Origin of the sequence: uncultured Paracoccus sp. (genome assembly GCF_945915435.1) — a bacterium.
In the GTDB taxonomy this organism is placed as follows: Bacteria; Pseudomonadota; Alphaproteobacteria; order Rhodobacterales; family Rhodobacteraceae; genus Paracoccus.
In genome coordinates, this window is record NZ_CAMEFG010000031.1 from 1 (window position 1) to 43,918 (window position 43,918).

41 protein-coding genes and 1 pseudogene are annotated in these 43,918 nt (G+C 66.8%); 21 read left to right on the forward strand and 21 right to left on the reverse strand.

Annotation, left to right across the window (positions count from 1 at the left end):
* The 8 genes and pseudogenes from Q0O97_RS11245 to rpe form a co-directional block, all read right to left on the reverse strand.
* Positions 1-293 (reverse strand): annotated as a pseudogene (locus Q0O97_RS11245) (redoxin domain-containing protein); the annotation flags it as partial.
* A 1-nt stretch (position 294) separates the two neighbouring features.
* Entirely contained in the window at positions 295-867 is a 573-nt protein-coding gene (locus Q0O97_RS11250) for a MauE/DoxX family redox-associated membrane protein (protein ID WP_294928975.1), read from the reverse strand.
* Positions 851-2,137 carry a methylamine dehydrogenase (amicyanin) large subunit gene (gene mauB, locus Q0O97_RS11255; protein WP_294928978.1) on the reverse strand — a complete coding sequence of 429 codons (1,287 nt, stop codon included), beginning with the start codon at positions 2,135-2,137 and terminating at the stop codon, positions 851-853. The genes Q0O97_RS11250 and mauB overlap by 17 nt, the downstream gene beginning before the upstream one ends.
* A gap of 94 nt (positions 2,138-2,231) precedes the next feature.
* Positions 2,232-3,056, reverse strand: a complete 825-nt coding sequence (locus tag Q0O97_RS11260) for a methylamine utilization protein MauF (protein ID WP_294928981.1) — start codon at positions 3,054-3,056, stop codon at positions 2,232-2,234.
* Positions 3,057-3,275: 219 nt separating this feature from the next.
* Positions 3,276-4,103 carry a LysR family transcriptional regulator gene (locus tag Q0O97_RS11265; protein WP_294928984.1) on the reverse strand — a complete coding sequence of 276 codons (828 nt, stop codon included), beginning with the start codon at positions 4,101-4,103 and terminating at the stop codon, positions 3,276-3,278.
* 549 nt (positions 4,104-4,652) lie between these two features.
* Positions 4,653-5,072: a DUF1178 family protein gene (locus Q0O97_RS11270; RefSeq protein ID WP_294928987.1), complete on the reverse strand. Its 420-nt coding sequence runs from the start codon at positions 5,070-5,072 to the stop codon at positions 4,653-4,655.
* Between the two features lie 46 nt (positions 5,073-5,118).
* The gene (locus Q0O97_RS11275) at positions 5,119-6,330 is read right to left on the reverse strand and encodes a glycosyltransferase N-terminal domain-containing protein (protein WP_294928990.1); all 1,212 of its coding nucleotides are present in this window, start codon (positions 6,328-6,330) and stop codon (positions 5,119-5,121) included.
* Positions 6,331-6,403: 73 nt separating this feature from the next.
* Positions 6,404-7,087, reverse strand: coding sequence for a ribulose-phosphate 3-epimerase (rpe, locus tag Q0O97_RS11280; protein ID WP_294928996.1), 684 nt, complete (start codon positions 7,085-7,087; stop codon positions 6,404-6,406).
* A gap of 280 nt (positions 7,088-7,367) precedes the next feature.
* Between rpe and Q0O97_RS11285 the strand changes: the two genes are divergently transcribed.
* The 6 genes from Q0O97_RS11285 to Q0O97_RS11310 all read left to right on the forward strand — a co-directional run bounded on the left by Q0O97_RS11285 (position 7,368) and on the right by Q0O97_RS11310 (position 13,807).
* Complete coding sequence (locus Q0O97_RS11285) at positions 7,368-8,387, forward strand: Hsp33 family molecular chaperone HslO (protein WP_294928999.1); 1,020 nt, start codon at positions 7,368-7,370, stop codon at positions 8,385-8,387.
* Between the two features lies 1 nt (position 8,388).
* Positions 8,389-8,982 (forward strand): CoA pyrophosphatase, encoded by a 594-nt coding sequence (locus Q0O97_RS11290; RefSeq protein WP_294929003.1) that lies wholly within the window; start codon positions 8,389-8,391, stop codon positions 8,980-8,982.
* Complete coding sequence (locus Q0O97_RS11295) at positions 8,979-10,145, forward strand: CCA tRNA nucleotidyltransferase (protein ID WP_294929006.1); 1,167 nt, start codon at positions 8,979-8,981, stop codon at positions 10,143-10,145. The genes Q0O97_RS11290 and Q0O97_RS11295 overlap by 4 nt, the downstream gene beginning before the upstream one ends.
* A gap of 4 nt (positions 10,146-10,149) precedes the next feature.
* On the forward strand, positions 10,150-11,994 hold the full coding sequence (locus Q0O97_RS11300; RefSeq protein ID WP_294929009.1) for an ABC transporter ATP-binding protein: 1,845 nt from the start codon (positions 10,150-10,152) through the stop codon (positions 11,992-11,994).
* The gene (locus Q0O97_RS11305; RefSeq protein ID WP_294929012.1) at positions 11,991-13,217 is read left to right on the forward strand and encodes a class I SAM-dependent RNA methyltransferase; all 1,227 of its coding nucleotides are present in this window, start codon (positions 11,991-11,993) and stop codon (positions 13,215-13,217) included. Before Q0O97_RS11300 ends, Q0O97_RS11305 begins: the two co-directional genes overlap by 4 nt.
* Positions 13,218-13,294: 77 nt before the next feature.
* Entirely contained in the window at positions 13,295-13,807 is a 513-nt protein-coding gene (locus Q0O97_RS11310; RefSeq protein ID WP_294929015.1) for a L,D-transpeptidase family protein, read from the forward strand.
* A 52-nt stretch (positions 13,808-13,859) separates the two neighbouring features.
* Here Q0O97_RS11310 and Q0O97_RS11315 read toward each other — a convergent pair whose 3' ends face one another.
* Entirely contained in the window at positions 13,860-14,366 is a 507-nt protein-coding gene (locus Q0O97_RS11315) for a CAP domain-containing protein (RefSeq protein WP_294929018.1), read from the reverse strand.
* A 219-nt stretch (positions 14,367-14,585) separates the two neighbouring features.
* Between Q0O97_RS11315 and Q0O97_RS11320 the strand changes: the two genes are divergently transcribed.
* A complete protein-coding gene (locus Q0O97_RS11320; protein ID WP_294929021.1) occupies positions 14,586-15,200 on the forward strand; it encodes a L,D-transpeptidase in 615 nt (204 codons plus the stop codon).
* A gap of 307 nt (positions 15,201-15,507) precedes the next feature.
* Positions 15,508-15,933: a methyltransferase domain-containing protein gene (locus tag Q0O97_RS11325; protein WP_294929023.1), complete on the forward strand. Its 426-nt coding sequence runs from the start codon at positions 15,508-15,510 to the stop codon at positions 15,931-15,933.
* Here Q0O97_RS11325 and hemH read toward each other — a convergent pair.
* Together hemH and Q0O97_RS11335 are read right to left on the reverse strand one after the other, a co-directional pair.
* The gene (hemH, locus tag Q0O97_RS11330) at positions 15,930-16,964 is read right to left on the reverse strand and encodes a ferrochelatase (protein ID WP_294929026.1); all 1,035 of its coding nucleotides are present in this window, start codon (positions 16,962-16,964) and stop codon (positions 15,930-15,932) included. The two genes, Q0O97_RS11325 and hemH, sit on opposite strands and share 4 nt — an antisense overlap.
* Positions 16,961-17,794 (reverse strand): methyltransferase domain-containing protein, encoded by an 834-nt coding sequence (locus Q0O97_RS11335; RefSeq protein ID WP_294929029.1) that lies wholly within the window; start codon positions 17,792-17,794, stop codon positions 16,961-16,963. Before Q0O97_RS11335 ends, hemH begins: the two co-directional genes overlap by 4 nt.
* On the opposite strand from Q0O97_RS11335, the gene Q0O97_RS11340 reads away from it, so the two are divergent.
* From Q0O97_RS11340 to Q0O97_RS11355, 4 genes are all read left to right on the forward strand, one after another.
* Complete coding sequence (locus Q0O97_RS11340) at positions 17,793-18,575, forward strand: ComF family protein (protein WP_294929031.1); 783 nt, start codon at positions 17,793-17,795, stop codon at positions 18,573-18,575. The genes Q0O97_RS11335 and Q0O97_RS11340 overlap by 2 nt on opposite strands.
* Positions 18,576-18,606: 31 nt before the next feature.
* On the forward strand, positions 18,607-18,864 hold the full coding sequence (gene grxC / locus Q0O97_RS11345; protein ID WP_294929033.1) for a glutaredoxin 3: 258 nt from the start codon (positions 18,607-18,609) through the stop codon (positions 18,862-18,864).
* A 249-nt stretch (positions 18,865-19,113) separates the two neighbouring features.
* Positions 19,114-19,953, forward strand: a complete 840-nt coding sequence (locus Q0O97_RS11350) for a carbon-nitrogen hydrolase family protein (protein WP_294929093.1) — start codon at positions 19,114-19,116, stop codon at positions 19,951-19,953.
* On the forward strand, positions 19,953-20,477 hold the full coding sequence (locus Q0O97_RS11355) for a MarR family transcriptional regulator (RefSeq protein WP_294929036.1): 525 nt from the start codon (positions 19,953-19,955) through the stop codon (positions 20,475-20,477). The genes Q0O97_RS11350 and Q0O97_RS11355 overlap by 1 nt, the downstream gene beginning before the upstream one ends.
* Here Q0O97_RS11355 and ubiG read toward each other — a convergent pair.
* A complete protein-coding gene (gene ubiG / locus Q0O97_RS11360) occupies positions 20,458-21,207 on the reverse strand; it encodes a bifunctional 2-polyprenyl-6-hydroxyphenol methylase/3-demethylubiquinol 3-O-methyltransferase UbiG (protein WP_294929039.1) in 750 nt (249 codons plus the stop codon). The genes Q0O97_RS11355 and ubiG overlap by 20 nt on opposite strands.
* A gap of 52 nt (positions 21,208-21,259) precedes the next feature.
* On the opposite strand from ubiG, the gene pip reads away from it, so the two are divergent.
* The 5 genes from pip (at position 21,260) to infB (ending at position 27,838) form a co-directional block, all read left to right on the forward strand.
* Positions 21,260-22,228 (forward strand): prolyl aminopeptidase, encoded by a 969-nt coding sequence (gene pip / locus Q0O97_RS11365; RefSeq protein WP_294929042.1) that lies wholly within the window; start codon positions 21,260-21,262, stop codon positions 22,226-22,228.
* 151 nt (positions 22,229-22,379) lie between these two features.
* A complete protein-coding gene (rimP, locus tag Q0O97_RS11370) occupies positions 22,380-22,973 on the forward strand; it encodes a ribosome maturation factor RimP (RefSeq protein ID WP_294929045.1) in 594 nt (197 codons plus the stop codon).
* A gap of 3 nt (positions 22,974-22,976) precedes the next feature.
* On the forward strand, positions 22,977-24,653 hold the full coding sequence (gene nusA, locus Q0O97_RS11375; RefSeq protein ID WP_294929048.1) for a transcription termination factor NusA: 1,677 nt from the start codon (positions 22,977-22,979) through the stop codon (positions 24,651-24,653).
* A gap of 18 nt (positions 24,654-24,671) precedes the next feature.
* Positions 24,672-25,289 carry an RNA-binding protein gene (locus Q0O97_RS11380; protein ID WP_294929050.1) on the forward strand — a complete coding sequence of 206 codons (618 nt, stop codon included), beginning with the start codon at positions 24,672-24,674 and terminating at the stop codon, positions 25,287-25,289.
* Positions 25,290-25,297: 8 nt separating this feature from the next.
* Positions 25,298-27,838, forward strand: a complete 2,541-nt coding sequence (gene infB, locus Q0O97_RS11385) for a translation initiation factor IF-2 (protein ID WP_294929054.1) — start codon at positions 25,298-25,300, stop codon at positions 27,836-27,838.
* Positions 27,839-27,954: 116 nt separating this feature from the next.
* Here infB and Q0O97_RS11390 read toward each other — a convergent pair whose 3' ends face one another.
* From Q0O97_RS11390 to Q0O97_RS11405, 4 genes are all read right to left on the reverse strand, one after another.
* Positions 27,955-28,083, reverse strand: a complete 129-nt coding sequence (locus Q0O97_RS11390; RefSeq protein WP_294929056.1) for a hypothetical protein — start codon at positions 28,081-28,083, stop codon at positions 27,955-27,957.
* A gap of 122 nt (positions 28,084-28,205) precedes the next feature.
* The gene (locus Q0O97_RS11395; protein WP_294929059.1) at positions 28,206-28,604 is read right to left on the reverse strand and encodes a (deoxy)nucleoside triphosphate pyrophosphohydrolase; all 399 of its coding nucleotides are present in this window, start codon (positions 28,602-28,604) and stop codon (positions 28,206-28,208) included.
* A gap of 48 nt (positions 28,605-28,652) precedes the next feature.
* Entirely contained in the window at positions 28,653-30,035 is a 1,383-nt protein-coding gene (gene argJ / locus Q0O97_RS11400; RefSeq protein WP_294929062.1) for a bifunctional glutamate N-acetyltransferase/amino-acid acetyltransferase ArgJ, read from the reverse strand.
* A 3-nt stretch (positions 30,036-30,038) separates the two neighbouring features.
* Positions 30,039-30,866, reverse strand: a complete 828-nt coding sequence (locus Q0O97_RS11405) for a peptidylprolyl isomerase (protein ID WP_294929065.1) — start codon at positions 30,864-30,866, stop codon at positions 30,039-30,041.
* A 207-nt stretch (positions 30,867-31,073) separates the two neighbouring features.
* Between Q0O97_RS11405 and secA the strand changes: the two genes are divergently transcribed.
* Positions 31,074-33,788, forward strand: a complete 2,715-nt coding sequence (secA, locus tag Q0O97_RS11410; RefSeq protein ID WP_294929068.1) for a preprotein translocase subunit SecA — start codon at positions 31,074-31,076, stop codon at positions 33,786-33,788.
* Here secA and Q0O97_RS11415 read toward each other — a convergent pair whose 3' ends face one another.
* The gene (locus tag Q0O97_RS11415) at positions 33,789-34,736 is read right to left on the reverse strand and encodes a LysR family transcriptional regulator (RefSeq protein WP_294929070.1); all 948 of its coding nucleotides are present in this window, start codon (positions 34,734-34,736) and stop codon (positions 33,789-33,791) included.
* Positions 34,737-34,852: 116 nt separating this feature from the next.
* Here Q0O97_RS11415 and Q0O97_RS11420 point away from each other — a divergent pair, with 116 nt between their 5' ends.
* Positions 34,853-36,220: an aspartate aminotransferase family protein gene (locus tag Q0O97_RS11420; protein ID WP_294929073.1), complete on the forward strand. Its 1,368-nt coding sequence runs from the start codon at positions 34,853-34,855 to the stop codon at positions 36,218-36,220.
* A 33-nt stretch (positions 36,221-36,253) separates the two neighbouring features.
* Here the strand turns inward: Q0O97_RS11420 and Q0O97_RS11425 are convergent, their stop codons facing one another.
* Entirely contained in the window at positions 36,254-37,504 is a 1,251-nt protein-coding gene (locus tag Q0O97_RS11425) for a hypothetical protein (RefSeq protein WP_294929076.1), read from the reverse strand.
* A gap of 114 nt (positions 37,505-37,618) precedes the next feature.
* Positions 37,619-38,305, reverse strand: coding sequence for a YoaK family protein (locus Q0O97_RS11430; RefSeq protein WP_294929079.1), 687 nt, complete (start codon positions 38,303-38,305; stop codon positions 37,619-37,621).
* Positions 38,306-38,436: 131 nt separating this feature from the next.
* On the opposite strand from Q0O97_RS11430, the gene Q0O97_RS11435 reads away from it, so the two are divergent.
* Positions 38,437-39,459: an LLM class flavin-dependent oxidoreductase gene (locus Q0O97_RS11435; RefSeq protein WP_294929082.1), complete on the forward strand. Its 1,023-nt coding sequence runs from the start codon at positions 38,437-38,439 to the stop codon at positions 39,457-39,459.
* A gap of 19 nt (positions 39,460-39,478) precedes the next feature.
* Here Q0O97_RS11435 and putA read toward each other — a convergent pair whose 3' ends face one another.
* Positions 39,479-42,877, reverse strand: a complete 3,399-nt coding sequence (gene putA / locus Q0O97_RS11440) for a bifunctional proline dehydrogenase/L-glutamate gamma-semialdehyde dehydrogenase PutA (RefSeq protein ID WP_294929085.1) — start codon at positions 42,875-42,877, stop codon at positions 39,479-39,481.
* A gap of 113 nt (positions 42,878-42,990) precedes the next feature.
* Here putA and Q0O97_RS11445 point away from each other — a divergent pair, with 113 nt between their 5' ends.
* On the forward strand, positions 42,991-43,449 hold the full coding sequence (locus Q0O97_RS11445; RefSeq protein ID WP_294929087.1) for an Lrp/AsnC family transcriptional regulator: 459 nt from the start codon (positions 42,991-42,993) through the stop codon (positions 43,447-43,449).
* 102 nt (positions 43,450-43,551) lie between these two features.
* Here the strand turns inward: Q0O97_RS11445 and Q0O97_RS11450 are convergent.
* Positions 43,552-43,918, reverse strand: a 367-nt coding sequence (locus Q0O97_RS11450) for a S1 RNA-binding domain-containing protein (protein ID WP_294929090.1), incomplete at its 5' end; no start/stop codon positions are given.

A 43,918-nucleotide genomic window follows, 5' to 3' on the forward strand; every position in this document is an offset into this window, starting at 1 on the left:
TTGATGATCGGGAACAGCTTGTCGCAGACCGGGCAGGTCGGCGCGGTGAACATCAAAAGCGTGGGCCGCCCTTCGGATGCGCCGCCGATATGCACGCTCTGGCCGAAATAGTCGGGCAGGTCGAACTCGGGCGCGGCGTCGCCGATGTCGGGACCGTGGTCGGTGATCATCGCACCCATCGGAGATGAGCGTTCATGCAGCAGCCCGACCTGGCGCATCAGGCCCAGAAGCACCACCGTCACGCCCAGAAAGGCGATCCACAACAGGATATTGGAAGCAATCAGAAACGTCATGTCAGCGGCCTTTCAGGGTTGAAGCTTGCGCGGCGGCAAGCCCGCCGAGCATCGAGATGCTGAAATAGAGCATCATCATCACCGCACCGGCCATCAGCCCGACCAGCGCATCCAGCGCACCGCCGCCCCCCGCCTGCGGCAGCAGCCCGGCCACGGCCAGCGCCAGCGCGGTCAGCAGGGCGTTGCGCCCCACCACCAGCCAGCTTATGCGCTGCTTCATGCCGTTGCGGAAGCAGCCGCAGTCGATCCAGGTGCGGCCACGGATCACGTTGATGGCGATGGCCAGCCCGAAGGCGGCCAGCAGGCCCGCCGCGGCGATGGCGGCGGGCACGGCCAGCAGCGTGACCAGCAACCCCGCGGCCACGGCCAGTTCCACCACGGGCAGCACCATCGCCACCGGCCGGGCCAGCCCCTCGGGCAGCAGGCGGAAGTTCCGCACCACGCCGTGGAACTCTTCCAGCCCGCCCAGCTTGGATATCGCCGCCGTCGCGAAAAGCAGCGCCAGAAACGCGCGCAGCCCCCATGTCAGCAGCGGTTCATGCAACACGTCCAGCATCTTACGCACCCATGTCATGGGTGGTGATGATCTGCGGGCCGTGGCCAAGCTGATCGACGCTGCGCAACTGCTCGCCGCTTTCGGCGTCGTAGACATACAGCGTCTTGTCGCCCGCCGAGAGACCGTAGAGCAGCGGCTCATCGTCCTGGCTGACGTTGATCGAGTCGATCTCCTGCCCCATTTCCAGCTTGGCGATCCGCTCGCCGGTGGCGGCGTCCATCACGACGACGAAGCGGCTGGCGGTCTTGTGGCGCCATTCGTCGCGCTGATCGACCAGCAGATAGATACGATCCGAGGGGCGATGATAGGCGGTCTGCTGCCAGCCGCCGGGGCGCCAGTCGTCGGCGCGTTCTTCCTCGGTCAGCGCCTCGAAGGGTTCGCGGAATGCCGCCCCGTCTTCGGTCAGGTCCACCTGGAAGATCTTGCCGGTATAGGTCGGCCAGACCAGGCGCCCCGCGCGCAGCGAAAAGGCGGGGTGGTTGATCAGCAATTCGTCCTCGGTATGGAAAACCTCGGTATTGGTGATCTCGGCCTCCTCGCCCGAAAAATCGACGCGGGCAAGGCTGCCGTCGCGGCAATTCATGTAAAAGACCGTGGGTGAGGCCGGGAAGATGTGGTAGCAATCGGGCACGTCGATCATACGATCGAACGCCTGCCCTTCCAGATCGACGACGCCCACGGCGGGCGCGGGCGAGAACTGGTAGTAAAGCAGGTTCTTGTTGTCGGGCGTCAGCGCGTTCATCCACTGATAGGTGCCGACCAGGAAGCGCGAGGCCTCGGGCAGCTCGATATCGGCGATGGGCAGGAAGGTCACCGAATCGAAGACCTCGACATAATCGGTGCGCTTGCCGCGCGCGATACGCTCGAACACGGTGCTGGCCTGCGCGAAGAACGAACCGTCCTCGGCCGCGACCGGATGGGGCAGGAAGCCGCCGTCGGTCATGCCCAGCACCCGCCCGGTATCGCCGTCGATGACATATTGCTGCGTCACCGCCGCGAAATGGGCCGGGTCCTGAATATAGACGCGGCGCGTGTCGGGTTCGGGCGCGTTCAGGATGACGGGCTCGTCGGCCTCTCCGGCGGCCAGTTGCGCGGCGGCCTCGGCGGCGGCGCGCTGGCCTTCGGTCTGGCCCTCGGCGGGGGCTTCGGCGGATGCCTCGGCTGCGGCCTCTTCTGCCGGGGCCTCGTCGTCTTGCGCCCATGCGGTGCCAAGGGCAAGGACCGAACAGGTCACGCCGGCCCCGAGCAGCTTGAGGTATTTCGGGGTCGATTTCAGTGGATAAGCCATCATTTCCTCCCTGAGATGGCTACCCGGCACAAGCGGCTCCTCGCGGGCCGGGCAGAACGGTCGAAGTTGCGAAATGCCCCAAGGGGCGATTGCATCAGGCCAGCGCCAGCACGGCGAAGGCGGCGCCAAGCGCGGTCAGGATCACCCCATCGGCAATGGCGGCGCGTTCCTGGTTGCGGCCCAGCCAGGACTGGATGCCGTAATCCGTCAGCGGCAGCAGGTTCACCGCGACGGGCAGGAAACGGCCAAGGTTGAACAGCGCGATAAGGCCGATCGCCTCGGCGATGTTGCCGGTCAGGATCGCGGCGGCGGTCATCATGTAAAGCAGCGGGGTCTGCACATAGGTCAGGTAATCCAGACCCAGCGACAGCCCGTAGAGCCCGCCGACCACCCATTTCGGAAAGCGGTTGCGCGCGTCATGAGGCACCTGCGCCCGGCGCTGCGGATAGGGCAGGCGCAACAGGTCAAGCTGATGCGCGCCATAGGCCAGGCCGATCAGCGCCAGTACCGACAGCCCGAAACCCGTGGCAAAGCCCGAGAAACCGGCCAGCCCGCCGATTGCGCCCAGAAGCGTGCCAAGGATCACCGCGCCAAGCGCATAACCCAGCCCGTGCATCGCGAAGGTGGGCAAGAAGCCCATCACGGCCTTCGCCCCCCTGCCCGTCTGGCGCAGAAGCGAGATCGAGGAATAGCCGCAAGGCGACCAGGTGGACAGCAACCCGCCCGCCACGGCCGCCAGGCCCACGACGGCCCAAAGCGCAGGTCCGCCCGCGCCTTTCAGCACCAGCCCCCCGGCCGCACCGGCCAGCGCGCCGGCCGCCAGCAAGGCCAGCCGTGCCGCGCGCGAGAACGGCTGCGGGAAAGAGATGCAGTCGGGCACCCCTTCCGTGGCCGCCGGAAACTCGTTGATCGTCGTCACCTCACGCCTCCTCTCGTTTGGTTTGACCCGCTCCGGCAAGGGACCGGGTTCGACATCCCCGAGACTGCGACACCGTGTCACACAGCATAAGGAAAGAAATTTGCAGGGGGTGGCCGAGAAATTGCAGGTAAAGGGAAAATTTCCTGACAATCATCTGTTATTACTGAAGATAATTCCATTTCCTGGCATCAGGGCAATCTCATATTTTAGTATGATCCCCTATTCGGCGAACAGGCTCGCACACCAATCGGCGATCTGGCGGGCAAGGCCGTCGTTGCGCAAATGGGGCTGGGTCAGCAGCCAGACCTCGCGCCCCTCGGGCAGGGGCCTGATCTCGACCGGGGCGGCAGGATCCAGGGTTTCGGCAAGGCAGGCGGGCAGGATGCCGCTGGCGCGCCCGCTCTCCATCACCGCGCGCAGGACGTTGTGATTCGCCGTTTCGACGCGCGCACCACCCAGGTCATGCGTCCGGGCCAGATGGCGCATCTCGGGCGTCTCGTGCAGGATGGGCGGATAGGCCGCCAGCACGGGCGCAGCTCCGCCCAGCCGTCCCGTGACCATGCACAGCCGCATTTCCCCGATGCGCCGCATCAGGAAGGCGCCCTGGCTTGGACGGCCCAGCCTGATCGCGAAATCCGCCTCCCACCGCGACATGTCGGCATTGTGGTCCGAGGTGTCGATGCTCAGCGCCAGTTCCGGCAATTCGTCCAGCAGATGCGGCAGGCCGGGGGCCATGAAATGCTCGGCGATCACGGCGATGGTGGTCAGGCGCAGCTTGCGCAGGGCGTGGTCGTGTTCGTGCAGCAGGCGCTCGATATCATCGACGGCATGGGCGATATCGTCCAGTTGGCGCAGGATCGCGCGACAGGCGGCGGTGGGGTTGCGCTTGCCGTTTGCCGCCTCGAACAAGGGCATCCCGAAGGTGCTTTCAAGCCGCGCGAGACGGCGGCTGACGGTCGTTTCGTCGATGCCCAGAACACGCGCGGCGCGTGAAAAGGACTCGGTCTTGCCGACCGCCGCCACGATACGCAGGTCGTCCCAGTTCATGCCCTTCCCCTCACCGCCCGATGCCCGAAACCCATCTTTCTATCGCACCCCCGACGGTTTCCGCATCCCCGGCATCGTCAGGGTGCTACGATTGGCCTAGAGCCTGTGCGAAAGGCGATATCGGCCTGGATTGAGCCTTGCAGCAGCAAGATGGGCCGCATCGACCGGCATTTCCCGCCCCGCCGCCCTCGTCCGTTTGTTCGGTCATGACGGCGCCCCGTTTCGCGATGGTGCGACCCTGCAATAGGCCAACGCGGCCAGCGCAGCGCAAACATGTGCCGTCGCAGCCTGGTCACAGATCATTGAAATAACATGAAAATACTGCCTGATAATGATTTACGACGAATCGCATGCCCCACCTCTCCCAGCCCATCGCGTGAACGGAATGGGCAGTCCGTGAAACCCGGTCCGATCCCGCATCGCGAACCTTCGGGCAGCTTGCCACCTGTCCGAACGGGTTCCGCAAGACCTTGCACTTCCGCCCGCCCGTCAAGATTCCGCAAGGCATTGGAGCCGCTTCCGGCGCGCGCCACCTGCACCGGAAATGCCCTAATTCGCGCGCTGCCGCGGGGTGAATGGCAGGGGGGCGACGGGGATGCCGTCCTCCAGCAGCTTGCGCGCATCCTCAAGCCGCGCCTCGCCATGTATCGAACGTTCGGGTGCGCGGCCTTCATGCATCGCGCGCGCCTCGGAGGCAAAGGACATCCCGACATAGTCCGAGTTCCGCTCGACATGCCGGCGCAGCCTGGCCAACGCCGCTTCCTTTTCGTTTTGCGGTGTCGCAAGATCGGGGCGAGCGTCCTTGCCGCGCGCGACATTCGGCGCCATCAGCGTCTTGTCGACCTGCGCCGATCCGCATTGCGTGCAATTCACCTGCCCACTCGCCCGCAGGCTGTCGAAGCCCGAGGCAGACTTGAACCAGCCGTCGAATTCGTGACCGTTGTCGCAGCGCAGGGTGTAGCGGATCATGCGTTCGTCCTTTCCTTCCCTGATATCGGCGCTGCGGCGCGAAACCTCAAGCCCGCGCGTCCGCCAGCGCGTTGATCGCCGCCAGCAAGGGACCGGGATCGCCCGCCCGCTCCAGCAGCACGGCACGGGCGCGCGCACCCATTCCGGCGCACGCGGCGCCGTCCCGCGCAAGCTCTTGCAGGGCGCGGGCCAGATCGCCCGCGCTGATCGCACGGCTGGCCCCTGCCGCATCCAGCGCCGCGTAATCCTCGGCGAAATTGGCGATATGGGGACCGCGCAGGATCGCGCAACGATGGGCCGCCGGCTCCCAGGGCGTATGTCCCCCCCGGTCGGTGAACGACCCCCCGGTGACACAGATCGCCGCGCGGTCATACCAGCGCACCATCTCGCCCAGCGTATCGGCCAGCAGCACGGGCGCGGATTCGTCGCCGCCCCGGCTACGGCGGGCAGGATCAAGGCCACGCGCATGAAAGATCGCCACGACCTGGTCGGCCCGCGCGGGGTGGCGCGGCGCAAGGATCAGGCGCAGCGCGGGATATTCGGCGCGCGCGGCCAGATAGGCGTCAAGGATCACCTCCTCCTCGCCCTCATGGGTCGAGGCGGCCAGCACGGTCAGGTCACGCCACGGCCCGCCGTCCTGCGGCACGACCCGCGCAGGTGCCAACAGCTTCAACTGCAACCGGCCCGACAGCGCGGCAGGCGGCAGGCCCAGGGCCAGCAGCCGCGCCTCGGTCGCCGCGTTCTGCGCCGACAGCACCGCGATACGCGACAGGACGGGACGGATCAGCCCCGGCAAGCGCGCCCACCTGCGCGCCGACCGTTCCGACATCCGCGCGCCCACCACCACCTGCGCCACCCCCCGCGCGGCCAGCAAACGCGCGCGATTGGGCCAGATCTCATTCTCGATCGTCATCTGGACACGCGGGCGCACCCTGTCCAGAAAACGCCCGACCGCGCCCGGCACATCCAGCGGCGCAAGGCAGGCGGGCAGGCCCCAACCCTGCGCGGCGGCGCGGCCCGTCACGCTGTTGGCGGTCACGATCACCGGCATATCCTCCGCCAGGTCGGCAATCAGCGCGCGGGCCGAGTTCAGCTCGCCCACGCTCGCCCCATGTATCCAGATGCCGCCCGGCGTCACCTCGGGACCACGCCGCGCCAGACGCTCGGACCCATCCTCGCCACGCATCAACAGGGGCAGCACGGCCCCGGCAACGCCGCTCGCCAGCCGATAACCCGACCCGGACAGCGAAACCGGCATCAATCCAAACCCATCCGTCCCCCGCGATTCCACATCGTCCCGCCCTTTCTGGCACGGAAATCCGAATATTCGGTTAACGTCGGCCCACCGCCTCGCGGATCGCGCGCATATTCGCGCCATAGACCCCCGGATCACCAACCGAACCGCCCTTGAACACCGCCGAGCCGGCGACCAGCACATCCGCCCCCGCCTCGACGACCAGGGGCGCGGTAACCGGATCCACCCCCCCGTCGATCTCGATATGCACGGGCCGGTCGCCAATCATCGCGCGCAAGCGGCGGATCTTGCCGGTCATGTCGATGAACTTCTGCCCCCCGAAACCGGGATTGACCGTCATCACGCAGACCAGGTCGGCCAGGTCCAGGACATGCGCCACCGCCTCGGCGGGCGTGCCGGGGTTCAACGCCACCCCCGCCTTTTTCCCCGTCGCGCGAATCGCTTGCAACGTGCGGTGGATATGCGGCCCGGCCTCGACATGGGCGGTGATCAGATCGGCACCGGCCTCGGCATAGGCCTCGATATAGGGATCGACCGGGGCGATCATCAGATGCACGTCCATGAAGGTCGTGACATGCTTGCGAAACGCCTTCACGGCAGGCGGGCCGAAGGTCAGGTTCGGCACGAAATGCCCATCCATCACATCGACATGGACCCAATCGGCGCCCTGGTCCTCGACCGCGCGGATCTCGCGCCCGAAATCGGCGAAATCCGCCGAAAGAATGGATGGCGCGATCCTGATCTTGCGCTCGAATGTCATCGCTGGTCCCCTCGTTCCAAACCCGCCACGGATGCCCCGGTTATGGGCGAAAGCGCCGCGCCGTCAACCGCCGCACCCGCTTTCTTCATCATCCAAATACCCCACGGGGGTGTGGGGGTGTGAAACCCCCACATGAAAGGCGCGGGTGTGGGGGTGTGAAACCCCCACATGAAACGCAGAACGCACCGACCCCCTTGGGCTTTGCCGCAAGCGCATTATATTGGGCGCAAAGCGCACGCCCTCAAGACGGATGCGCAATCGAAATTCCGAAAGGCCCCCGATGAATAAGATCAACCAGATCGCCTGGGACGATACGATCCTGCCGTTCCAGCTCGACCGCCCGGACGTGCGCGGACGCACCGCAAGGCTGGACGGCGTGCTGGAACATATCCTGTCGCGCCACGACTACCCCGCCCCCGTCAGCGCGCTGGTGGCCGAGCTCGCGCTGCTGACCGCGCTGATCGGCCAGACCGTCAAGCTGCGTTGGAAGCTCAGCCTGCAAGTGCGCGGCGACGGCGCCGTGCGCACCATCGCGACCGACTACTACGCCCCCGAGACCGAGGGCGCACCCGCCCGCATGCGGGCCTGGGCCAGCTTCGACCCCGACCGGCTGGATGCCTCGGCGCCCGCCTTCGACCAGGTCGGCCAAGGTTATTTCGCCGTGCTGATCGACCAGGGGCAGGGCAATACGCCCTACCAGGGGCTGACGCCGCTGACCGGCGGCTCGCTCGCGGCCTGCGCGCAGACCTATTTCGCGCAATCCGAACAACTGCCCACCCGGTTCGCGTTGTCCTATGGCCGCTCGCAGATGGCTGGCGACCGCGAGCGCTGGCGTGCGGGTGGCGTGATGTTGCAGACCCTGCCCGCCCAGCCCATGCCCGCCGAAGGTCCCGGCGGCGATTCCGGGGGCCTGATCCAGACCGCCGACATCCTGCAAGGCACGGAATCCGAGAACTGGAACCGCGTCAACCTGCTCCTGGACACGGTCGAGGACATGGAACTGATCGGCCCCTCGGTCGCGCCGACCGAATTGCTCGTGCGCCTTTTCCACGAAGAGCAGCCGCGCGTCTTCGATCCCCAGCCGGTGCAGTTCGGCTGTTCTTGCAGCGCCGAAAAGGTCCGCGCCACCCTGTCGATCTATTCGGCCAGGGACATCGGCCACATGACCACGCCCGAGGGCACCGTCACCGCCGATTGCCAGTTCTGCGGCGCGCATTACCAATTCGACCCCCGCAGCCTGGGGTTCGAGGCGACGGTGGACGAAAACGGCGCCCCCCTGGCGCAACGGCAAGACGGCTAGCATGGCGGGAACGGCTGTCAGGGACCGGCTGATGGCGGCGCTGCGGGTTTCGGCAGCGCCGTCCTCGGACTATGACCTGACGCCGGGGATCGAGGTCCCCGACACCCCCCTGCGCGAGGCCGGGGTGCTGGCAGCGTTCCACCCCCAAAGCGGCCATTTGATCCTGACCAAGCGCGCCAGCGGGCTGCGCCACCACCCCGGCCAGATCGCCCTGCCCGGCGGCAAGGTCGATCCCGGCGACGCCGACCAGACCGCCGCCGCCCTGCGCGAGGCACATGAGGAAGTCGGCCTGCCCCCCGCGCAGGTCGAGGTGCTGGGCCTGCTGCCGCCCCATCGCACCGTCACCGGCTTTTCCATGACCCCGGTGCTTGGTATCATCCACGGCGATTTCACCCCCACCCCCGAGCGCGGCGAGGTGGACGAAGTCTTCGCCGTTCCCTTCGACCTGATCGCCAACCCCGCCAACTATCGGATCGAGCGCAGGCTGTGGCGCGGAGAGTGGCGCGCCTACCAGACCGTGCCCTTCGGTCCCTATTACATCTGGGGGGCCACCGCGCGGGTGCTTTACGCGCTGGCCCACAGGCTGAACACATGACCCGGATCAAGGCCGATTTCCTGCGCGATCCCGGCTTGCAGCGGATCATGGCGATGCTGGAAGGCGCGGGCCATCAGGCGCTGGTCGTGGGCGGCGCGGTCAGGAATGCGCTGATGGGTCAGGCGGTCTCGGACGTCGATCTGGCCAGCGACGCCAGGCCCGAACAGGTCGCGGCGCTGGCCCATGCCGCCGGGCTGCGCGTGATTCCCACGGGCATCGACCACGGCACCGTCACCGTGCTGAGCGACGATGCCGCCTATGAGATCACCACCTTCCGCCGCGATGTGGACACCGACGGCCGCCATGCCTCGGTCGCCTATTCGACGGATATGGCCGAGGACGCCCGCCGCCGCGACTTCACCATGAACGCCCTTTATGCGCGCGCTGACGGCACGGTTCTGGACCCGGTGGGCGGCTTGCCCGACCTGCGCGCCCGCCGCCTGCGCTTCGTCGGCGACCCGCGGGTGCGCATCGCCGAGGATTACCTGCGCATCCTGCGCTTCTTTCGCTTTCACGCCTGGTATGGCACGCCGGGCAAGGCTGATCGACAGGCGCTGGCCGCCATCGCCGACCTGACCCCCGGCATGGCGCGCCTGTCGCGCGAACGCATCGGCGCCGAGATGCGAAAACTGCTGTCCGCCCCCGACCCCTGCGACGCGCTGGCGCTGATGAAGGGTTGCGGCGTGCTGGCACAAGTCCTGCCCGGCGCGGATGCTGCCCTGCTGCCCGCGCTGATCGCGGCCGAGCGGCGGTTCGCCGAAGCCCCCGACTGGCTGCTGCGCCTTGCCGCGCTTGGCGGCGAGGATCCCCGCCGCGACCTGCGGCTGAGCAATGCCGAGGATCACGAGTTGCGCGCCTTGCAGCAGCACGCCGGGACACCGCTGCACGCCGCCGCCTACCGCCTCGGTCCCCACATGGCGCGGCGGCTGGCGTTGTTGCGGCTGGCAGGCGGCGCACAATTGCCCGATGACTGGGAAACGACCATCGCCCGCGCGGGGACTGCGCGCTTTCCGCTGCAAGCCGCCGATCTGATGCCCGCGATCACCGGCCCGGCGCTCGGCCACGCCCTGCGCGCCGCCGAGGATCACTGGATCGACGGCGGTTTCCGCGCCTCGCGCGAGGAACTGGCCACGGTCGCCCGCAAGGCCCAAGGAAAGGAATAGACCCATGCACAACATCTTCGCCCGCATGATCGACGCCTTCCGCCCCGCCGACGGGCCGCCGCCGCGCAGCCTGCTGGCCTTCTTCCGCTGGTGCCTGTCGGGCGCATGGGGCGGGCTGACGGTGGCGGCCATCGCCTCGGCGCTCAGCGGGATCGCGGATATCGTCTCGGCGGTGCTCTTGGGGATGGTGGTCGATGCGGTCGTCGGCACCTCGCCCGAACGGCTGATCCCGGAACAGGGACCGCTGATCGCGGGCTTCGTCATCTTCTTTCTGGTCATCCGCCCGGCGATCTTCGGGTTTTCGACGGCCTCCTCCAGCATCATGATCGGGCCGAACCTGTTCCCGCTGGTGCTGTCGCGGCTGCATCGCTGGACGATGGGCCATTCGGTGACCTTCTTCGACAACGATTTCGCGGGCCGGATCGCGCAGAAACAGACGCAGACCGCCCGCGCCGTCACCGATGTCGCGACGGAATTCGTGAACGTGGTCGCCTTCGCGCTGGCCTCGATCCTCGGCTCGGCGGCGTTTCTGGTGTCGGTGGATGGCTGGGGCGCGGTGGCGATGCTGGTCTGGCTGGGCACCTATTTCGGGCTGATCCGCTTCTTTCTGCCACGCATCCGCACACGCTCGGCCAGCCGGGCATCGGCGCGGGCGATGGTGACGGGGCAGGTCGTCGATACGATCACCAATATCAAGACGGTCAAGCTGTTCGCGCATGACGAACACGAGGACCGCGCCGCCCTTGGCGCGATGGCCGGTTTCCGCGAACGCGCGCTGGATTTCGGGCGCGTGTCCACATGGTTCCGCTTTTCGCTGATGTTCGTCGCGGGGGCGCTGCCGGTGGTGCTGATCGGCGGCACCCTGATGCTGTGGCGGCAGGGGCTGGCGACGCCGGGCGACATCGCCGCCGCCGGTGCGATCTCGATGCGGCTGGCGCAGATGACCGGCTGGGTCAGCATGGCGCTGATGGGGGTCTGGGGTTCCATCGGAGAGGTCGAGGACGGCATGAAGACCCTCTCACCGCCCCACGCGCTGACCGACGCGCCGGGCGCGACCGTGCTGCCCCGCGTCGCGGGTCGCCTCGATTTCGACCACATCAGCTTTACCTACGGGCGCGGCGAAGGCGGGATCCAGGATGTCGATCTGCATATCGCGCCGGGCGAGAAGATCGGCATCGTGGGCGCCTCAGGCGCGGGGAAATCGACGCTGGTGGCCTTGCTGCTGCGGCTTTACGACGTCGAAAAAGGCAATCTGCGCATCGACGGCCACGACCTGCGAAAGGTCACGCAGGAAAGCCTGCGCCGCAATATCGCGATGGTCACGCAGGAAACCGCAATGTTCAACCGCTCGGCGCGCGACAATATCCTCTATGGCCGCCCCGGCGCCAGCGATCAGGACATGATCGCCGCCGCCAAGGCCGCCGAGGCGCATGAGTTCATCCTGACCCTGCGCGACCACATGGGCCGCACCGGCTACGAGGCCCATCTGGGCGAACGCGGCGTCAAGCTGTCGGGTGGCCAGCGCCAGCGGATCGCGCTGGCCCGCGCCTTCCTGAAAGACGCGCCGATCCTCGTGCTGGACGAAGCCACCTCGGCGCTGGACAGCGAGGTCGAGGCGCAGGTGCAGGACGCCCTGCTGCGCGTCATGCGCGGCAAGACCGTGCTGGCCATCGCGCATCGCCTGTCCACCATCGCCCAGCTTGACCGCATCGTCGTGCTTGAGGCGGGCCGGATCGTCGAACAGGGGACCCATGCCGAACTGCTGGCGCTGAACGGGGTCTATGCGCGCTACTGGAACCGCCAGTCGGGTGGATTCCTCGGCACCGAGACCGACGAGGCCGCCGAGTGAGCCTTTGGCGCATCGAGCGGCTGAACCAGCGCGGCGACGGCGTGGCCGTCAGCGCCTCGGGCGAGCGCGCGCTGGCCGCCCTGACCCTGCCGGGCGAAGAGATCGAGGGCGAGGCCACGGCAGGCCGCATCGCGCAACCGCGTATCCTGACGCCTTCCGTTGATCGCGTCCGCCCGCCCTGCCCGCATTTCCGCATCTGCGGCGGCTGTTCGCTGATGCACGCCAGCGACGATTTCATGCGTGGCTGGAAGGCGGCGCAGGTGGGCAAAGCCCTGCGCGCACAGGGGCTGGAGGTGCCGGTGGCGGGCGTCCACGTCTCGCCGCCCCGCTCGCGCAGGCGGGCGGTGCTGTCGGGGCGGCGCACGAAAAAGGGCGCGCTGGTCGGGTTCCACGCCCGCGCCTCGGACGTGATCGTGGACCTGTCGGATTGCCACGTCCTGCGCCCCGCGATTACCGCCGCCCTGCCGCTTCTGCGCCGGATCGTGTCGGCGGGCGGCTCGCGTCAGGGCGAGGTCGGCCTGACCGTGACCGAGACCCCCGCCGGGCTGGACGTCGCCGCACAAGGCGGCAAGCCGATGGACGGCGCCTTGCTGCAAACCCTTGCCCGGCTGGCGGATGAGGGCGATCTGGCGCGGCTGGACTGGGACGGCCAGGCCGTGACCCGCCGTGCGCCCGCCCTGCCGATGGGCCGCGCCCGCGTGGTGCCCCCGCCCGGCGGCTTCCTGCAAGCCACGCGCGAGGGCGAGGCCGCGCTGCTGACGGTCACCCGCGACATCGTCGGCCATGCGCCGCGCGTGCTGGACCTGTTCGCGGGCTGCGGCACCTTCACCCTGCCTTTGGCCGAACGGGCCGAGGTCCACGCGGTCGAAGGATTGGCCGCACCGCTGGCGGCGCTTGATTCGGCCTGGCGGGGGGCAAACGGCCTGCACCGGGTCACGACCGAGGTCCGCGACCTCGCCCGCAACCCCCTTCTGCCCGACGAACTGCGCCCCTATGACGCGATTGTGATCGACCCGCCTCGCGCGGGGGCCGAGGCCCAAGCGCAACAGATCGCCCGGTCGCGGGTCGGAACCGTCGCCTGGATCAGCTGCGAATCCGTGGGATTCGCAAGGGATGCGCGGATTCTTGCGCAGGAAGGCTTTGCGATTTCCCGCCTTTACGTCGTCGATCAGTTCCGCTGGTCGCCCCATGTCGAAATTGTGGCGGAATTTCGCCGAAGCTAGCGATTTTTTAACCTCCATGCTATTTCATGGCCAAGGCAGAACAGCGTCAAACGCGGATTTGGGCAGTGATTAACAGGATGATACGCGCCTTGGCGGCGCTTTTCGTGGTGGCCGTGGTCGCAAGCTGCGGCGCAAGGGAAACCGCGCCACAAAACAAGTTCAGAAGCTATGACGGCCCCGCCGTCACGCAGATCGTCGTCAAGAAGGGCGAACGACGAATGCATCTGGTCAGCGGCCAGAGTGTGCTGAAAAGCTATGACATCGACCTCGGCTTCCAGCCCAAGGGGCACAAGCAGTTCGAGGGCGACGGCAAAACGCCCGAGGGCGTCTATTTCATTGACCGCCAGAACCCCAACAGCGCCTATCATCTGTCGCTGGGAATTTCCTATCCCAACCCGCAGGACCGGGCGAATGCGATGATCGCGGGGCTGTCGCCCGGCGGCGACATCATGATCCACGGGCTTGGACCGACGGGGCGCGCGCTCAACCGGCGCGACTGGACGGCGGGCTGCATCGCCGTCACGGACGAGGAAATGGAAGAGATCTATGCCATGCTGCGCCCCGGCGTCCCGATCTTCATCTATCCCTGATCCGATGCGTTGCGGCGGACAGGCGCCGGGACGAAACCGGCGGCCGCCCGGATCAGCTACCCGTGATCAGCACCCACCACAGCTTGCCGCCCGATTCCTCGAACCAGCCCACCCCCAATTGCGAGGCGCGGGTGTCCATGATGATGTCGCGCGTCTGGCGGGTCTGCATCCAGGCGTTCAGGGTCTCGATATCCTTTTCATAGGTTTCGCTGATGTTTTCACCGATCAGCGTCCCCATGAAACCGGCGCGCCGCACCCGGTCCAGCGGCGAGGTCCCGTCCGAGCCGAAATGCCAGGCGCGGTTCTGCGCGGCCATGTCGCGCGCATGGGCGGAGGCCGCCGAATCAAGCTGCGTGTTCCTGACCATCGGGCTGGCGCCGATATTGGAACGCAACTGGTTGATCTGTTCCAGCATGCGGTCGTGGACCTGCGCGGCTTCGCGCCCGCCCAGTCCGGACCCGCCGGGCTGCCCGTCCGGTCCGATCTGATGCGGCCCGATCGGCTGGCAGGCCGCCAGCGCCAGAAGCGAGGTAAAGGCCAGTGATTTGAGCTTGAGCATGATGTCCTGTCCCGGTTTTTCTTTTCATCAGCCATATCCAAGCGCCCCGCGCCATTCAAACCCAAGATTGCGTGAATGACACAGCAGGATGAAACCGTGTTGCCCTGACGCCAGTTTGAATTGCGAAGACCCCTTTGTGGGCATAAATCATATGCATACAGGACAACCATCGAGACAAGAAGGCTGCATGACGCAGCTCATGGATTGCAGGAGCGAACGATGTCCAACACGAATATGCCGGCCTTTTCGCGCCGAAGCTTTCTGACCTCGACGGTCGCGGTGGGGACCGCTGCCGGCCTGGCGGCGCCTGCGCTTGCCCAGGGCTTCGACGATTCAAGCGGGATCGTGCCCGATACGGGGCAGAACGCGCAGCGCAACATCTCCAGCTTTCAGATGCACGACTGGCGGCCCTATTTCTCGAACCTCAGAAACGGGGCGATCCTGGCCGACCTGCCCTCGCGCGCGCTGCATTACTGGTCCGAGGATGAAACCGTCTACAAGCTTTTCCCCAGTTCGGTCCCCGTCAGCCAGGACCTGACCCGCACCGGCCGGACCGAGATCATCCGCAAGGTCGAAGGCCCAAGCTGGGCGCCGACCCCCTCGATGAAGGAACGCAACCCCGAATGGCCCGATTATGTCGCGCCGGGCGATCCCGACAACCCGATGGGCACCCATGCACTGTGGCTGAGCTGGCAGTATTACCGCATCCACGGCACCCATGACACGCGCAAGATCGGGCGCAAATCCTCGAACGGCTGCATCGGCCTTTACAACGAACATATCAAGCAGCTCTACGACCTGACCAAGATCGGCACGCAGGTCCTGATCATCTGACCCGAAAGGGCTTTCCAACGGGGGCCGCGATGGCCGGTGACAACGGATGGGCGGCCTCTGCCTCTGCCTGGATCGCAGACATGGGCACACGGGGAGATTACGCGCGCCGCCATGTGCTGGACGCGCCGATGCTGGCGCGGATCAGGGGGCGCGGTTTTCGCGACGCGCTGGATGTCGGCTGCGGCGAGGGGCGCTTTTGCCGGATGCTGCGCACTGAGGGCATTTCCGCGACCGGCATCGAACCCACCGCCCCCCCTTGTGCGCCGAGGCCAAGGCCCGCGACCCCGGCGGAGATTACCTTCAGGCGATGGCCGAGGATCTGCCCTGCGCGGACGGCTCTTTCGATCTGGCCGTCAGCTACCTGACCCTGATCGACATCGACGGAATCGAGGCGGCGATCCCCGAAATGGCGCGGGTTCTGCGGCCCGGCGGATCGCTTCTGATCGCCAATCTCAACAGTTTCAACACAGCGGGCGGCTGGCGCGACCGGCCCGAGGGGCGCGTGTTCGAGATCGACGACTACCTGCGCGCGCGCGCCGAATGGGTAAGCTGGCGTGGCGTCTCGATCCGCAACTGGCACCGGCCCTTTTCCCGCTACATGGAGTTGCTGCTGGCCACCGGCCTGCGGCTGGTCCATTTCGAGGAACCCGTCCCGACAGGCGGCGACGCCGCGCGCGGCGCGCGCTACCGCCGGGCGCCTTATTTCCACATCATGGAGTGGCGCAAGGGCTAGACCCAGCCCGCCAGGTTCTCGCCGATCAGGGAAACCAGCATCTCGACATGCGCCGGGTCGTCGTTGAGGCAGGGGATATAAGTGAACCCGCGCCCGCCGGCATGTTCGAAAGCCTCGCGGATCTCACCCTGGATCTCTTCCAGCGTCTCGATGCAATCCGCCGAGAAGGCGGGCGAGATCACGGCGATCTCATCCACCCCCTGCCTGGCCAGTTCGGCCACATGCTCGACCGTATACGGGCGCAGCCATTCCTCGGAGCCGAAAACCGACTGGAAGGTGGTGTCGATCACCCCGTCGGGCCAGCCGAGCCGCGCCTGCAACAGCCGCGATGTCTTCTGGCATTGGCAATGATAGGGGTCGCCTTCCAGCAGGTAGCGCCGGGGCATCCCGTGATAGCTGGCGACCAGCCTTTTCGGAACCCGGCCTTCCAGCGCCCTTTCCACCGATCCGGCCAGCGCGTCGATATAATCGGAACGGTCGAAATAGGGCGGGATGGTCCTGACGGCGGGCTGCCATTTCTGTTCCATCAGCGCACGGAAAAGCTGGTCGTTGGCCGAGGCCGTGGTCGAGCCGGCATATTGCGGATAAAGCGGCAGGAAAACGATCCGGTCGCAGCCCGCCTTGACCATCCGCTCCAGCACCGAGGGCGTCGAGGGGTTGCCATAGCGCATGCAGAAATCCACCATCACCGCATCGCCCCAGATCGCTTCGGCGCGGGCGCGGATGGCGGCGACCTGCGCCTTGGTGATGGTCATCAGCGGGCTTTCCCCGGCCTCGTTGTTCCAGATCTGGCGATAGTTCGCGCCCGAGGTAAAGGGCCGCTTCGTCAGCACGATCCCTTGCAGGATCGGCTGCCATTTCCACTTGGGATAGTCGATAACCCGCTGATCCGACAGGAATTCGTTCAGGTAACGGCGCATCGACCAGTAATCGGTGGCGTCCGGCGTGCCCAGGTTGGCGATCAGGATGCCGATCCGGGGCCTGGGCAGGGCGGGATGGTCGGCGGGCGCATGTTCGGGGCGGGTGTTCAATTCGGCTTCCTCTTGCTGGCCAGCGCCTCGGCAAGCGGCATGATCGCCGATCCGGGCTGCAATGGCTTTTGCTGGTTTTCGGCAGGCGCCCATCCGGTCAGAAAGACCAGATCGAAGGTGGCGACAACCCGCGCCGGATCGGCGGGATCGGGGTGGTCGGCCTGATAGATCCGGGCCGCGCGCATGATGATCTCGCGTCGCGTCATCGCGCGCGCGCGGGCGGCCAGGGCATTGGTTTCGCCCATCGCGCGCAGGTCCTGCGCCAGGTGGAACAGGTCGCGATAGCTGACCTGCTGCGTCATCTGGTCGGCTACGGTCAGCGCCAGCCCCGCCCGCGCCAGCAGCCCGCCAAGGTCGCGGATTTCGCCCATCGGCAGGACGCGGGGGGACAGGCCGGATACGACCTCGGCCTCGGCCCGCGTCAGGCTGTCGCGCAATTCATGCAGGGTGCGGCCGCCGGGCAAGACGGCGATGAACAGCCCGTCGGGGCGCAGCGCGCGCGCGGACTGGACCATCTGCCCCACCGGGTCGTCGGCCCAATGCAGGGACATGGCGTGGATCACCAGGTCGAAGCTGGCCGGTTCCAGAGCCAGCCGCTCGCGATCGGCCACGATCCGGGCCTGCGGGAAGGCATCGGCCCAGAATTCGGGCATTCCGGTCACGATGGCGATGTCGCTAAACCGCCTGTTAACCTCTGCCAGCCTATCCTGAACCTCGGTCAGGGCGATTCGGTGCAGGAAATCGGCGGGCTGGCCTCGGCGGGCGCGGGCACGGTGCAATTCCAGCGCATGCCGGTCGGTGAGTGTGGAAGAGGCGGGGATAGACGTCATGGGCGTGCAGTTTAAGGGCGTTCGCGCGGTGATGAAAGGCGCATTGCAGCTTGTCTACCCCCCGCAATGCATGGGCTGCGGCGAAACCGTCGGCGAAACCGGGGCGCTCTGCCCCGGATGCTGGAACGACACGGGTTTCATCGTCGGAATCTGCTGCGATCTGTGCGGCGCGCCGCTGCCCGACGACGGATCGCGCCCCGATGCAGCGGGGGCGCGGCTTTCTGACGCAGAGGGCGCCCGCTGCGACGAATGCCTGCGCGCGGCGCGTCCCTGGGTGCGGGGCCGCGCCGCGCTGGTCTATCGCGGAACGGGGCGGCCGCTCGTGCTGGCGTTGAAACATGGCGACCGGCTGGACATCGCCGCCCCGCTTGGCGACTGGCTGGCGCGGACGTCGGCCCCGCTGATCGCACCGGATACGCTGGTCGTGCCGGTGCCGCTGCATCTCCGGCGCCTGTTTCACCGCCGCTACAACCAGGCCGAACTGCTGGCCCGCCGCATCGCCCACGCCCACGGGCTTCCGCTACGCGCCGACCTGCTGTTTCGCACCCGTGCGACGCCGCCCCAGGACCATCGCCCGCTGGCCGAGCGTTTCGCCAACCTGGAAGGCGCCTTGCGGGTCAGGCCGCGCGAATTGCCCCGGATCGCGGGACGACCGGTGCTGCTGGTGGATGACGTCATGGCCTCGGGCGCGACGCTGACGGCGGCGGCGGGGGCGCTGATCGCACAGGGCGCGGGGCCTGTTTCGGTCGCGGTGCTGGCGCGCGCCGTGAAGGAGGCCTAGATACCCATGCAGCACAACAAAAGGACAGCCCATGCCCAAGGTCGAAATCTACACCACCCCCACCTGCCCCTTCTGCCACCGTGCCAAGGCGCTGCTGAACCAGAAGGGCGCCGCCTTTCAGGAAATCGACGTCGCCGGAAACAGCGACCTGCGCGCGGCCATGACCCAACGCGCAGGCGGACGGCGGACCGTGCCGCAGATCTTCATCGACGACCGCCACATCGGCGGCAGCGACGATCTTCGGGCATTGGAATCACAGGGAAAGCTGGACGCCCTTCTGGCGGGCTGAGGCATTTCCGGCGCATGTGGGACGCCGGTTCCGCGCCCGAAGACGCGCGGAAACCAGGGCCTGCCCGGTTCCGGCGATTCGCGGGTCGGGCAGGTCGCGCCAAAGGGCCCGGCGGGGGCTTGCCTGGCCGGCCTTATCCGCGCAACATGCCGCCCGACCGGATGCCCGCCCCGCCTTTCGCGCCCCACTCTTTTGCACGGGGTCCCGGCCTCGCGCCGACAGAGGATAGCCATGACCGACCGATCCCGGCTGAAAACGGCCCTGATTCAGCTTTCCGTCGGCGACGATCCGGCGGCGAACCTGCCCGTCACGCAGGCGCTGATCCGCCAGGCCGCATCGCAAGGCGCCGAACTGATCCTGACGCCCGAGGCGACGAACCTGCTGGGCGCCAGCCGCGAATGGCAGCAACGGCACCTGGTGACCGAGGCGCGCGACCCCACCCTTGCCGCCCTGCGCGCGCTGGCGGGCGAGCTTGGGGTGTGGCTGCTGATCGGTTCGCTGTCGCTTGCAACCGGCGACCCCGACGATCCACGCCTTGCCAATCGCAGCTTCCTGATCGCGCCGGACGGGCGGATCGTGGCACGCTACGACAAGCTGCACATGTTCGACGTGACCATTTCGGACAGCGAATCCTATCGTGAATCCAATGCCTTCCGCCCCGGAGACCGCGCCGTTCTGGCACAGGGTCCGGTGCCCGTCGGCATGACGGTCTGCTACGATCTGCGCTTTGCCGGGCTTTACCGCCGCCTTGCGCAGGCGGGCGCGCACATCCTGACGGTTCCGGCGGCCTTCAACGACACCACCGGCGCCGCCCATTGGGAGGTGCTGCTGCGTGCCCGCGCGATCGAGACGGGCTGCTTCGTCCTGGCCCCCGCGCAGACCGGCCTGCATGCGACGCCCGGCAATCCCAACGCCCGGCCCCGCCGAAGCTGGGGGCACTCGCTGGCCGTCTCGCCCTGGGGCGAGGTGCTGGCGGACGCCGGGACCCGGGCCGGCGTGACCTGCGTGACCCTTGACCTCGACGCGGTGGACAGGGCACGGTCCCGCATCCCTTCCCTTTCCCACGACCGCGAATTCCACGGCCCATGATGACCGACAAGAACGACATTCCATCGCGCCCGCCCCCGCCCCAGCCGGGCGACGGCTCGGCCGAGGCGCTGGCGGCCAGCCTGTTTTCCGAGGTCTTCATCGCCGACCAGCTTGCACGCGAGATGGTCTCGCGCGCGTTGCCCAAGGGGATGCGGATCTCGCATTTCTCGGTCCTGAACCTGCTGGCGCATCTGAACGTCGAACGCACCCCGGCCGAGCTGGCCGATGCCTTCCACGTCACCCGCGGCGCGATGACGAACACGCTGTCGCGGCTGGAATGGGCGGGCCATGTCCATATCCGGCCCGATTGGGACGATGCGCGGCGCAAGTTCGTGGCGATCAGCCCGGCGGGCCGTGCGGCGCGGGACGTGGCGCTGGCGGCCCTGATGCCGCGCATAACCGAGGTCGTCCGCGACGTCGGCGCCGACCGCATCCGCGCCACCCTGCCCGTCTTGCGCATGCTGCGCAAACGGCTGGAAGAGGCCGAAAAGCCCCTTGCAGGTCCTACGGACGAACCGTGGTAAGAAGGTAGTTCACCGACAGATCGCGCGGCGACAGCGACCAGTCCCAGCGCAGCGGGTTGAAGACCATGCCCGCGCGATCCTCGACCTGCAAGCCGGCGTCGCGGGCCATGCCCGCCAGTTCGTCCGGGGTGATGAAACGCGACCAGTCATGCGTGCCCCTGGGCAGCCAGCGCATCACCCACTCGGCCCCGACGATCGCGGCGGCAAAGCTGCGCGCGGTGCGGTTCAGCGTCGAAAGCACCAGCATCCCGCCCGGACGCAGCAGCCCGTGGCAGGTCGCGACGAAACCGGCGGGATCGGCGACATGCTCGACGATTTCCAGCGCAAGGACCACGTCGAAGCGCGCCCCTTCGTCCAGCAGCGATTCGGCGGTGGTGTTGCGATAGTCGATCCCCAGCCCCTGTTCCTGCGCATGCAGCGCGGCGACCGCGATATTGCCGGGCGCCGCATCCGCGCCCACGACCGAGGCCCCCAGCCTTGCCATCGGCTCGGCCATCAGCCCGCCGCCGCAACCGATGTCCAGCACCCGCAACCCGGCAAAGGGCTGCGCGGCGCCGCGGTCCAGCCCGAACTGCGCGGCGACCTGCGCCACGACATATTCCAGCCGGGTCGGGTTGAGCATGTGCAGCGGCTTGAACTTGCCCTCGGGGTCCCACCATTCGCGCGCCAGGGCCTGGAACTTGGCGACCTCGGCGGGGTCGATGCTGCTTTCCTGGGGATGGTTGCTCATTCGTGTCGTCCTTGCTGTGGCGGCGGGCAGCCGTGCGTTGTATAGTCCTGGCATGGACAGATTGGCAGGGCAAATCGGCGGCTATCTTTCACAGGGCGGGCTGCATCCGCAGGTCGAGCCTTTCGACCGGCGCATGATCGCCGTGGGCGACGGCCACCAGATCCATGTCGAACAATCGGGCAGGCCCGACGGCGTGCCGGTGATCGTGCTGCACGGCGGTCCGGGCGGCGGGGCCAGCCCCTTCATGCGCCGCTTCTTCGACCCCGCCCATTACCGCGCGATCCTGTTCGACCAGCGGGGTTGCGGCCGCTCGCGCCCGCATGCGGCGATCACGGCCAACACCACCCCCCACCTGATCGCGGATATCGAGGTGCTGCGGCGCGAGCTGGGCATCGGCCCGGCCATCGTCTTCGGCGGAAGCTGGGGCGCGACGCTGGCGCTGGCCTATGCGCAAGCCCACCCCGGCGCGGTGCGTGCGCTGGTGCTGCGCGGCGTCTTTCTTGGCACGCGGCGCGAGTTGGACTGGTTCTATGGCGGCGGCGCGGGGCAGTTCTTTCCCGACAGATGGGCCGCCTTTACCGCGCCCATCCCGGAAAACGAACGCGGCGACCTGATCGCAGCCTACAACCGGCGCCTGTTCTGCGGCGACCCTGCGCGCGAGACGCGCTTTGCCCTGCCCTGGCTGACCTGGGAAAACGCGCTGGCGGGGATGGATATCTCGGGCGCGGGCCATGCGCCGCCGGAATATGCGCGGGCCTTTGCACGGCTGGAGAATCACTATTTCTTCAACGGCTGCTTCTTGCAGGACGGGCAGTTGCTGCGCGACCGCCACCGGATCGAGCATATCCCCACGACCGTCGTGCAGGGCCGCTACGACATGATCTGCCCGCCCCAAAGCGCCTGGGACCTGGCGCAGGGCTGGCCCAACTGCGATCTGCGGCTGGTGCCCATGTCCGGCCATGCCCTGTCCGAGCCGCGAATCAGCGCCGAACTGGTGCGGATCATGGACCGGATGCGATGAAATGGGCCAACCCGCGCACCGCTTTCACGAATGCTTGCAATCCCGCGGCGGCGCGGCTATATCCCTGCCAACAGCGGCGCAGGCTTCCACAACCTGCCCACCGGGAAGATGCACGGGCCGCCTCGGCCCGTTTTTTGTGTTTGGAGACGTCATGTCCGATCTCGTAGCCAAGACCTCGATCGACCGGCGCCTGGCCGAGATCGTCCGCCCGGTGATCGAAGACCTGGGGTTCGAACTGGTCCGCATCCGCCTGCAAGGCGGCAAGACCTCGACCCTGCAAATCATGGCCGACCGGCCCGAGGGCGGCATCAATGTCGATGACTGCGCCGATATTTCCACCGCCGTCAGCGCCACGCTGGACGTCGAGGATCCGCTTGAGGACGCCTATCACCTGGAAGTCAGCAGCCCCGGCATCGACCGCCCGCTGACCCGGCTCAAGGATTTCGCGACATTCGAGGGATACGAGGCGCGGCTGGAAACGAATCAGCCCATCGACGGGCGCAAGCGGTTCAAGGGCATGCTTGCGGGCATCGAGGGCGAGGAAGTCCTGATCAATGTCGAGGAAGGCACGATCGGGCTGCATTTCGACTGGCTCAGCGATGCGAAACTGGTCCTGACGGACGATCTGATCGCCGAGATGCTGCGCCAGAAAAAGGAAGCGGGGGTCGAGATCGAAAACCTCGACGAAACCGCGTTTGACGATATCGAAACCGAGACCGGCACGCCCGGCGATTCGAAGGATTAAGCAATGGCAATCACCTCCGCCAACCAGCTTGAACTGCTGCAAACCGCCGAGGCCGTCGCGCGCGAGAAGATGATCGAGCCGGAGCTGGTCATCGAGGCGATGGAAGACAGCCTGGCCCGCGCCGCCAAGTCCCGCTACGGCGCCGAAATGGACATCCGCGTCCAGATCGACCGCAAGACCGGCAACGCCGCCTTCACCCGCGTCCGCACCGTGGCCGAGGATGAAGAGATCGAGAACTATCAGGCCCAGTTCACCGTCGAACAGGCCCGCCCCTATTTCGAGCCATCGCGCAGCGGCGACGCCTTCTGGACCCGCGACGGCGCCCGGATCGAGGATTTCGCGGGCGGCCCGCAGGTCGGCGACGTGTTCCAGGAACGCGTGCCCCCGGTCGAACTGGGCCGCATCGCCGCGCAATCGGCCAAGCAGGTCATCCTGCAACGCGTCCGCGAGGCCGAGCGCGACCGCCAGTATGAGGAATTCCGCGACCGCGCCGGCACCATCATCAACGGCGTGGTGAAGCGCGAGGAATACGGCAACATCATCGTGGACGTGGGCCGGGGCGAGGCGATCCTGCGCCGCAACGAAAAGATCGGCCGCGAAAGCTATCGCCCGAACGACCGCATCCGCGCCTATGTCAAGGACGTGCGCCGCGAGACGCGCGGGCCGCAGATCTTCCTGTCGCGCACCGATCCGCAATTCATGGCCGAACTGTTCAAGATGGAAGTCCCTGAAATCTATGACGGCGTGATCGAGATCAAGGCCGTCGCCCGCGACCCCGGCAGCCGCGCCAAGATCGCCGTCATCAGCTATGACAACAGCATCGACCCGGTCGGCGCCTGCGTCGGCATGCGCGGCAGCCGCGTCCAGGCGGTCGTCGGCGAATTGCAGGGCGAAAAGATCGACATCATCCCCTGGAACGAGGATCAGGCGACCTTCCTGGTCAACGCCCTGCAACCCGCCGAGGTCAGCAAGGTCGTCGTGGACGAGGAAGCCAACAAGATCGAGGTCGTCGTCCCGGACGAACAGCTTTCGCTGGCCATCGGGCGGCGCGGCCAGAACGTGCGCCTGGCCAGCCAGTTGACCGGCCTCGACATCGATATCCTGACCGAGGAAGAGGAATCCAAGCGCCGTCAGGCCGAGTTCAACGCCCGCACCAAGCTGTTCGTCGATACGCTGGACCTGGACGAATTCTTCGCCCAGCTTCTGGTCGCGGAAGGCTTCACCAACCTGGAAGAAGTCGCCTATGTCGAGGCCGACGAACTGCTGGCCATAGACGGCGTGGACGAGGCGACGGCGGACGAATTGCAGACCCGCGCCCGCGAACATCTTGAGGCCGCGAATCGCCAGGCGCTGGAAAACGCCCGCGCCCTTGGGGTCGAGGACAGCCTGGTCGATTTCGAGGGCCTGACCCCGCAGATGATCGAGGCGCTGGCCAAGGACGGCATCAAGACGCTGGAGGATTTCGCCACCTGCGCCGATTGGGAACTGGCCGGCGGCTGGACGACCGACAACGGCCAGCGCATCAAGGACGACGGCTTGCTGGAGCCTTTCGGCCTGTCGCTGGAAGATGCGCAGAACCTGATCATGACGGCGCGAATCATGCTGGGCTGGGTCGATCTGGCCGAGCTTGAGACCGAGGCCCAGGCCGAAACCGGCGCAGACGAGGAGGCCGGGGTGTAACGCCCCGGACGAACCGGAATGACACGCGGGGGCCGGATCAAGGACCGCGAGACGCCCGAACGGCGCTGCCTCGTCACCGGCGAGGTGGGGCCGAAGGCCGGGCTGATTCGCTTCGTGGCCGGACCCGATGGCATGGTGGTGCCGGATCTGGCGGAAAAATTGCCCGGCCGGGGCTTCTGGGTCACGGCCGAGCGCACTATATTGGAAAAAGCACTGGCAAAGGGCCTGTTTTCGCGCGGTGCGAAGGCAAAGGTCGGCGCCCCGGACGACCTCGTTCAGATGATCGAGGACGGGCTGGCAAGGCGCGTTGTCGGGCTGATTTCGCTTTGTCGCAAATCCGGCGACGCGGTTGCCGGGTTTGAGAAGGTCAAGGACTGGCTGGCACAGGGCCGCGCAAAGGTGCTGCTGCAAGCCTCGGACGGGTCGGAACGCGGCAAGGGCAAACTGTGGACCCCCACCGGGGGCCGCTGGTTCGGCTGCCTGACCGCATCAGAATTGGGTTTGTCCTTTGGGCGCGATCATGTCATACACAGCGCGCTTGCGCCGGGGGGCCTGACCGACAGCGTGATCAGGGACGCAAGCAGGCTGACAGGCCTGCGCGGGCATGACGGCGGGACGACCGCCGGGAAGGATTGAAGATCGGAATGAGCGATACTGACGGAAAGAAACCCCTGGGTCTTGGTGGCGGCCGTTCGGGCCATGTGAAGCAAAGCTTCAGCCACGGCCGGACCCATAATGTGGTCGTCGAGACCAAGCGCAAGCGCGTCGTCGTGCCCGGCAAGTCCGGCGCGGCGGGCGGTGGCGCGCAACGTTCCGGTTCTGGTTCTGCGGTCGGGGGCGATCCGGCCCGTCGTCCGGCGGGCATCTCGGATGCCGAAATGGAACGCCGCCTCAGCGCCCTTCGCGCCGCCAAGCAGCGCGAGGTCGAAGAGGCCGCCCAACGCGAGGCCGAGGAAAAGGCCCGCGAGGAAGAACGCGAACGCCGCCGCGCCGAGATCGAGGCGAAGGAACGCGAGGAACGCGAACGCGAGGAAGCCCTCAAGGCCAAGGCCGAAGAGGACGCCCGCCGCGCCCGCGAGGCCGAGGTCCGCGCACAAAAGCGCGAGGAAACCCGCGCCAAGCCCGCCGAAAAGGCCCCGGTCGACCGCGCCGCAGCCGAAGCCGCCGCGTCGCGGGCCGAGACGAAGGGCGTCTCGACCGCCGCCCCCGCCCGCGCCAAGACCGAACGCGAGCGCGACACCCGCACCGACGACCGCGACAGCCGCGGCAAGGCGCGCGGCGACCAGGGCCGCCGCACCGGCAAGCTGTCGCTGAGCCAGGCTCTTGCCGGCGAAGGCGGACGCCAGCGCAGCCTTGCGGCGATGAAACGCAAGCAGGAACGCGCACGCCAGAAGGCGATGGGCGGCGGACAGCGCGCTGAAAAGCAGGTGCGCGACGTGCAACTGCCCGAGGCGATCATGGTCTCGGAACTGGCCAACCGCATGGCCGAACGCACGCCCGACGTCATCAAGTCGCTGATGCGGATGGGCATGATGGTCACTGCCAACCAGCCCATCGACGCCGACACCGCCGAACTGGTGATCGAGGAATTCGGCCATCGCGCCGTCCGCGTCTCGGACGCGGATGTCGAGCAGGTCATCGACACGGTCGAGGACAAGCCCGAGGATCTGCGCCCGCGTCCGCCGGTCGTCACGATCATGGGTCACGTCGACCACGGCAAGACCTCGCTTCTGGATGCGATCCGCAACGCCAACGTCGTTTCGGGCGAGGCGGGCGGCATCACCCAGCATATCGGCGCCTATCAGGTGAAGGCGGCGAACGGGGCGGTGCTGAGCTTCCTCGACACGCCGGGCCACGCGGCATTCACCAGCATGCGCGCGCGCGGTGCCCAGGTCACGGATATCGTGGTGCTGGTCGTCGCCGCGGACGACGCGGTGATGCCGCAGACGGTCGAGGCGATCAACCACGCCAAGGCCGCCGGTGTCCCGATGATCGTGGCCATCAACAAGATCGACAAGCCCGCCGCCGATCCGCAGAAGGTCCGCACCGACCTGCTGCAACACGAAGTCGTGGTCGAGGCCATGTCCGGCGACGTGCAGGATGTCGAGATTTCGGCCAAGACCGGGCAAGGGCTGGACCAGCTTCTGGAAGCCATCGCCCTGCAAGCCGAGATCCTCGAACTCAAGGCCAACCCCGGTCGCGCGGCGCAAGGCGCGGTGATCGAGGCGCAGCTTGACGTGGGCCGCGGCCCCGTCGCGACGGTCCTGGTCCAGAACGGCACGCTGAAACGCGGCGATATCTTCGTCGTGGGCGAACAGTGGGGCAAGGTCCGCGCGCTGATCAACGACAAGGGCGAGCGGGTGAACGAAGCCGGTCCCTCGGTCCCGGTCGAGGTGCTTGGCCTGAACGGCACGCCCGAGGCGGGCGACGTGCTGAACGTCGTCGAGACCGAAGCGCAGGCGCGCGAGATCGCCGATTACCGCATCCAGCAGGCCAAGGACAAGCGTGCTGCCGCCGGTGCCTCGGTCACGCTCGACCAGATGCTGGCGCAGGCCAAGGCGAACGAATCCGTCGCCGAACTGCCCGTTCTGATCAAGGCCGACGTGCAGGGTTCCGCCGAGGCCATCGTCCAGGCGCTGGAAAAGATCGGCAACGACGAGGTGCGCGTCCGCGTGCTGCATTACGGCGTCGGCGCGATCACCGAATCGGATATCGGCCTGGCCGAGGCCAGCAAGGCCCCGGTCATCGGCTTCAACGTCCGCGCCAATGCGCCCGCGCGCAACAGCGCCAACCAGAAGGGGGTCGAGATCCGCTATTACTCGATCATCTACGATCTGGTGGATGACGTGAAAGCGGCGGCCTCGGGCCTGCTGTCCGCCGAGGTGCGCGAAAACTTCATCGGCTATGCCGAGATCAGGGAAGTGTTCCGCGTCTCGGGCGTGGGCAATGTCGCGGGCTGCCTGGTGACCGAAGGCGTCGCGCGCCGTTCCGCCGGTGTCCGCCTGCTGCGCGACAACGTGGTGATCCACGAAGGCACGCTGAAAACCCTGAAGCGCTTCAAGGATGAGGTCAAGGAGGTCCAGTCCGGTCAGGAATGCGGCATGGCCTTTGAAAACTATGACGATATCCGCAAGGGCGATGTCATCGAGATCTTCGAGCGCGAAGAGGTCCAGCGCGAGCTGTGACCCCTCGAACCGGGAAAGGCGCCTTCGGGCGCCTTTTCTATCGGGCAATGATGCAGCAAAAAGGGGCGCCGATCCGGCGCCCCGACAAGTTTCAAAACCTGCAAATCGTTGCGAATTCAGGCAGCAACCGGCTTGCCTTCATAGGTCTTTGCGCCCACCCGAACGACGATATTGCCATTCGCAGTCTGCCGTTCGAACACGCCCTGGACAGAAATACAGCTTCCGATCTTGATCGTGCGAATCATGCCCATCCCTCCCTCAAAAAAAGTGCATCTATAAAGCGCCATATAATCAGGCAAATGTTAACCAAATATGAACCACCAGCCGAAAAAATCCGGCTGGTGTTGCAATTTATCGGGATGTGGCGCTAAAGCCATTCGCGCAGGATGGGAATCAGCGGCAGATCGGCGGGGGGCATGTCGTAGCTTGTCAGTTCCGACGCCCACGCCCAGGCAAGGCGCTGTCCCTCCATCGGGGCAACGATGCCGTTCCAGCGCCGGCAGGCGAAAAGCGGCATCAGCAGGTGGAAATCATCATAGCTGTGGCTGGCGAAGGTCAGGGGGGCAAGGCAGGATTGCCATGTCTCGATCCCCAGTTCCTCGTGCAGTTCGCGGATCAGCGCGGCCTCGGGGGTTTCGCCCGGATCGACCTTGCCGCCCGGAAATTCCCACAGGCCCGCCAGCGACTTGCCTTCGGGGCGCTGCGCCAGAAGGACGCGGCCATCGGGGTCGATCAGCGCGACGGCCGCGACAAGGACGATTTTCATCTGCGCGTCTCCGACACGATTTTCATCTGCACGTCTCCGACATGGCCTTCACGAGCGATAATCCGCATTGATGTCGATATAGCCATGCGTCAGATCGCAGGTCCAGACGGTGCGCGCGAACGCCCCCAGACCCAGGTCGACCGCCAGCAACAGCTCGTCCCGGCGCATGTATTCGGACGCCATCGCCTCATCGTAATCCGGGGCGCGCCAGCCGTTTTCGGCCACCACCATGTCGCCGAAGCGGATGGTCAGCCGGTCGCGGTCGGCCTGTGCGCCGGACTTGCCCACCGCCATGACGACGCGGCCCCAGTTGGCATCCTCGCCCGCGATGGCGGTCTTGACCAGCGGCGAATTCGCGATCGCCATCGCCACCTTCTGCGCATCCGGGCGGCTGGCCGCGCCGGTCACGCGGACCTCGACGAATTTCGTCGCGCCCTCGCCATCGCGGACGACCTGCTGGGCCAGGTCCAGCATGACCCCCCGCAGCGCCTTGACGAAGGCGCGCGCGGGCTTGCTGCGCATGTCGGTGATCGGCGCGGCGGTCGAGCGGCCCGTCGCCGCCACGATCAGCGCATCCGAGGTCGAGGTGTCGCTGTCCACCGTGATCGCGTTGAAGGTGTCGTCCACCTGCTGCGAGACGATGCGTTGCAGCGCGGCGGGCGCAATTGCGGCATCGGTGAAGATATAGACCAGCATCGTCGCCATGTCGGGCGCGATCATGCCCGAACCCTTGGCGATCCCCGCGATACGGATCGGCCCGCCCTGCCCCTCGACGGTGGCCGAGGCGCCCTTGGGGAAGGTGTCGGTCGTCATGATCGCCCGCGCCGCGCCCGCGATGCCCCCCGCGTCCAGCTTGCCCGCCAGGTCGCCCAGGATGGCGGTGATGCGCTCATGCGGCAGAGGCTCGCCGATCACGCCGGTCGAGGACGAAAACACCCGCGATTGCGGCACGTCCAGCGCATGGGCGGCGGCTTGGGTCACCGCATCGACGCTGGCCTGCCCCGCCGCGCCGGTAAAGGCGTTGGCATTGCCCGAGTTCACGACGATTGCCGCGCCGCCTTGCGTGTCCGCGCCCGCAGCCAGCTTGGCCTGACAATCCAGCACCGAGGCCGCACGGGTCGCCGAGCGGGTGAAGGCCCCCGCGATGGCCGCGCCGGGCGCGATGCGGATCAGCGTGACATCGGTGCGGCCCTTGTATTTGACCCCCGCCGCCCCGGACGCGAATTCGACGCCCTCGATCACCGGCAGGTCGGGGAAACGTGCGGGCGCCAGTGGCGACACCTTGGGCGAAGCCTTTTGCGGCACGGGCTGGACGGCGCTGGCATCCGCCACCGGGGCAGCCTGCGCCTTCAGCTTTTTCAGCCGCCGCTTGAGTTCCTTGACCTTGTCGGCGTCCGACAGCTTCTTCAGTTTCTTGTCGCCCTTGGCCATGTCTTACTGCTCCAGCAGGTCGGTGTTGTTCAGAAGCGCGGGGTCCAGCCCCTCGGTCTGTTCGACGGTGGCTTCATCCACGGCCTGCTGGATCAGCGCCTCGACCCGTTCACGCCGGACCTGAACGGCCAGTTCCTCGCGGACCTCATCGAAGTCGGGGGCCTCGACCTGGCGGGTTTCGTTCAGCCGGATGACATGCCAGCCGAATTGCGTCTGGATGGGATCCGAGACCTGGCCGGGTTCCAGCGCGACGACGGCCTGCGCGAAAGGTTCGACCATCTGCTGGGGCTGGAACCAGCCCAGGTCACCCTTGTTGGCGGCGGAATTGTCGGTCGAGTTCTGCTCGGCCATCTCGCCGAAATCGGCGCCACCCGCGATTTCATCGGCGATGGTGCGGGCCTCGTCCTCGGTCTCGACCAGGATATGGGCGGCCTGATATTCCAGCGCCGGCTCGGTGTCTCCGCCAAAGATGCGGTCGTAGACCCCGCGCAGTTCGTCCTCCGAGGGGTCGGACAGCGCGATTTCTTCCAGCGCGGCACCGGCCAGATAGGCGCGGCGGTCGATTTCCAGCGCGGCCTTGTCGCGGGCGGTCATGTTGCCCTCGCGCAACTGCCCCACGGCGGTCTGGCGGACCATCTGGTCCAGCATCAGGTTCCACAGCGCCTCATCGGGCATGTTCGAGGTCGCGTCCTGCGCCAGCCCTTCCTTCATCGCCAGCATCTGCCCCAGGGTGATGGGTTCGTCGTTGACGGTGGCGACGACGGTGTCGGCATCCTGTGCAAGCACCGGCCCCGCGGCCAGCAAGGCAATCGCCAGAATTGGTCTGAACATCTTAATCCCCCTTCTCGGGAAAGGCCGGCCCACGGCAAGGTGAGAAGGCGCAAGCGTTGACAGTCAGGCGGGCGAGGCATACATCCGGCGCAACCGATAATGCGCGCCCGCCGCCGTTACCGGCCCATTAGATAGGGCAAGGGGAACGGTGCGGGCAAGTGGCCGAAAGGCGCAGCGCATGCCAGATACAGGAATTTGAAAGCTCACATGCTCGGCTTCGGAACATTGGCCAAAAAGGTCTTCGGCTCGCCCAACGACCGCAAGATCAAGGCAACCCGCCCCATCGTCGCGAAAATCAACGCATTGGAACCGCAGTTCCAGGCGATGTCGGACGAGGACCTGATCGGCAAGACCCGCGAATTGCAGGGCCGCGCACAATCGGGTGAGTCGCTGGACAAGCTGTTGCCCGAGGCCTTCGCCAACTGCCGCGAAGGCGCGCGCCGCGCCCTTGGCCTGCGCGCCTTCGACGTGCAACTGATGGCGGGCATCTTCATCCACGAAGGCAATATCGCCGAGATGAAGACGGGCGAGGGCAAGACCCTCATGGCCACCTTCCCCGCCTATCTGAACGCGCTGGCGGGCAAGGGCGTGCATATCGTCACGGTCAACGACTACCTGGCCAAGCGCGACGCGGACTGGATGGGCAAGGTCTACGCCCAGCTTGGCCTGTCCACCGGCGTCGTCTATCCCCACCAGCCGGACGAGGAAAAGCGCGCCGCCTACCAGGCCGACGTGACCTATGCCACCAATAACGAGCTTGGCTTCGACTACCTGCGCGACAACATGAAGAACACGGTCGAGCAGATGGTCCAGCGCGGCCATTTCTTCGCCATCGTCGACGAGGTGGACAGCATCCTGATCGACGAGGCGCGCACGCCGCTGATCATCTCGGGTCCGGCCCAGGACCGCTCGGAGCTTTACCGCCAGTTGGACCAGTTCATCCCGCTGCTGTCGGAAGAACATTACAAGATCGACGAAAAGACCCGCAACGCCACCTATACCGAGGAAGGCAACGAGTTCATCGAGCAGACCCTGCTGGAGGCAGGCGTCCTGCCGCAGGGCCAGACGCTCTACGATCCCGAATCGACCACCATCGTCCACCACATCAACCAGGCCCTGCGCGCCCACAAGCTGTTCCAGAAGGACCAGCATTATATCGTGCGCGACGGCGAAATCGTGCTGATCGACGAATTCACCGGCCGGATGATGGCGGGCCGCCGCCTGTCGGACGGGCTGCACCAGGCGATCGAGGCCAAGGAACGCGTGAACATCCAGCCCGAGAACGTGACGCTGGCCAGCGTGACCTTCCAGAACTATTTCCGGCTTTACGACAAGCTGGGCGGCATGACCGGCACCGCCGCGACCGAGGCCGAGGAATTCGCCGAGATCTACAAGCTGGGCGTGGTCGAGGTTCCCACCAACCGCCCCATCGCCCGGATCGACGAACACGACCGCGTCTATCGCACCGCGACCGAGAAATACCAGGCCGTGATCGAGGCGATCAAGGAAGGCCATGCCAAGGGCCAGCCGATCCTCGTCGGCACGACCAGCATCGAGAAATCGGAAATGCTGTCGAAGATGCTGGACAAGGAAGGCATCAGACACAACGTCCTGAACGCCCGCCAGCACGAGCAAGAGGCCTATATCGTCGCCGAGGCGGGCAAGCCCGGCGCCGTCACCATCGCCACCAACATGGCCGGTCGCGGCACCGACATCCAGTTGGGCGGCAATGTCGACATGAAGGTGATGCAGGCGCTGGACGCCGATCCCGACGCCAACCCCGATGATCTGCGCAGCCGGATCGAGGCCGAACATGCCGCCGAGAAACAGGCCGTGCTGGACGCGGGCGGGCTGTTCGTGCTGGCCACCGAACGCCACGAAAGCCGCCGGATCGACAACCAGCTTCGCGGCCGCTCGGGGCGGCAGGGCGATCCGGGGCGCTCGCTGTTCTTCCTGTCGCTGGAAGACGACCTGATGCGCATCTTCGGCTCGGAACGGCTGGACAAGGTGCTGTCCACGCTTGGCATGAAGGAAGGCGAGGCCATCGTTCATCCTTGGGTCAACAAGTCGCTGGAACGCGCCCAGGCCAAGGTCGAGGGCCGCAACTTCGACACCCGCAAGCAGTTGCTGAAATTCGACGACGTGATGAACGACCAGCGCCGCGCGATCTTCAGCCAGCGCCTTGAAATCATGCATGCCGAGGATGTCGGCGACATCGCCGCCGACATGCGCGACCAGGTCGTCGAGGACATGGTGGCCGAGTTCATGCCCGAGAAATCCTATGCCGAGCAATGGGATATCGACGGGCTGAAGGCCGCGACCGTGGACCGGCTGAACATGGACCTGCCGATTCAGGACTGGGCCACCGAAGATGGCGTGGACCAGGAGGTCATGCGCGAACGCATCGGGCAGGCCGTGGACGAATACATGGCCCAGAAGGCCGAGCAGTTCGGTCCCGAATCCATGAACCAGATCGAAAAGCAGATCCTTCTGCAACAGATCGACGCGAAATGGCGCGAACATCTGATTACGCTGGAGCATCTGCGCTCGGTCGTGGGCTTCCGCGGCTATGCGCAGCGCGACCCGCTGTCGGAATACAAGACCGAAAGCTTCCAGTTGTTCCAGTCGCTGCTGGAAAGCCTGCGCACCGCCGTCACCCAGCAACTGGCGCGCATCCGGCCCCTGACGGACGCCGAGCGTGAGCAGATGCTGCGCGAATATGCCCAGCAGCAGGCCGCCGCACAAAAGGCCATGCAGGCGCAGCACGAAGGCGGGTCCGACGACGGCCAGCCCCGGCCCGAAGGCCAGGCTGAGGGCTTTGTCGAAAGCGATCCCTCGACCTGGGGCAACCCCTCGCGCAACGACCCCTGCCCCTGCGGCTCGGGGCTGAAGTTCAAGCATTGCCACGGGCGGCTGGCCTGATCAGGCAGTCGGCGGCTGGCCCTGCGCGGCCAGTTCCTCGACGATCATGGTGCGAAAGATCGAACTGCCCAACCCCAGCGGGCGGGCGCGGCGATGGATCAGGCAGCACTGGTTCACCGTCCGCTCGCCGCTGACGCGCAATTCGCGCACCGCACCGCGCTGGACCCAACTGCGCGCGAATGCGATCGGCATGATTCCCAGGTAGCGCGACGACAGCACAAGGATCATCCGCGACAGGATCGTGGGCGCATGGGCCGTGATCGACAGCCCGCGCAGGAACTGGGAAAAGCCCTGCTCCTGCGCCACTTCGGCGGCGACGAAGGCGTGGCGGCACAGCTCGTCATAGGTGATCCCGGCATCGTCGCGGTCGAACAGCGGGTGACCCGCGCCGCAGAAAACGCCCATCTCCTCGGTGCAGACGGGAAGGGATTCCAGCGCCTCGTTCGTGCGGATCAGGGCGGTGAAGCCAAGGTCGGCCGAGCCTTCCAGAACCGCGCGATAAATCTGGTCGGGCGAACTCATGCGGATGTTCAGTTTCATCATGGGATAACTGTCGCTGATCCGCGCCACTGCCCGCGCCAGCGGATCGCCGAATTCAAAGACAAAGCTGTCGTCGGCCAGCAGCGTCACCTCGCCCTCAAGGGTCCGGGCGGCGGCGCCGACGAAATCGCTGAAACGCCCGATCTCGCCCAATAGCTGGATCGCGGCGGAATGGACCATGCGGCCCTGATCCGTCAGCCGAAACCCCGAGCGCCCGCGCTCGCAAAGGCGCAGTCCAAGGCGTTGCTCCAACCGGCTGAGGCCAAGGCTGATGGCGGATTTGCCCTTGCGCAGCCGCCCCTCGGCGGCGGTGATGCCGCCCGCCGCGACGATCTGGACGAAATCGCGCAGCCGGGCGATATCGGCATCGGACAGGTTGCCGCGAAAGGGCGTCCGGGACTGGTTCATGCGCCGCACCTTTTTGCCCAAGGTTTGCATTACGTCAAACTCTGGTCAAGCATTCCGCTATCGAACCCGCCCCATCCGCCGGGCTATGCTGACCCACGGCCCTCAAGGAGCATCCCATGAACGACCTGATCAATTCGCCCGACGCGCGCGACATCCGCCACCACTTCCACGCCTATACGAATGCCGAACGCCACAAGGAAGTCGGCCCCATGATCATCGAGGACGGCGAGGGCATCTATGTCACCGACAACGAAGGCCGCCGCTATATCGAAGGCATGGCCGGGCTGTGGAGCGTGGGCGTCGGCTTCAAGGAACCGCGCCTGATCAAGGCCATCGCCGACCAGGCCCAAAAGTTGCCTTTTTATCACAATTTCACCCATAAGAGCAACACCCCCGCCATTGACCTGGCCGAGCGCCTGATCGGGATCGCCCCCGTCCCGATGAGCAAGGTCTTCTACACCAACTCGGGTTCCGAGGCGAACGACACGGTGATGAAGATGATCTGGTATCGCGCGAACGCGATGGACAGGCCGGAAAAGAAAAAGCTGATCTCGCGCCATCGCGGCTATCACGGGGTCACCATCGCCTCGGCCAGCCTGACGGGGCTGCCCAACAACCACAAGTCCTTTGACCTGCCCATCGACCGCGTGCTGCACACGATGGCGCCGCATTACTGGAAGGAAGGCCGCGACGGCGAATCGCCCGAAGATTTCGCCACCCGCTGCGCCGATGAGCTGGAAGCCCTGATCCAGCGCGAAGGCCCCGAGACCGTCGCCGCCTTCTGGGCCGAGCCGGTCATGGGCGCGGGCGGCGTCGTCGTGCCGCCCCCGACCTATTACGAAAAGATCCAGGCCGTGCTGGACCGCCACGACATCCTGTTCGTCGCCGATGAGGTCATCTGCGGCTTTGGCCGCACGGGCCGGATGTTCGGCAGCGAAACGATGGGCATCCGTCCCGACGTAATCGTGATGTCCAAGCAGATCACATCCAGCTACATCCCCTTTTCCGCGATCATGCTGAACGAACGCACCTATGACCCGATCGAGAAGGAAAGCGGCCGCATCGGCACCTTCGGCCACGGCTTCACCGCGGGCGGCCATCCGCTTGGCGCGGCGGTGGCGCTGGAAAACCTGGCCATCATCCAGGAACGCGACCTGGTCGCCAATGCGCGCGACGTGGGCGCCCATCTGCTGGACCGCCTGCACGGGCTGGCCGATCATCCGCTGGTCGGCGAGGTGCGCGGCATCGGCTTGATCGCCGCCGTCGAACTGGTCGAGGACAAGGCCCGCAAATCCGTGACCACCCCCGGCGTCCTTGGCGCGCAGATGAACGCGGCCTTGCAGCGCAACGGGTTGATTTCGCGCAACATGTATGACGCGCTGGCCTTCTGTCCGCCGCTGATCATCACCCGCGCGCAGGCCGACGACATGTTCGAGATCTTCGCCCGCTCGCTGAAGGAAATCGAGGCCGAACGGGCCGCATGACGAAAGGGGGCGGGCAGGCCCGCCCCGCAGCGCCTATTCGACCCGCACGAACTGGTCGAACACCAGCGAGACCGGGCGCACCGGCGTCGCGCCCTCGCCCGAGGCGCCGGTATTCGTCACCGCGACGTGATACTGCCCCGGCTCCAGCAGCACCGGGCCGACGCGGGCGTCCAACCCGCTGCCGTGATCGTCATTTTCGGCCAGCACCTCGCCCCGCGCCGAAAACAGCGCCAGCGCCGGGTCCGCCCCGGCGAGCGAGCCATAGGCGCCGATGATCATCACCGAGGCCCGGTCCACGCGGAAGCTGAACCATTTGGCTTCGCCGCCCAGCAGCAGGGCATGCTGGCGCACCCCCGCAAGATCGACCTGGGTGACGGGATAATCGCTGCCGGCGGGGGGCACCATCGTTCCCGCGCGCCATTCCCGCGCCAGATATTCCCCTTCGTCCAGCAACCGGGCCGAGACCTCGATTTCGCCCTCATCCCCGCCAAAGGATGCGACGCCGATGCAATATTGCCCCGCAGGCAGCGCCGGGATCATGTCCAGCCGCGCGTTCAGCCCGTCGGCATCGTCGTTTTCGCCGATCTGGCGCCCCTCGGCGTCGAAAAGCGCCATCTTGGGGTCCACGTCGTCCGATCCGGCGCGCAAGGTCAGCGCCGCAGGCTCGGACAGGGTAAAGCGCAGGTAGCTGACGGGGCTGGCCGGTGCCGCTGCCGCCACGTCGCCCCCGGCCAGCGCCGCGTTCAGCGGGCCGTCGGCAAGATCCAGCGCCTGGGTGTCGGGCGTGCAGGCGGCGATCGAGCCGTCGCCCCGTTCCGCCAGCAGCGGGGCGTGATCCGCGGCGCGACCGATCTGGACCGTGGCGTTCAGCGCCTCATCCGCCCAACCCCGGACGCGCAGGCAATACTCGCCGGGGTTCAGCGTGGGTTCGATCCGCGACGAAAGCGTGCCGGCGGCATCGTCGTTTTCGTCGATCACATCGCCTTGCGCATCCAGCAGGGCGATAGTCGAATCGCCGCCATCCAGCGCCTCGACCTCAAGCCGCAGGGGCTGGGGCTGTTCACCGCCGACGCGGAAAGCGTAATAGCGGGCCTCGCCCCCGCCGCCCGGCAATTCCAGCGCATCGGCAAGCGGTGCATCGGCCCCGGCGATGTCGGATGCCTCGGGCGATTCGCCGATCCACGAGGCGGCATGGGAACCGCAGGAAAACCCCTCATCCGCCGAAACGGCCTGATCCTGCGCCAGCGCCGGTCCCGCAACCGTCAGAATCGCGCAAAAAGTCATTGTTCCCAGCCGCGCAAGGATCATCGGAAAAGCCCCCCTCGAAAAATGAAATCTACCTGAATGATTTACACCCGGCGCGCGGCTCTGCAACGTGGAATTCGCCTTTGCGTGACGTCAATTCAGGGTGGTCCGGCTGTCCTCGCTCCAACCAAGGGCCAGCAGGACGGCGACCATCCCCGCCGCCGCCATCAGCGAGGCCATCAGCCCCAAAAGGTGCCAGACCGCCGCCCCGATGGCGACGCTGCCGATAAAGGCCAGCCAGGACATCGCATAGACCATCGTCTGCGCCAGATCGCCCCGCCCGGCCAGCGCGCGGCCCAGGCCCTGCCCGAAGCTGACCACCGCGCCGGTCAGGAACGTCCGCCCGATGATCGCGCCCGAAACCGTCAGGAAACAGGCGTTCTGCAAGCCCATCGCCGCCGCGACAATCAGCATGGTGGGCTGGGTCCAGCCGGTTGCCAGCAAGGCGCAGGCGGCGGCCAGCAGGGCGATCTCGAATTGCAACACGCGGCGGATGACATGGCGCGCGCGCACGCTGATGAAGCCGCCCAGCGCCGCGCCGACCAGGAAGGCCCCGATGATGCGCGCGCTCAGCCCCACCACGGCCAGGTCGCCATTGGCGATGGCCGTGCCAAGGCGGGTGGTGTTGCCGCTCATGAAGGATACGAACAGGTTGTTCAGTTCGGCAAAGCCGATGGCGTCCAGATAGCCCGCAACCCCCGTCAGCCCGGTCGCAAAGGCCAGTTGCCGCGCCGTCCTGTGATATTCCCTGCGCCGAAGCCCTGCCTTCCGATCCGCCATCAAGCTGCCACCCCTTTTTTGCGATGGCCGCAGCTTGCCCCAACCCCGCGCGGAAAGTCGAGCCACCCGGCCCTTGGGAAAGCCGCCCGGTGCGCCTAAGTATCCTTGCGACATGCATCATGAGGCGCAAGATGAAGAAACTGGGCTTTTTATCCTTCGGCCACTGGTCGTCCGGCCACGGTTCGCAGACCCGCACCGCCGCCGATACCCTGCTGCAATCCATCGAGCTTGCCGTCGCGGCCGAGGAAATGGGCCTGGACGGTGCCTATTTCCGTGTCCACCACTTCGCGCGCCAGCTTGCGTCCCCCTTCCCGCTGCTTGCGGCGGCGGGCGCGCGCACCAGCCGGATCGAGCTTGGCACCGCCGTCATCGACATGCGCTATGAAAACCCGCTGTATATGGCCGAGGATGCGGGCGCGGCGGACCTGATCGCGGGCGGGCGGCTGCAACTGGGCATCAGCCGCGGCAGCCCCGAGCAGGTGATCGACGGCTGGCGCCATTTCGGCTATCAGCCCGCCGAGGGCGAAACCGACGCCGACATGGCTCGGCGCCATGCACAGGTCTTTCTGGACGTGATCCGGGGCGAGGGCTTTGCCGAACCCAACCCGCGCCCGATGTTTCCCAATCCGCCGGGCCTGTTGCGGCTGGAACCCCATTCACCGGGCCTGCGCGACAGGATCTGGTGGGGCGCCTCGTCGAATGCGACGGCGGAATGGGCGGCGAAGATGGGGATGAACCTGCAAAGCTCGACGCTGAAGGACGACGAGACGGGCGAGCCGTTCCACATCCAGCAGGCCCAGCAGATCCGCGCCTATCGCAAGGCCTGGGCGGATGCGGGGCACGACCGTCAGCCGCGCGTGTCGGTCAGCCGCTCGATCTTTGCGCTGGTCAGCGACATGGACCGCGCCTATTTCGGGCATGACGCGAAAAGCAGCGACCAGATCGGCTATATCGACCAGAACACCCGCGCGATCTTTGGCAAATCCTATGCCGCCGAGCCGGACCGGCTGGTCGACCTGCTGCGCGGGGACGAAGCGATCGCCGAGGCCGATACGCTGCTGCTGACCGTGCCCAACAGCCTTGGCGTCGATTACAACGCCCATGTGCTAAGCACGATCCTGACCCATGTGGCCCCCGCGCTTGGCTGGCGCTGAGGCGGCGCTGGCCGCCTGATCACCCCGCCAGCAGCGCGGCGTTTCCGCCTGCTGCGGTTGTGTCCACGCACAGGTGGCGTTCGTGGGCGATGTGGGCGAGGTCGGGCATGGCGGTGACCAGTTGCACGATCTCGCCATCGCGTTCGGCCAGGGCCTGTGCATAGGCGCGGCCCTGCGCCTCATCGCCCCACCACAGCACCGCCGACAGGTGCGGCAGGCGTGTCAGCGCCTCGGGGGGCAACTCGCCATCGGCGGCAACGGCATGGCCGCCAAGCGCCTGCACCGCCGCCGCCTGCGCCGCTGCGGCCTCGGCGCCCGGCCCGAGGCACAGGACCGGCGGGCGGGTGTGCGAGGTCAGGCGGTTCAATTCGCCCGTGGGACCGGGCATCAATTGTTCGTCGATCTTGCGGGGCGTGGCGGCGGACAGGGCGTCGCGCAGCCGGGCCTCATCGGCCCGACCCTGCCATGTGCCGGCAAGGGCGACAGGCGCGGCGGGCGCGAAGAAGCGCGGCACATAGCGCGGCCCGCCCGCTTTCGGCCCGGTCCCCGACAGCCCTTCGCCCCCGAAGGGCTGGCTGCCCACCACCGCGCCGATCTGGTTGCGGTTGACGTAGATATTGCCGACATGGATGGCGTCGGACACCTCTTGCACGCGGCTGTCGATGCGGCTGTGCAGCCCGAAGGTCAGGCCGAAGCCGCGCGCATTGATATCGGCGATCACCTTGTCCAGCTCATCGCCCCGGAAGGTGGCGACATGCAGGACCGGGCCGAAGATCTCGCGTTCCAGATCGTTGATGCCGCCGACCTTCAGCATCGTCGGCGGGATGAAGAAGCCCCGCGACGGCACGTCCAGCTTGTGCAGCACGCGATTTGCATTGGCCGCGATATAGTCGCCGATCTCGCGCTGCGCGCCGGGGTCGATCACCGGGCCGACATCGGCGGACAGATCCCACGGATCGCCTACCCGCAATTCGTCCATCGCGCCCTTGATCATCTGGGTCAGATGCGGGGCCACATCCTCTTGCACATAAAGGCAGCGCAGCGCCGAACAACGCTGGCCCGCCGAGCGGAAGGCCGAGTTCACGATATCGCGCACCGCCTGTTCCGGCAGCGCCGTCGAATCCACGATCATCGCGTTCAGCCCGCCGGTTTCCGCGATCAGCGGCGTGCCGGGGGCGAGGTTCGCGGCGATCGTCTTCGCAATGGTCTGCGCGGTCCCGGTCGAGCCGGTAAAGACCAGCCCCGACACCCGTGCGTCCGAGGTCAGCGCCGTGCCGATCACGCTCCCCCGGCCCGGCAGCAATTGCAGCGCCGCTTTCGGCACGCCCGCCTGATGCAGCAGCCCCACGGCATAGGCGGCGATCACCGGCGTATGCTCGGCGGGCTTGGCGATCACCGCGTTGCCCGCCATCAGCGCCGCCGCGATCTGGCCGGTGAAGATCGCCAGCGGGAAATTCCACGGGCTGATCGCGCCGACAATGCCGCGCGGGGCGTCCGTGCGGGCCTCGCCCTCGGCGGCGTAATAGCGCAGGAAGTCCACCGCCTCGCGCAGTTCCGCCACCGCGTCGGGCAGGGCCTTGCCGGCCTCACGCGCGAGGATGGCGAAGATCGGGCCGAAATGCGCCTCGTAAAGATCGGCGGCGCGGCGCAGCGCCTCGGCGCGCTCGGGCGCGGGGGCGTCCCAGATGCGGGCGTCGTCGATGGCGCGGGTGGCGGTCTCGGCATCCGCCATCAGCACCTGCGCGATCTTTTCGCCGGTGGCCGGGTTCAGCACGTCCTGCATCTTGCCCGTGGGTTCCGAAACGGTCAGCGGCAGCGCATCGGGTATCGCCACGTCGCGGGCGGCGTAGATCCGGGCCAGCGCCTCCTCGTCGCTCAGGTCAAAGCCCATCGAGTTCGGACGCGACGTCCCGAACAGCGCGGACGGCGCCACCAGCCCCGAGGGCGGGCGGGCATCGCTCAGCGCGTCAAAGGGATCGCGGGCGACCTCTTCGGGGCTGACCGATTCGTCCACGATCTGGTGGACAAAGCTGCTGTTCGCGCCATTTTCCAGCAAGCGCCGCACCAGATAGGCCAGCAGGTCGCGATGCGCGCCGACCGGCGCATAGATGCGGCAGCGGCCCCTGCTGTCGTTCAGCACGATGTCGTGCAGCCGCTCGCCCATGCCGTGCAAGCGCTGGAACTCGAAACGCACATCGCCCGCCATTTCCAGGATCGCGGCGACCGTATGGGCGTTATGCGTGGCGAATTGCGGATAGATGCGGTCCGCGTAGCCGATCAGCTTGCGGGCATTGGCGATATAGCTGACATCGGTGGCAACCTTGGTCGTGAACAGGGTGAAGCCGGGCAGCCCCTCGACCTGCGCATGCTTGATTTCCGTGTCCCAATAGGCGCCCTTGACCAGACGCACCATGATGCGCCGGTCCTCGCGCTCGGCCAGCGCATGCAGCCAGTCGATCACCGCGCCCGCGCGCTTGCCGTAAGCCTGCACCACCACGCCGAACCCGTCCCAACCGGCCAGCGAGGGGTCCGACAGCACCGCTTCGATCACACGCATCGAGATCACCAGCCGGTCCTGCTCCTCGGCGTCGATGTTCAGCCCCATGCCCGCCGCCTTGGCCGCCTGCGCCAGCCGCAGCACCACCGGGACCAGTTCGGCCATGACGCGGGCTTCCTGCGCGACCTCGTAACGCGGATGCAGCGCGGAAAGCTTGATCGAGATGCCGGGATTGTCCTCGACCGAGCCCTTGTCGCAGGCCTTCGCGATCGCCGCGATGGCGTCGGAATAGGCGCGGTCGTAACGCGCGGCATCGGCGGCGGTCATCGCCGCCTCGCCCAGCATGTCGTAGCTGTAGGTAAAGCCCTGCGATTCGCGCTGGCGGGCGCGGTCCAGCGCCTTCCCGATGGTCTCGCCCAAGACGAACTGCCGCCCCATCTCGCGCATGGCGCGGGTGACGGCGCTGCGGATAACCGGCTCGCCCAACCGCCGGATCGCACCGCGCAGGGTGCCCGCGATGCCGGGCTTGGAATCGTCCAGCACCTTGCCCGTCAGCATCAAGGCCCAGGTCGAGGCATTGACCAGGCTCGACGACGCCTCACCCAGGTGCCTGCCCCAGTCGGAAGGCGCGATCTTGTCCTCGATCAGCGCGTCGATGGTCAGGCGGTCGGGCACGCGCAGCATCGCCTCGGCCAGACACATCAGCGCGACGCCCTCGCGTGTGGACAGCCCGTATTCGGCAAGAAAATGCTCCATCAGCGAAGGCTTCGCCTCGGCCCGGATCCGCCGCACGAGACCCGCCGCGCGGGCGGTGATCGCGGCGCGGGCCTCGGGCGAAAGCGCGGCATCGGCGATCAGCCGATCCAGAAGCGCGCGCTCATCGGCGAATTTCGCCTGCGTGGAAAACTCGGACAACTGCATGGCACACCCCCTTGGATACTGCCCCCAGCACTAATGCAAAATCACTGGACCATGTGACCAATTACTGGCCATTATCCAGCCCAAAGGAACATTATTCAGGTAAATCTCAGACTATGGAACTCGACACGACCAATCTCAAGATCCTGCGCGAACTCCTGCGCAACGCCCGCATCCCCCTGACCGAGCTGGCCCGCAAGGTCGGCCTCTCCAAGACCCCCGTGGCGCTGCGCATGCGCCAGCTCGAGGAAATCGGCCTCATCACCGGCTACCGCGCGATCCTGTCGCCGCTGAAACTGGGCCTGACCCACGTCACCTATGTCGAGGTTCGCCTGTCCGACACCCGCCAAGGGGCGCTCGAAGACTTCAACAGGGCCGTCCGCACCATCCCCCAGGTCGAGGAATGCTACATGATCGCCGGAGGCTTCGACTACCTGCTCAAGATCCGCTCGCAGGACATGGCCGACTACCGCCGCATCATGGCCGAAAGCATCTCGACCCTGCCCCACCTGCACGCCACGACCAGCTTCGTCTCGATGGAGGCCGTCGTCGAACAGAACTGGACCGCCATCTGACCGCCCGCTTTCTTCATCATGAAAATACCCTCGGGGGGAAGGCCGCAGGCCGCGGGGGGCAGACAGCCCCCCGTGCGACCGCGAAACCGGCGATCCGCGCGCCTATTTGCGCCGCATCGCATCCATCAGCGCCGCACCCAAGGCGCTGCCACCTCCGCCCCGCACATCCTGCCCCTGCCGCGCCCGCGGCTGGCCACCCTTCGGCGCGGACCCGCGCGGCAGCGCCTCACCCCCGTCCTTGCGCCCCCCGTCCTTGCGCCCCTCGTCCTTGCGCCCCCCGTCCTTGCGCCCCCCGTCCTTGCGCATCGACAGGCCGATGCGCTTGCGGGCGGGATCGACCTCGGTGACGCTGACGCGGACCACATCGCCGGCCTTGACGACCTCATGGGGGTCCTTCACGAAACGGTCGGCCAACTGGCTGATATGGACCAGCCCGTCCTGATGCACGCCGATATCGACGAAGGCGCCG

What these genes read in the sequence shown, in the direction of transcription:
- putA (WP_294929085.1), bottom strand. Translation starts at nt 42,877, where the DNA reads ATGCAGTTGTCCGAGTTTTCCACGCAGGCGAAATTCGCCGATGAGCGC.
- Q0O97_RS11335 (WP_294929029.1), bottom strand. Translation starts at nt 17,794, where the DNA reads ATGACGTCTATCCCCGCCTCTTCCACACTCACCGACCGGCATGCGCTG.
- Q0O97_RS11290 (WP_294929003.1), top strand. Translation starts at nt 8,389, where the DNA reads ATGGCGGGAACGGCTGTCAGGGACCGGCTGATGGCGGCGCTGCGGGTT.
- Q0O97_RS11265 (WP_294928984.1), bottom strand. Translation starts at nt 4,103, where the DNA reads ATGAACTGGGACGACCTGCGTATCGTGGCGGCGGTCGGCAAGACCGAG.
- ubiG (WP_294929039.1), bottom strand. Translation starts at nt 21,207, where the DNA reads ATGAGCAACCATCCCCAGGAAAGCAGCATCGACCCCGCCGAGGTCGCC.
- Q0O97_RS11320 (WP_294929021.1), top strand. Translation starts at nt 14,586, where the DNA reads ATGTCCAACACGAATATGCCGGCCTTTTCGCGCCGAAGCTTTCTGACC.
- Q0O97_RS11270 (WP_294928987.1), bottom strand. Translation starts at nt 5,072, where the DNA reads ATGATCCGCTACACCCTGCGCTGCGACAACGGTCACGAATTCGACGGC.
- Q0O97_RS11390 (WP_294929056.1), bottom strand. Translation starts at nt 28,083, where the DNA reads ATGATTCGCACGATCAAGATCGGAAGCTGTATTTCTGTCCAGGGCGTG.
- Q0O97_RS11380 (WP_294929050.1), top strand. Translation starts at nt 24,672, where the DNA reads ATGACACGCGGGGGCCGGATCAAGGACCGCGAGACGCCCGAACGGCGC.
- Q0O97_RS11445 (WP_294929087.1), top strand. Translation starts at nt 42,991, where the DNA reads ATGGAACTCGACACGACCAATCTCAAGATCCTGCGCGAACTCCTGCGC.
- Q0O97_RS11425 (WP_294929076.1), bottom strand. Translation starts at nt 37,504, where the DNA reads ATGACTTTTTGCGCGATTCTGACGGTTGCGGGACCGGCGCTGGCGCAG.
- pip (WP_294929042.1), top strand. Translation starts at nt 21,260, where the DNA reads ATGGACAGATTGGCAGGGCAAATCGGCGGCTATCTTTCACAGGGCGGG.
- Q0O97_RS11300 (WP_294929009.1), top strand. Translation starts at nt 10,150, where the DNA reads ATGCACAACATCTTCGCCCGCATGATCGACGCCTTCCGCCCCGCCGAC.
- rimP (WP_294929045.1), top strand. Translation starts at nt 22,380, where the DNA reads ATGTCCGATCTCGTAGCCAAGACCTCGATCGACCGGCGCCTGGCCGAG.
- secA (WP_294929068.1), top strand. Translation starts at nt 31,074, where the DNA reads ATGCTCGGCTTCGGAACATTGGCCAAAAAGGTCTTCGGCTCGCCCAAC.
- Q0O97_RS11405 (WP_294929065.1), bottom strand. Translation starts at nt 30,866, where the DNA reads ATGTTCAGACCAATTCTGGCGATTGCCTTGCTGGCCGCGGGGCCGGTG.
- nusA (WP_294929048.1), top strand. Translation starts at nt 22,977, where the DNA reads ATGGCAATCACCTCCGCCAACCAGCTTGAACTGCTGCAAACCGCCGAG.
- mauB (WP_294928978.1), bottom strand. Translation starts at nt 2,137, where the DNA reads ATGGCTTATCCACTGAAATCGACCCCGAAATACCTCAAGCTGCTCGGG.
- Q0O97_RS11395 (WP_294929059.1), bottom strand. Translation starts at nt 28,604, where the DNA reads ATGAAAATCGTCCTTGTCGCGGCCGTCGCGCTGATCGACCCCGATGGC.
- Q0O97_RS11415 (WP_294929070.1), bottom strand. Translation starts at nt 34,736, where the DNA reads ATGAACCAGTCCCGGACGCCCTTTCGCGGCAACCTGTCCGATGCCGAT.
- Q0O97_RS11430 (WP_294929079.1), bottom strand. Translation starts at nt 38,305, where the DNA reads ATGGCGGATCGGAAGGCAGGGCTTCGGCGCAGGGAATATCACAGGACG.
- Q0O97_RS11295 (WP_294929006.1), top strand. Translation starts at nt 8,979, where the DNA reads ATGACCCGGATCAAGGCCGATTTCCTGCGCGATCCCGGCTTGCAGCGG.
- Q0O97_RS11315 (WP_294929018.1), bottom strand. Translation starts at nt 14,366, where the DNA reads ATGCTCAAGCTCAAATCACTGGCCTTTACCTCGCTTCTGGCGCTGGCG.
- Q0O97_RS11275 (WP_294928990.1), bottom strand. Translation starts at nt 6,330, where the DNA reads ATGCCGGTTTCGCTGTCCGGGTCGGGTTATCGGCTGGCGAGCGGCGTT.
- Q0O97_RS11325 (WP_294929023.1), top strand. Translation starts at nt 15,508, where the DNA reads ATGGCCGAGGATCTGCCCTGCGCGGACGGCTCTTTCGATCTGGCCGTC.
- Q0O97_RS11420 (WP_294929073.1), top strand. Translation starts at nt 34,853, where the DNA reads ATGAACGACCTGATCAATTCGCCCGACGCGCGCGACATCCGCCACCAC.
- rpe (WP_294928996.1), bottom strand. Translation starts at nt 7,087, where the DNA reads ATGACATTCGAGCGCAAGATCAGGATCGCGCCATCCATTCTTTCGGCG.
- Q0O97_RS11310 (WP_294929015.1), top strand. Translation starts at nt 13,295, where the DNA reads ATGATACGCGCCTTGGCGGCGCTTTTCGTGGTGGCCGTGGTCGCAAGC.
- grxC (WP_294929033.1), top strand. Translation starts at nt 18,607, where the DNA reads ATGCCCAAGGTCGAAATCTACACCACCCCCACCTGCCCCTTCTGCCAC.
- infB (WP_294929054.1), top strand. Translation starts at nt 25,298, where the DNA reads ATGAGCGATACTGACGGAAAGAAACCCCTGGGTCTTGGTGGCGGCCGT.
- Q0O97_RS11285 (WP_294928999.1), top strand. Translation starts at nt 7,368, where the DNA reads ATGAATAAGATCAACCAGATCGCCTGGGACGATACGATCCTGCCGTTC.
- Q0O97_RS11340 (WP_294929031.1), top strand. Translation starts at nt 17,793, where the DNA reads ATGGGCGTGCAGTTTAAGGGCGTTCGCGCGGTGATGAAAGGCGCATTG.
- argJ (WP_294929062.1), bottom strand. Translation starts at nt 30,035, where the DNA reads ATGGCCAAGGGCGACAAGAAACTGAAGAAGCTGTCGGACGCCGACAAG.
- Q0O97_RS11250 (WP_294928975.1), bottom strand. Translation starts at nt 867, where the DNA reads ATGACATGGGTGCGTAAGATGCTGGACGTGTTGCATGAACCGCTGCTG.
- Q0O97_RS11435 (WP_294929082.1), top strand. Translation starts at nt 38,437, where the DNA reads ATGAAGAAACTGGGCTTTTTATCCTTCGGCCACTGGTCGTCCGGCCAC.
- Q0O97_RS11355 (WP_294929036.1), top strand. Translation starts at nt 19,953, where the DNA reads ATGACCGACAAGAACGACATTCCATCGCGCCCGCCCCCGCCCCAGCCG.